The sequence below is a fragment of the Deltaproteobacteria bacterium genome, from assembly GCA_019308905.1.
In the GTDB taxonomy this organism is placed as follows: Bacteria; Desulfobacterota; BSN033; order WVXP01; family WVXP01; genus JAFDHF01.
Window position 1 is genome coordinate 1 of the sequence record JAFDHF010000018.1, and the last position, 54677, is coordinate 54677.

The 54677-nt window shown below is 56.9% G+C and carries 54 protein-coding genes and 2 tRNA genes; 39 read left to right on the forward strand and 17 right to left on the reverse strand.

Features of this window, described 5'->3' with window-relative positions:
- Positions 1-364: 364 nt before the first annotated feature.
- From JRJ26_07920 to JRJ26_07960, 9 genes are all read left to right on the forward strand, one after another.
- A complete protein-coding gene (locus tag JRJ26_07920; protein MBW2057408.1) occupies positions 365-670 on the forward strand; it encodes a hypothetical protein in 306 nt (101 codons plus the stop codon).
- Between the two features lie 3 nt (positions 671-673).
- Complete coding sequence (locus tag JRJ26_07925; protein ID MBW2057409.1) at positions 674-2680, forward strand: V-type ATP synthase subunit I; 2007 nt, start codon at positions 674-676, stop codon at positions 2678-2680.
- Between the two features lie 47 nt (positions 2681-2727).
- Positions 2728-3204, forward strand: coding sequence for a V-type ATP synthase subunit K (locus JRJ26_07930; protein MBW2057410.1), 477 nt, complete (start codon positions 2728-2730; stop codon positions 3202-3204).
- A gap of 27 nt (positions 3205-3231) precedes the next feature.
- Complete coding sequence (locus tag JRJ26_07935) at positions 3232-3837, forward strand: V-type ATP synthase subunit E (GenBank protein ID MBW2057411.1); 606 nt, start codon at positions 3232-3234, stop codon at positions 3835-3837.
- 2 nt (positions 3838-3839) lie between these two features.
- Positions 3840-4865 (forward strand): V-type ATP synthase subunit C, encoded by a 1026-nt coding sequence (locus tag JRJ26_07940; protein ID MBW2057412.1) that lies wholly within the window; start codon positions 3840-3842, stop codon positions 4863-4865.
- A complete protein-coding gene (locus JRJ26_07945) occupies positions 4858-5184 on the forward strand; it encodes a V-type ATP synthase subunit F (GenBank protein MBW2057413.1) in 327 nt (108 codons plus the stop codon). Before JRJ26_07940 ends, JRJ26_07945 begins: the two co-directional genes overlap by 8 nt.
- Positions 5184-6950 carry a V-type ATP synthase subunit A gene (locus JRJ26_07950; protein MBW2057414.1) on the forward strand — a complete coding sequence of 589 codons (1767 nt, stop codon included), beginning with the start codon at positions 5184-5186 and terminating at the stop codon, positions 6948-6950. The genes JRJ26_07945 and JRJ26_07950 overlap by 1 nt, the downstream gene beginning before the upstream one ends.
- On the forward strand, positions 6950-8380 hold the full coding sequence (locus tag JRJ26_07955) for a V-type ATP synthase subunit B (protein ID MBW2057415.1): 1431 nt from the start codon (positions 6950-6952) through the stop codon (positions 8378-8380). The genes JRJ26_07950 and JRJ26_07955 overlap by 1 nt, the downstream gene beginning before the upstream one ends.
- A 79-nt stretch (positions 8381-8459) precedes the next feature.
- Positions 8460-9080 carry a V-type ATP synthase subunit D gene (locus tag JRJ26_07960; GenBank protein ID MBW2057416.1) on the forward strand — a complete coding sequence of 207 codons (621 nt, stop codon included), beginning with the start codon at positions 8460-8462 and terminating at the stop codon, positions 9078-9080.
- Positions 9081-9268: 188 nt separating this feature from the next.
- On the opposite strand, the gene JRJ26_07965 is transcribed toward JRJ26_07960, so the two are convergent.
- Both JRJ26_07965 and JRJ26_07970 read right to left on the reverse strand, forming a co-directional pair.
- Positions 9269-9341 (reverse strand) — tRNA-Ala (locus JRJ26_07965).
- A gap of 28 nt (positions 9342-9369) precedes the next feature.
- Positions 9370-9666 carry a hypothetical protein gene (locus JRJ26_07970; protein MBW2057417.1) on the reverse strand — a complete coding sequence of 99 codons (297 nt, stop codon included), beginning with the start codon at positions 9664-9666 and terminating at the stop codon, positions 9370-9372.
- Between the two features lie 481 nt (positions 9667-10147).
- Between JRJ26_07970 and JRJ26_07975 the strand changes: the two genes are divergently transcribed.
- From JRJ26_07975 to JRJ26_07985, 3 genes are read left to right on the forward strand one after another with little or no spacing between them, the layout of a single operon-like run.
- The gene (locus tag JRJ26_07975; protein MBW2057418.1) at positions 10148-10381 is read left to right on the forward strand and encodes an Lrp/AsnC ligand binding domain-containing protein; all 234 of its coding nucleotides are present in this window, start codon (positions 10148-10150) and stop codon (positions 10379-10381) included.
- Positions 10382-10415: 34 nt separating this feature from the next.
- The gene (locus JRJ26_07980; protein MBW2057419.1) at positions 10416-10508 is read left to right on the forward strand and encodes an AURKAIP1/COX24 domain-containing protein; all 93 of its coding nucleotides are present in this window, start codon (positions 10416-10418) and stop codon (positions 10506-10508) included.
- A 7-nt stretch (positions 10509-10515) separates the two neighbouring features.
- The gene (locus JRJ26_07985) at positions 10516-11346 is read left to right on the forward strand and encodes a site-2 protease family protein (GenBank protein MBW2057420.1); all 831 of its coding nucleotides are present in this window, start codon (positions 10516-10518) and stop codon (positions 11344-11346) included.
- Between the two features lie 79 nt (positions 11347-11425).
- On the opposite strand, the gene JRJ26_07990 is transcribed toward JRJ26_07985, so the two are convergent.
- Entirely contained in the window at positions 11426-11812 is a 387-nt protein-coding gene (locus JRJ26_07990; protein ID MBW2057421.1) for a DUF3568 family protein, read from the reverse strand.
- Between the two features lie 134 nt (positions 11813-11946).
- On the opposite strand from JRJ26_07990, the gene JRJ26_07995 reads away from it, so the two are divergent.
- Positions 11947-12348, forward strand: a complete 402-nt coding sequence (locus JRJ26_07995; protein MBW2057422.1) for a DUF3568 family protein — start codon at positions 11947-11949, stop codon at positions 12346-12348.
- Here JRJ26_07995 and JRJ26_08000 read toward each other — a convergent pair.
- Both JRJ26_08000 and JRJ26_08005 read right to left on the reverse strand, forming a co-directional pair.
- Complete coding sequence (locus JRJ26_08000; GenBank protein MBW2057423.1) at positions 12337-13239, reverse strand: hypothetical protein; 903 nt, start codon at positions 13237-13239, stop codon at positions 12337-12339. The genes JRJ26_07995 and JRJ26_08000 overlap by 12 nt on opposite strands.
- Positions 13236-14144 carry a radical SAM protein gene (locus JRJ26_08005; GenBank protein ID MBW2057424.1) on the reverse strand — a complete coding sequence of 303 codons (909 nt, stop codon included), beginning with the start codon at positions 14142-14144 and terminating at the stop codon, positions 13236-13238. Before JRJ26_08005 ends, JRJ26_08000 begins: the two co-directional genes overlap by 4 nt.
- A 135-nt stretch (positions 14145-14279) precedes the next feature.
- Here JRJ26_08005 and JRJ26_08010 point away from each other — a divergent pair, with 135 nt between their 5' ends.
- Complete coding sequence (locus JRJ26_08010) at positions 14280-15167, forward strand: DUF1848 domain-containing protein (protein MBW2057425.1); 888 nt, start codon at positions 14280-14282, stop codon at positions 15165-15167.
- A 97-nt stretch (positions 15168-15264) separates the two neighbouring features.
- On the forward strand, positions 15265-15834 hold the full coding sequence (locus JRJ26_08015) for a hypothetical protein (GenBank protein ID MBW2057426.1): 570 nt from the start codon (positions 15265-15267) through the stop codon (positions 15832-15834).
- 4 nt (positions 15835-15838) lie between these two features.
- On the opposite strand, the gene JRJ26_08020 is transcribed toward JRJ26_08015, so the two are convergent.
- On the reverse strand, positions 15839-18016 hold the full coding sequence (locus JRJ26_08020) for a cyclic nucleotide-binding domain-containing protein (GenBank protein ID MBW2057427.1): 2178 nt from the start codon (positions 18014-18016) through the stop codon (positions 15839-15841).
- Between the two features lie 295 nt (positions 18017-18311).
- Here JRJ26_08020 and priA point away from each other — a divergent pair, with 295 nt between their 5' ends.
- From priA to JRJ26_08060, 8 genes are all read left to right on the forward strand, one after another.
- The gene (gene priA, locus JRJ26_08025; protein MBW2057428.1) at positions 18312-20771 is read left to right on the forward strand and encodes a primosomal protein N'; all 2460 of its coding nucleotides are present in this window, start codon (positions 18312-18314) and stop codon (positions 20769-20771) included.
- Positions 20772-20992: 221 nt separating this feature from the next.
- On the forward strand, positions 20993-21418 hold the full coding sequence (locus JRJ26_08030; protein MBW2057429.1) for a PilZ domain-containing protein: 426 nt from the start codon (positions 20993-20995) through the stop codon (positions 21416-21418).
- A gap of 163 nt (positions 21419-21581) precedes the next feature.
- Entirely contained in the window at positions 21582-21905 is a 324-nt protein-coding gene (locus JRJ26_08035) for a hypothetical protein (GenBank protein MBW2057430.1), read from the forward strand.
- Between the two features lie 103 nt (positions 21906-22008).
- Positions 22009-22803, forward strand: a complete 795-nt coding sequence (locus JRJ26_08040) for an HDOD domain-containing protein (GenBank protein ID MBW2057431.1) — start codon at positions 22009-22011, stop codon at positions 22801-22803.
- Between the two features lie 222 nt (positions 22804-23025).
- The gene (locus tag JRJ26_08045) at positions 23026-23298 is read left to right on the forward strand and encodes an HU family DNA-binding protein (protein ID MBW2057432.1); all 273 of its coding nucleotides are present in this window, start codon (positions 23026-23028) and stop codon (positions 23296-23298) included.
- 305 nt (positions 23299-23603) lie between these two features.
- A complete protein-coding gene (locus JRJ26_08050; GenBank protein MBW2057433.1) occupies positions 23604-24527 on the forward strand; it encodes an RsmB/NOP family class I SAM-dependent RNA methyltransferase in 924 nt (307 codons plus the stop codon).
- Position 24528: 1 nt separating this feature from the next.
- On the forward strand, positions 24529-24942 hold the full coding sequence (locus tag JRJ26_08055; GenBank protein MBW2057434.1) for a hypothetical protein: 414 nt from the start codon (positions 24529-24531) through the stop codon (positions 24940-24942).
- A 223-nt stretch (positions 24943-25165) separates the two neighbouring features.
- Positions 25166-25552, forward strand: a complete 387-nt coding sequence (locus JRJ26_08060) for a response regulator (protein MBW2057435.1) — start codon at positions 25166-25168, stop codon at positions 25550-25552.
- A 59-nt stretch (positions 25553-25611) separates the two neighbouring features.
- On the opposite strand, the gene JRJ26_08065 is transcribed toward JRJ26_08060, so the two are convergent.
- Genes JRJ26_08065 through JRJ26_08075 form a run of 3 tightly spaced genes read right to left on the reverse strand, consistent with a single transcriptional unit; the run spans position 25612 to position 27782 of the window.
- Entirely contained in the window at positions 25612-25929 is a 318-nt protein-coding gene (locus JRJ26_08065; protein MBW2057436.1) for an Hpt domain-containing protein, read from the reverse strand.
- 14 nt (positions 25930-25943) lie between these two features.
- Positions 25944-26339: a response regulator gene (locus JRJ26_08070; protein ID MBW2057437.1), complete on the reverse strand. Its 396-nt coding sequence runs from the start codon at positions 26337-26339 to the stop codon at positions 25944-25946.
- A 15-nt stretch (positions 26340-26354) separates the two neighbouring features.
- Positions 26355-27782 (reverse strand): response regulator, encoded by a 1428-nt coding sequence (locus tag JRJ26_08075; protein ID MBW2057438.1) that lies wholly within the window; start codon positions 27780-27782, stop codon positions 26355-26357.
- A 187-nt stretch (positions 27783-27969) separates the two neighbouring features.
- Between JRJ26_08075 and JRJ26_08080 the strand changes: the two genes are divergently transcribed.
- Entirely contained in the window at positions 27970-28599 is a 630-nt protein-coding gene (locus JRJ26_08080; protein ID MBW2057439.1) for a methyltransferase domain-containing protein, read from the forward strand.
- A gap of 219 nt (positions 28600-28818) precedes the next feature.
- Complete coding sequence (locus JRJ26_08085) at positions 28819-29379, forward strand: TlpA family protein disulfide reductase (GenBank protein MBW2057440.1); 561 nt, start codon at positions 28819-28821, stop codon at positions 29377-29379.
- A 183-nt stretch (positions 29380-29562) separates the two neighbouring features.
- Here the strand turns inward: JRJ26_08085 and JRJ26_08090 are convergent.
- Positions 29563-29635 (reverse strand) — tRNA-Phe (locus JRJ26_08090).
- A 383-nt stretch (positions 29636-30018) separates the two neighbouring features.
- Here JRJ26_08090 and JRJ26_08095 point away from each other — a divergent pair.
- Genes JRJ26_08095 through JRJ26_08110 form a run of 4 tightly spaced genes read left to right on the forward strand, consistent with a single transcriptional unit; the run spans position 30019 to position 36245 of the window.
- Positions 30019-31317 (forward strand): ABC transporter permease, encoded by a 1299-nt coding sequence (locus JRJ26_08095; GenBank protein ID MBW2057441.1) that lies wholly within the window; start codon positions 30019-30021, stop codon positions 31315-31317.
- A 13-nt stretch (positions 31318-31330) separates the two neighbouring features.
- Positions 31331-32260, forward strand: a complete 930-nt coding sequence (locus tag JRJ26_08100; GenBank protein ID MBW2057442.1) for an ABC transporter permease — start codon at positions 31331-31333, stop codon at positions 32258-32260.
- Positions 32261-32280: 20 nt separating this feature from the next.
- Positions 32281-34401: an ABC transporter ATP-binding protein gene (locus tag JRJ26_08105; GenBank protein ID MBW2057443.1), complete on the forward strand. Its 2121-nt coding sequence runs from the start codon at positions 32281-32283 to the stop codon at positions 34399-34401.
- Positions 34402-34421: 20 nt separating this feature from the next.
- Entirely contained in the window at positions 34422-36245 is a 1824-nt protein-coding gene (locus tag JRJ26_08110) for an ABC transporter substrate-binding protein (protein MBW2057444.1), read from the forward strand.
- 89 nt (positions 36246-36334) lie between these two features.
- On the opposite strand, the gene JRJ26_08115 is transcribed toward JRJ26_08110, so the two are convergent.
- The 7 genes from JRJ26_08115 to rpmH all read right to left on the reverse strand — a co-directional run bounded on the left by JRJ26_08115 (position 36335) and on the right by rpmH (position 42396).
- The gene (locus tag JRJ26_08115) at positions 36335-37699 is read right to left on the reverse strand and encodes a radical SAM protein (GenBank protein ID MBW2057445.1); all 1365 of its coding nucleotides are present in this window, start codon (positions 37697-37699) and stop codon (positions 36335-36337) included.
- A gap of 43 nt (positions 37700-37742) precedes the next feature.
- A complete protein-coding gene (mnmE, locus tag JRJ26_08120) occupies positions 37743-39134 on the reverse strand; it encodes a tRNA uridine-5-carboxymethylaminomethyl(34) synthesis GTPase MnmE (protein MBW2057446.1) in 1392 nt (463 codons plus the stop codon).
- Positions 39135-39289: 155 nt separating this feature from the next.
- Positions 39290-39919 carry a KH domain-containing protein gene (locus JRJ26_08125; protein MBW2057447.1) on the reverse strand — a complete coding sequence of 210 codons (630 nt, stop codon included), beginning with the start codon at positions 39917-39919 and terminating at the stop codon, positions 39290-39292.
- A gap of 12 nt (positions 39920-39931) precedes the next feature.
- Positions 39932-41635: a membrane protein insertase YidC gene (yidC, locus tag JRJ26_08130; GenBank protein ID MBW2057448.1), complete on the reverse strand. Its 1704-nt coding sequence runs from the start codon at positions 41633-41635 to the stop codon at positions 39932-39934.
- Positions 41636-41668: 33 nt separating this feature from the next.
- Positions 41669-41878: a membrane protein insertion efficiency factor YidD gene (gene yidD, locus JRJ26_08135; protein MBW2057449.1), complete on the reverse strand. Its 210-nt coding sequence runs from the start codon at positions 41876-41878 to the stop codon at positions 41669-41671.
- A 37-nt stretch (positions 41879-41915) separates the two neighbouring features.
- Positions 41916-42245 carry a ribonuclease P protein component gene (gene rnpA, locus JRJ26_08140; protein ID MBW2057450.1) on the reverse strand — a complete coding sequence of 110 codons (330 nt, stop codon included), beginning with the start codon at positions 42243-42245 and terminating at the stop codon, positions 41916-41918.
- A gap of 16 nt (positions 42246-42261) precedes the next feature.
- Complete coding sequence (gene rpmH / locus JRJ26_08145; GenBank protein ID MBW2057451.1) at positions 42262-42396, reverse strand: 50S ribosomal protein L34; 135 nt, start codon at positions 42394-42396, stop codon at positions 42262-42264.
- A gap of 664 nt (positions 42397-43060) precedes the next feature.
- Here rpmH and dnaA point away from each other — a divergent pair.
- From dnaA to JRJ26_08195, 10 genes are all read left to right on the forward strand, one after another.
- Positions 43061-44398, forward strand: a complete 1338-nt coding sequence (gene dnaA, locus JRJ26_08150; protein ID MBW2057452.1) for a chromosomal replication initiator protein DnaA — start codon at positions 43061-43063, stop codon at positions 44396-44398.
- Between the two features lie 215 nt (positions 44399-44613).
- Positions 44614-45747, forward strand: coding sequence for a DNA polymerase III subunit beta (gene dnaN, locus JRJ26_08155; GenBank protein ID MBW2057453.1), 1134 nt, complete (start codon positions 44614-44616; stop codon positions 45745-45747).
- Between the two features lie 15 nt (positions 45748-45762).
- On the forward strand, positions 45763-48144 hold the full coding sequence (gene gyrB, locus JRJ26_08160) for a DNA topoisomerase (ATP-hydrolyzing) subunit B (protein MBW2057454.1): 2382 nt from the start codon (positions 45763-45765) through the stop codon (positions 48142-48144).
- Positions 48145-48199: 55 nt separating this feature from the next.
- Positions 48200-49450, forward strand: a complete 1251-nt coding sequence (gene rho, locus JRJ26_08165; protein ID MBW2057455.1) for a transcription termination factor Rho — start codon at positions 48200-48202, stop codon at positions 49448-49450.
- A gap of 125 nt (positions 49451-49575) precedes the next feature.
- Complete coding sequence (rpmE, locus tag JRJ26_08170) at positions 49576-49791, forward strand: 50S ribosomal protein L31 (GenBank protein ID MBW2057456.1); 216 nt, start codon at positions 49576-49578, stop codon at positions 49789-49791.
- A 263-nt stretch (positions 49792-50054) separates the two neighbouring features.
- On the forward strand, positions 50055-51125 hold the full coding sequence (gene prfA / locus JRJ26_08175; GenBank protein MBW2057457.1) for a peptide chain release factor 1: 1071 nt from the start codon (positions 50055-50057) through the stop codon (positions 51123-51125).
- 2 nt (positions 51126-51127) lie between these two features.
- Positions 51128-52003 (forward strand): peptide chain release factor N(5)-glutamine methyltransferase, encoded by an 876-nt coding sequence (gene prmC / locus JRJ26_08180; protein ID MBW2057458.1) that lies wholly within the window; start codon positions 51128-51130, stop codon positions 52001-52003.
- Positions 52004-52080: 77 nt separating this feature from the next.
- Positions 52081-53340: a UDP-N-acetylglucosamine 1-carboxyvinyltransferase gene (gene murA / locus JRJ26_08185; protein MBW2057459.1), complete on the forward strand. Its 1260-nt coding sequence runs from the start codon at positions 52081-52083 to the stop codon at positions 53338-53340.
- A 59-nt stretch (positions 53341-53399) separates the two neighbouring features.
- The gene (locus tag JRJ26_08190) at positions 53400-54086 is read left to right on the forward strand and encodes a hypothetical protein (protein ID MBW2057460.1); all 687 of its coding nucleotides are present in this window, start codon (positions 53400-53402) and stop codon (positions 54084-54086) included.
- A 66-nt stretch (positions 54087-54152) separates the two neighbouring features.
- The gene (locus JRJ26_08195) at positions 54153-54638 is read left to right on the forward strand and encodes a phosphatidylglycerophosphatase A (GenBank protein ID MBW2057461.1); all 486 of its coding nucleotides are present in this window, start codon (positions 54153-54155) and stop codon (positions 54636-54638) included.
- Positions 54639-54677 lie beyond the last annotated feature (39 nt).

Below are 54677 nucleotides of genomic sequence, written 5' to 3' on the forward strand. Positions count from 1 at the left end.
CGATACCGCTGCATTACAGACAGCTCTCAGGTATCTTTCGAGGGGCACCGCTTCAATCCAAGAGGAACCGTCGGAGTGGAGAGCCGAGGAGAGAGGATGGGAAGAGTCTCTCCGCCCTCGCCCCTGTTGCCCGAATCAGGAGGGCATAGCCGCAGGGAATGGGAGGTTCTCAGGAGACGAAAAGGGGAGTGAAAATCCCTGCAGCCAGGGGTATTGACAAAAGAGACGTGGGCAGTAGTATTTAGATCTTCGATTTTTTCTCAACCACTGTGACAGATCTCTGGAGGCCTCACCGGGTACAGCCGTCTTAAGGGATGGGCAAGAGGCCGGGAGACCTCCGGAACAAGGGGAGAGAGGGGCCGTTTTGGCAGGAGATCTGATCAAAAGGATCAAAGAGGCCGAGCAAGAGGCGCTGAGAATGATTCGGGAGGCCGAGACGGATGCATCCCGACTGGTTGCTGAAGCCATCCAGACGCGGGAAGATCGCCTGGCAGAAGCGGAGAGAACCGCGCGCCAAGCGATCGAACAGGCAGGAGAGCGGGCAAGCCAGGAGGCTCAGGGGGAGATAGCAAGACTCCAGGAGAAGGCCAACCACAGGATCGAGGCGCTGCGCTCCCAGGCCATGGGGCGAATGGACGAGGCGGTCCAGCGTATCCTTGAAGGGATTTGATCCATGAGTATCGCCAAGATGGAGAAAGTCCAGATCCTGACCCACCAGGACCTCCAGGAGCCACTGGTACGGCGGATCCAGGAGCTCGAGGAACTCCACATTACCGATATCAGAGAAAGCGTGACGGTGGACGAGCATCCTGATCTGATCGGCGGGGTAGAAGCCTCCGACGATACTCTCGAAGGGCGGCTTTCCCGGATACAGGCCGCTCTGGATTTTCTATCGAGTCTCGAGGAGAAGAAGGGATTCCTCTCGGGGATCGTCTCCCCGAAGGTCATTCTCACACCGCAACAGTACCAGCAGATCGCGGCCGACTACGACGAGACACGAGTAGTCTCCAGCCTGCGTGAACTGGACCGGGAGAGGACCGAACTGCTCTCCGAAGTGACCAAACTCGAGGGGACCGCTCTTCAGTTGAGGCCCTGGCTTTCCCTGGACTCCCCCCTCGAGGAAGTTACCGGCACAGAGCATGCCGCCCTGTTTCTTGGTACCCTGCCCGTAGAGGCTCTGGGAGAGATGGAGAGAGAGGCCTCAGACCTTGAAGAGCACATGGCTGTAGAGGTGGTGGATCGGGACAGGGATACGGCCTATCTCCTTGTCTGTGCGCACCGGGAAGTTCTTAGCGGGCTTATGGAGCTTCTCAAGCGGCTCGGCTTTGAAGAGGTCGCATTCCCCGAGCTTCAGGGAAGACCCCGCGACCTGTACGATCAGGCCCTAAAGCGGATCCATGAAAACCGCCGGCGCATCCGCGACATAGAACAGACAAGCCGCTCCTACCTCAAAGATCGCCAGAACCTCCAGGTCGTCTACGATCACCTGAGTTCGCAGCTCCAACGAAGGCGGGTCATGGCGAGATTTGGTCGTACCGAGAAGGTTTCCGTTATTGAGGGCTGGATACCGCGGCACTGGCTGAAATCCTTCGAGGAGACCTTGAAGAGTGAATTCCAGGAGATTGCCCTCACCCCCTTGGAGCCCTCGGGCCGGGAGACCCCCCCTGTGGTTCTCCAAAATTCGAGGACCTTTGTCCGTCCCTTTGAGGTAGTAACCGAGCTGTACGGCCTTCCCAACGTCAGAGAGTACGATCCATCGCCTCTGCTTGCTCCCTTTTTCTTCGTCTTTTTCGGCCTATGCATCACCGATGCGGCATACGGCGTCATCATCACCCTCCTCTTTCTCTTCCTGATGAAGAAGTTCAAGGTCACCATCGGCCGGACCAAACTCGTGGGCCTCCTCTTTTTTGGCGGGATCTCCACTATCATCATGGGAGCCATGACCGGAGGCTGGTTTGGAGATCTGGTCGACTACCTGCCTTCGTGGCTGAGCGGCTTCCGCCGGATCAGAGAGGCACTCATGCTCTTCGAGCCCATGGAACAGGTTCTCGTCTTCATCGGGCTCGCACTCGTCCTAGGCTTCATCCAGATCTCATACGGCCTGGTTATTCGCATGGTACGCAAGATCCGGGAGGGTGACCTGCCGGAGGCCTTCTGTGGGCCTTTTCCCTGGTTGATCCTCTTGAACGGGCTAGCCCTTTTCGGATTGAGCAAGGGGGGTGTGCTCCCCTCATACTGGGCGGGATTGGGCGAGTGGATGGCCATTCTTTCGGCTCTTGCGATTGTTCTCTTTACCGACCGGACAAGTCGAAGCTGGTTTGCCAGGATTGCCTGGGGGGTTTACGGTCTCTATGGAATCACCTCTTACGTGGGCGACGTCCTCTCCTATCTCAGGCTATTTGCTCTCGGTCTCGCCACAGGCATCATTGCCATGGTGGTGAATCTACTGGCGAACATGCTCGGCGGGGCCCCTTATGTCGGCTGGTTTCTCTTTGCCCTGGTCTTTGTCATCGGCCACGTTTTCAACATCCTCATCAACGGTCTGGGTGCTTTCGTGCACACCCTGAGACTCCAATACGTCGAGTTTTTTCCCAAGTTCTTTGAGGGGGGTGGAAGGCCCTTCAAGCCGCTCAGGAGAGAGGCGAGATACACCATCGTCACGGAGCAGAACAGAGGGTGAAAAAACAGCGGCCCCCTCACACAGGGGGGCCGAAAGAGGAGGAGGATATGGAACTTTTCAGCTATGCGATTCCCGTTGCCGGAGCAGCTCTCGCTGTTTTTCTCGCAGGTTTCGGTTCATCCATCGGGATTGGCACAGCCGGCCAGGCGGCTGACGGGGTTCTTAGCGAAGATCCGGAGAAATTCGGCTCTCTTTTGATCCTTGTTGCCCTTCCTGGAACTCAGGGAATCTACGGTCTTCTCGGGGGGTTCCTGGTCATATTCAAGCTGGGGCTTCTGGGGGGAACGCCGGCCACACTGAACATCGTTCAAAGCTGGCAGATCTTCTTTGCCGCCCTTCCGGTCGGTTTTGCGGGTTGGATCTCAGGCATCCATCAAGGCAAGGTTTGTGCTGCCGGCGTCGCCATGGCGGCAAAAAGGCCGGAGACCTTGATGAAGGGGGTTATCTACGGAGCCATGGTGGAAACCTACGCCATCTTCGGCCTTATCGCCACGATTCTCCTGCTCCAGGGGATCAAGATCTAGGGATAGGACCGGTCTTTGGAGTCGAAAATGTCGATTGAGTCTCTGATCGGTAGAATCATCGAAGACGCAAAAAAGGCCTCCGAAGAGATAATGCAGAAGGCTTCGAAAGATGCAAGAACCTGGGAGGAGAAGACCGAGAGGGAAGTCCGGGCTATCATTGATCAGGGAAAGCAGAGGGCCGCACGGGCTGCCGAGGAGCGGAAGCAGAGAATGATCTCCATGGCTGAACTGGAGAATCGCAAGGAGCTCCTGCGGGCCAAGCAAGGGCTGATCGAAGAGGCCTTTTCCAGAGCCGTGGAGAGGATCCTCTCCCTGGACGACGAGGCCTACGGGACCTTTCTGGTCAATCTCATCCTCCAGGCCGATCCAGTGGGGGATGAAGAGGTCCTGTTGAATGATCGAGACCTGGGTCGCTTCAGGGACGGATGGATCGGGAAACTGAACCAGCGGTTGAAGCAGGAGGGCAAGAAGGGAGAGATGAGGGTCGGCCGGGAGAGTCGACCCATAAAAGGCGGAGCAGTCCTGAGAAGAGGAAGAAAGGAGATCAACTGCAGTCTTGAATCGGTGGTCCTTTCCAAGCGAAACGAACTCGAAGCCACGGTGGCCGGTATTCTTTTCGGAGACGGTAGGTAACCATGGAAGAGGTCCGTTGGAAGTACGGCGATGATGTCCGTTATGCCTATGCGGTTGGCGTGATCCGCGTCCTGGAGACCAGGTCGCTTTCACGGGAGCGGATCGAAAGGGCAGCCGAGGCTTCCAGTCCACAGGATGTTCTGAGAATACTGGCCGAGACCCCATACTCGGAGTATCTGTCCGGCCTGGCAGGTCCAGAGCAGTACGAATCCTTTCTGGAGAAAGAACAGGGGAAAGTCCTCAACCTATTACAGGAATTGACAAAGGACCCAGTCCTTACAGATCTCTTCTTCTACCGCTTCGATTTTCACAACCTCAAGGTGGCTCTCAAAGAGAGATTCGGAGGGGAGGAGTTGGAGCCCGCCTACCTCTCTCTCGGCCGGGTTCCCGTCCCCGCCATAAAGACGGCCATAGAGGAGGAAGACCTCTCTTCACTCCCTGCTTGGTTGTCAACCGTTGCCGAGCAGGTGGTTAAGGAGTTTCCTGAAAGAGAGGACCCCAAATGGATCGACCTCCTCATCGACCGGAGGATGTACGAGTTCTTCGTCGCAACGAGCCGGAAGGAGGGAAATCTCTTTCTTCACGGTCTTCTTCAGAGGGAGATAGATTTGGCCAACATCCTCTCCCTCTTTCGTTTGCGCCACTCCAAGCAGGACAGGAAGGTCTTTGTCGACTCCTTCATCGAGGGCGGCACTCTGGGCAGACCGTTTTTTCTCCCGCTATTCGACGAACCCCTCGAGGGGATTCCAGGCCGCTTCGCCTACACGCCTTACCGCGACATAGTGGAGAGCGGGTGGGACCACCTGAACACTGATGGTTCCTTTGCGGTCTTCGAGCGGATGGGCCAGGATGAGATTCTCGAATACCTGCGGCGGGCCAATCTGATAGCCTTCGGCATCGAGCCCCTTATCGCATATCTCTACGCAAAGGAGACCGAACTGAGAATGATCCGAACCATCATGGTTGGAAAACTCAATGGACTGCAACCGAGCACCATAAAGGAGCGTCTACCCAGTGTCCATCTCTAACGTTGCAGTAATCGGAGACAGGGATTCTATCCTCTGTTTCCGGGCAATCGGTGTCCTTACCTTTCCCGTAGCCGAGCCCAGGGAGGCGAGAGCCGTGGTGCGGCGGCTGCTCAAGGAGAAGGTGTCCGTGATTTTTATCACCGAGGCGATTGCCCAGTCCATGATGGACCTCATCGATGAGGTGTCCAGGGCAAGCCTGCCAAGCATCGTTCTGATTCCGAACAGTCAAGGCTCCCTGGGCCTCGGGATGGAAAGGATTCGCCAGACGGTCACAAGGGCCGTCGGAGCCGATATTTTTGGAAAGGGCGAGGAGACATGATGGAGCATGGCGTCATCGTGAAAGTGGCGGGCCCCCTGGTTGTAGCAGAGAGAATGATGGATGCCCGCATGTTCGATGTGGTTCGGGTCGGCGAAAAGGGCCTGATCGGCGAAATCATTGAAATCCATGAAGACAGGGCTTCCATTCAGGTGTACGAAGAGACCCGGGATATCGGACCCGGGGAACCCGTCCACAATACCGGCCGTCCCCTCAGCGTGGAGCTCGGCCCCGGCCTCATCCAGTCCATCTACGACGGGATCCAGCGCCCCCTGGATGTGATCTACCACAGAGCCGGAGACTACATAACCCGCGGCCTGGATGTGCCGGGCCTCGACAGGGAGAAGAGATGGCACTTCGTCCCCGTCAAGAAGAAAGGAGACCGGGTGCAGGGCGGACAGATCCTGGGTACCATTCAGGAGACCGTGGTCGTCGAACACCGGATCCTCGTACCCGTTGGTTTCGACGGTATCATTGAAGGGATCGACGAAGGAGAATACCGGGTGGAGGACACAATCTGCCGGATCAAGACCGGCCAGGGGACCAGGGATGTCACGATGATCCAGAGGTGGCCCGTGCGCCGTCCCAGACCTTACGCAAAGAAGCTGATCCCTGAGACTCCTCTCACAACCGGGCAGCGCGTGATCGACACCTTTTTCCCCGTGGGAAAGGGGGGAACCGCCTGTGTTCCCGGGCCCTTTGGGAGCGGCAAGACCGTGATCCAGCACCAGCTCGCCAAGTGGGCCGATGCGGACATCATCGTCTATGTGGGTTGCGGCGAACGGGGCAATGAGATGACAGACGTACTCATGGAGTTCCCGAACCTCAAGGACCCCCGTACCGGAGAGGTCCTGATGAAACGGACCGTCCTGATCGCCAACACCTCCAACATGCCGGTGGCGGCCCGAGAAGCCTCGGTATATACGGGGATCACCATTGGGGAGTATTTCCGAGACATGGGCTACAGCGTGGCTCTCATGGCTGACTCGACTTCAAGATGGGCCGAGGCCATGCGGGAGATCTCGGGACGCCTGGAGGAGATGCCCGGCGAAGAGGGATATCCGGCCTATCTGGGGACGCGGATCGCCGAGTTCTACGAGCGGTCCGGGCGGGTCGTCTGTTTCGGCGACGACGGCCGGATCGGAGCCCTCACAACCATAGGAGCGGTCTCCCCACCCGGAGGCGATCTATCCGATCCCGTAGTGCAGGCGACCCTGAGGGTGGTGAAGGTCTTCTGGAGCCTGGAGGACAGGCTTGCCTACCAGCGTCATTTCCCGGCGATCAGCTGGCTCAACAGCTACTCCCTTTATCACGACAATCTGCAGGAGTATTTTCGGAAGAATATCTCTGAAGACTTCACGGCGCTCAGGCAGGAATCCATGCGGCTCCTGCAGCAGGAAGCCGAGCTGGCGGAAATCGTGCGCCTGGTGGGAGTCGACGCCCTTTCCCCCAAGGACCGCCTCGTGCTGGAAACGGCCAAGTCGATCCGTGAAGACTTCCTCCACCAGAATGCCTTTGATGAGGTCGACACGTACACCTCACCTGCCAAAGAATACCGGCTCCTGAAGATAATCCTCGACCTCCATCACATGTGTGACAAACTCCTCGACAGGGGCATCCTGTTCAGGGAGATCCAGAACCTGGCGGTGAGGGAAGAGATCGCAAGGGCCAAGTTCATTCCCGAGGATCGGCTGGCCGATTTCGATGCGATTCGGACCCACATGGTTTCGGAGACCGAGAAACTCTCAAAAGAGGAAGGGGTTGCCTGATGCTGAAAGAATACCTGACGATCAGAGACATCTCCGGACCGCTTCTCCTGGTGGAGGAAGTGGAGGGGGTAAAATACGAAGAGCTGGTGGAGGTGGAACTGCCCGACGGGTCCAAGAGAATGGGTAAGGTACTGGAGGTTGAGGGCGACCGGGCGCTTGTCCAGCTCTTTGAAGGTACCACCGGGGTGGATATCAGGCACTGCCGGGTCAGGTTCCTTGCCCGGGGCATCGAGCTCGGACTCTCCATGGATGTGCTGGGCCGGGTCTTTGACGGCCTGGGCAGGCCTATAGACGACGGCCCTCAGATTCTTCCTGAAAAGACTTACGATATCAACGGGAATCCGATCAACCCCTTTGCCAGGGACTACCCGGAAGAGTTCATTCAGACCGGCCTTTCCGCCATCGACGGACTGAATACCCTGGTTCGAGGCCAGAAACTCCCCATCTTTTCAGGATCAGGGCTTCCGCACAATCGACTGGCCGCCCAGATCGCCCGCCAAGCCAGGGTCCTTGGCGAGGAGGAGAAGTTCGCGGTGATCTTCGGCGCCATGGGGATCACGTTCGAGGAAGCCGACTATTTCATCTCCGAGTTCCGCAAGACAGGGGCCATCGATAGGGCTGTTCTTTTTCTCAACCTGGCGGACGATCCTGCCTTGGAGAGAATCGCCACACCACGAATGGTTTTTACCACCGCCGAGTTCCTCGCCTTTGAGAAGGACATGCATGTCCTGGTGATTCTCACCGACATGACGAACTACTGCGAGGCCCTGCGGGAGGTCTCTGCAGCCAGGAAGGAGATCCCCGGTCGCCGGGGGTATCCTGGTTATCTCTACACCGATCTGTCGACGATCTATGAGAGAGCCGGTAGGATAAAGGGCAAGAAGGGATCGATCACCCAAATACCGATCCTGTCCATGCCTGAAGATGACAAGACCCACCCCATCCCCGATCTTACGGGTTACATTACCGAGGGCCAGATCATCCTGAGCCGGGCTCTCCATCGAAAGGGCATCTCTCCTCCCATCGACGTTCTCCCATCGCTGTCGAGATTGAAGGACAAGGGGATCGGCCCTGGCAAGACCCGCGAGGATCACGCCGATACCTTCAATCAGCTCTTTGCGGCCTATGCCAGGGGCAAAGAGGCCCAGGAGCTGGCTGTCATCCTTGGTGAGGCGGCCCTGAGCGAAATGGACAAGCTCTACTTCCAATTCGCCGACACATTTGAAAGGGAGTATGTCTCCCAGGGAGAGTACGAAGACCGCACCATAGAGGAGACCCTCGATTTGGGGTGGAGGCTGCTCTCCGTCTTCCCCACATCGGAATTGAAGAGAATTCGACAGGCTTGGATCGAAAAGTATCTGCCTCGCTTCAAGCAAGAGGAGAAGGAGGCACCCCTGGAGGCAGACAAAAGGGAGGCTCAAGTGGCCTGAGGCCTTGTTTCCGTCCTCGAAGGCTCCTTGCTCGTCGCCCATAACGGAAGGTAGATCTTCGTAACCGGAAAGCACTCTTATGAAACTCGAGGTCAACCCCACCCGGATGGAGCTTCTGCGGCTGAAGAAGCGGCTCGCCATGGCCCGAAGAGGCCACAAGCTTCTCAAGGATAAACAGGATGAGCTTATGCGTCAGTTCATGGAGATGATCCGGGACATAAAGGAGCTGCGAGCGGCAGTTGAAAGATCGATGCAGGAGGCTTTCCAGCGCTTTCTCTTCGTCTCCGCCTCCATGCCCAGGGCCGCCCTTGAAGAGGCCGTCGGATTCCCGAGCAAGCGGATCAGGCTCGATGTCTCCGAGAGAATCATCTTGAATATCAAGGCTCCTGAGTTGAGACCGACTGTAGAGGGTGAGATCCACTGCTACGGCCTCGCCACGACGCCCGGGGACCTGGATCTCTCCCTGGAGGCGCTCAATCAGGTGCTCCACGAGATGATCGTCCTTGCCCAGAAAGAGAAATGGATGCACCTTCTAGCCGAGGAGCTCGTCAGCACCCGCCGGCGGGTCAATTCTCTCGAATATGTCCTTATCCCCAACCTGGAGGAAACCATCAAGTTCATCACCATGAAACTCTCGGAGATGGAGAGGTCCAATTTTTCCCGCCTCATGAAGGTCAAAGAGATCGTACGGGCGCACTAGGGAACAGCAGGCACGGCGAACCTGGCCTGGAGGGATGTCTTGCACCCTCTCAGGCGGGTCACAAGGCCAGTGGTTGCCGGGTGGAGGGGTAGAATCGAGCCTGTCCCGCTCCGTCAGTCTTTCCCGTCAGAGGTAAAAGCCAGATGGGGGTTGGAACATTCGAAACCAAACGGCAATCGGGGTACCGATGGAGCTGAGGGGATTCGAACCCCCGACCTATGCGTTGCGAACGCATCGCTCTCCCGGCTGAGCTACAGCCCCATCTCCACACCGGCCAGGACCTTCCACCCTACGGCTTCTTCAGGTCCTCACCCAGTCCTCTCTGGAAAGTCCAACGGTAGGGCTTCTTGACAAGGGTCTCGGCGGCTTTGGCACGCCACCCGAAGGGCACGGTCACCGGCAGGGTGATCACGTAGGTCAAAGCCCCCATCCCCAGAGAGATAAGCCCCAGGGGTTTCCCAAGCAGCAGGTCCGGAACCACCATCTGGTCCTCTGCCGTCGTTTCCAGGGCAAACCCTACGGCAGAAGTCAAAAGAACCAAAACCGAGACAACCGCAACCACCCTCCAGATTCCTCTCTTTCGCATAGTTGTGAGGCCTCCTCTTCTCCAGGTATTATATGGCCCTGGAGCCGTTTGTCAAGGCGGGCAAGGGCTCCCTCTCCCCCAGGAGAGGCTGGCCCGTATCTCTTCCCTCCCCTTCCTGCCGCTAAGCAAAAAGTGTTCCAAGGGTTCTGCAGGCCCGGCAGCCGCAGGAGAGCCTTACCCTGCTTTCACGACTTTCGAGCGGACCCTTGTCCGCGAGCGACCTTTCGGAAGGGGTGGGGTCCTCATCAGGAGTGAGCGGGCGCGGCGGGACAAGGGTCTTCTCCTGCCAAAACAGAAAAAAATCGTGAAGTCATATACTTGCAACAATGCTCGGCCGAAAACTCAGGGAACTCCACTGATATTTGAGTTGAAAATTACTTCGAGTCTGTTATAATCAATAGTCTTCCGGTCTTTTGCAGCCGGTCCGGGAAACATCGTAAGGAGGGGAGAGCAATAGGGTGTAGGAGGAAAGGAGGGAGCCATGTCTATTTCGGCCTATGTCTTCATCGAATGTACGGCTGGTGCTGCACGACAGGTTGCCAGCGAGGTCGCCAAGATCCAAGGGGTCCAAAGGGCCAATGCCACAACAGGCCCCTATGACGTGGTCGCTCTGGTGGAGGCCGAGAGCGTACATATTCTCGGCGAGTTTATCGTAACGAGAATTCAGGGCCTCCCCGGAGTCCTGCGCACTCAGACCAATGTGATCGTCGACTGATGGATGGAGGCGGTGACGAGTCCTGGAGAGATTGATGGGTAGTGTGATCAAGAAACGGAGAAAGAAGATCAGCCGGCACAAGCACAAGAAAATGCTCGCCAAGACCCGACATAGGAGAAAGAAATAGGCCGGTCATGAGACGTCTCCTGTTGCACGTCCTGCTGTTTGCCCTTACGGTGGGATCGACGGTGCTCGTGGGAGGGGTTTGGTACTGCATTTCGATCATGACCATCCTTTTGGCCCATGAATTGGGCCATTTTCTTATGAGCCGGCATTACAGGGTTCAGAGTTCCCTTCCCTTTTTCATCCCCTTCCCGAATCTGTTCGGTACACTCGGGGCGGTTATTGTCATGAGGGGGAGGATAGTATCCCGAAAGGCCCTTTTCGACATAGGGGCAGCCGGCCCCCTTGTGGGCTTTTGCCTCACCGTGCCCGCTATCGCCGTGGGTCTCAAATTCTCCCATATCTCTCAGACGGTCCACGTGGAGGGGCTCTCCTTCAGGCTGGGAGACTCCCTTCTCTTTCTGTTTCTAGAGAAGGCAATCGTCGGTGAGATTCCAATGGGAGCAGACCTGGTACTCCACCCCCTCGCATACGCCGGCTGGGTGGGTCTCTTTGTTACGGCCCTCAACCTGATGCCCATAGGCCAACTGGACGGGGGCCATATCGCCTATGCGGTTTTCGGCCGGAAAAGCCGGATTGTTTTCACCCTCGCCGCTGCAGGCTTCGGGGTTCTTGGATTGTTCTTCTTTCCCCCCTGGCTCTTCCCCCTTGCCCTGATCATGCTTTTCGGCTTCAGACATCCACCCCCCCAGGACGATGAGACCGAGCTCGACAGAGGGCGGAAAATCCTAGCCGGAGTCACCGTGGCGGTCTTTGCCGTCTCCTTCATCCCGGTACCGCTCCCCGAGTTCGGGATGAACCTGCTGACCCTGATCCGGAACACTCTCTCTGGAAGCGGTTGATCCATCTTTCGGTCGAATTCAACAAGGGCAGACCCTGGCCGGCGGATCATCACGAAGTCGCCGCAGTCTCTGCAGTCATTCAGTCGAACAGGTTCTTGCGCAACCTTTCGTGGAATATCTCTCCCTCGCCCCTGTCTCCCACTGCTCCGATACGGACTCGGATCTGTGTCAAATCCAGGGCCTTGCTCTTGAGGATCACCCTTACCGGAGCGCCGTTGAACCGCTTTGCCTCGATCTTGCCCTCGGTCTCCCCCCTGGTCTGGTCCACCACCCTCATCTCCATGTCTTCCAGAGTCCGGAGCGCTGCCTGCCATGCTCTGTCATACCCCGCTCTGTACATCCTCGAAAGGTCGCCCTGGATAATGTGATAGGTTCCGACAGCCATCCCCGCGCCGATCAGGGCAGGACACCCCGTCAGGCAGAGAGACAGCAAGGAAAGCACAACCCCTGTTCCGAACCGCCTCATCTCATCCCTCCCTCTTAGTCCGATCCCGTATTCACATTGCCTGACTTCACACTTACGATTTTCCATGGTGCAATGTCAAGAAAGTTCTGGTATGATACTTCCCAAGACTCTTTCCGGGAGGTGACGAGAGCCGGATGAAAAGGCGCATACGGGTTCTAGCTGGGCTGGTCTTTCTGATTCTCTTTGTTTCGGGCTGTACCACGGCCGTAATGCTCGGTGTGGGGGCGGGGGCTGGCATCGGATCTTACAGCTACATAAAGGGAGAACTGAAGGCCGACTATCCTTACCCTTACGATCAAACCTGGAAGGCCTCTCTTGCCGCCCTGAAGCGGTTGGAAGTCGAAGTAGCCGACCAACAACGGGATGCCTTGGGGGGGAAGATCACGGGAAAGCGGGGAGACGGAAAACCCGTGGTCGTCAAGATCAAGGACAAGGGGCTGGGCGTCACCACCGTCGGCATCAGGGTCGGCAACTTCGGCGACCGCGAGGCCTCCCGAAAGATTCACCAGACCATACTCAAGATCCTAAAGGGTTGACAAGAAGCGGCCTCTGTTCTGCCTGAGATGGTCCCTCAAGCAGAGGGTGAAGTTGCCCAGAATATCCCTCTTACTGTTAAGGATGTAAAGCCAGTGATCGACGTGGTATATCTCATCTGAAAGCCTCTCAGGGGGATGGCTCAAGGGTATGTCTACGGGTCTCTCCTCCATCTCCCGGAGGAAAAGCTCGATCACCTTGTCCTTCATCCTGAGATGTGTATCGTCAAAGAAGAAGGCCACGTCGGGAATCAGGTCGCAAAGCCTGAGAAAGAAGGCGCTCACCTCTGGATCCTCGATACTCCTGGGAGGAGAGGACTTGACCTCCACGTAAACCAGGCGACCTTCCCACGCTGCAAGCACATCGTAGTCCCCCCCCACATCGGTCTCCCTGAAGTGGACCCCAAATGCGGCGGGAGAGGCGAACTCTCGCTCGAACATTTGAGCCACAAACCACTCCAGGGTAGGTCCGAAGCTGGAAATCCCGATCCGATTCAGGCGGTAGGCATCGCCTCCAAAGGGCTCCACCGTTGATGTGGCCTTGAGGAATCGAGTATACTGCTCGGCCACGCGGCTGGAACAATAGTCGGTCAGATCACCCGGACGAAAGGGCCCCTGCACCCTGACCAGTTCCCTGAGGAAAAGACGGAAGGAGTACTTCTTCATCCTCTCGTAGAACTGGGCGGTCAATTCCGGCGGGAGATCAGGAGGGATGAGAACCGTCTCCACCGGATTCTCGCGATGAATCTTGAGACCACGGCTCCTCAAGCGACCTCCGAGAAGAGATCCGGCAGGCAGGAGCTCGGTCCGCAGGGCCTCGAAACCTGCCTTCAGCTTGCCCAACTCGACCCTTAGACCCGAGATTTCCCGGAGGATCTGGTCCGCCGACTTCATTCAAACCCCCGAAAAATTCCGTACTTTCTCGCGGCTTCCAAGGCCTTACGGAATTCCTCCACCGTGACCGGACGGCTCGCATCCGGAAACTCCCATGCCCGGTAAGCCGGCCTGTACTGGGACATAACGTTCACATAGCTATTGGGAGAAAGCTCCTGGGATATGAACCGCATGACCTCGTCCGTCCCGGCCTGGCCGGAGGGCATGACAAGATGGCGGATGAGGAGGCCCCGCTCGGCTGTCCCAGAGGGTCCTATCCGCAGATCTCCCACCTGGCGATGCATCTCCTTGACAGCTGCACGGACGACCTCTGGATAGTCAGGGGCATTGCAAAGCCTCCCTGCCACCTCCGAGGACGAAAATTTCACATCAGGCATGTAGATGTCGATCACTCCGTCCAGGAGCCTGATCACTTCCAGCGATTCGTACCCCCCGCAGTTGTAGACCAGGGGGATACGAAGCCCCGATTCGATCGCCTCGGGCAGAGCCGCCACAATCTGGGGCGTGTAGTGGGTCGGGGTGACGAAGTTGACATTGTGACAGCCCATCTCCTGCAGCCGGATCATGTATCCGGCCATCTGGCCGGTTGTAATCTTCTCGCCCCGGCCCATATGACTTATCTCGTAGTTCTGGCAAAAAACACACCGGAGGTTACAATGGGTCAGGAAAATCGTACCGGAGCCATGACTGCCCACCAGGGGGGGCTCCTCCCCGAAATGGGGGAACACACTGGAGACCATCAGCTCGCCCCCCGCCCGACAGTATCCCTTCTCGCCCCGGATCCGGTTCACCCGGCATTGTCTGGGGCAGAGGGTGCAGGATTCCAGAATCCTGTTCAAAGCCTCAATCCTGACCCTGAGCTCCCCCTCTTCATAGAGACGGAGATAGGCGGGGATAAAGGCCATAAGAGCTCCCTGATTTGGGACCGCAGGACAAACCGATCCCCAACCGGAGTGACGCGGGTCACTCCCCTGTTGAATTCTGCCCATCGGTGGACTATTCTCTAGACTACCACTTTGTCTTTTCCGGATCAAACCACGATGATTGTGAGCGCAAGCAGGAGAACCGACATCCCTGCCTTCTACACCGCATGGTTGATGAACCGTGTGAGAAGCGGTTTCGCCTTGGTTCGGAACCCCTTTCGCCCCGGCACAATCACCCGCGTCAGCCTCAATCCGGCAGAGGTCGATGCCATCGTCTTCTGGACACGGAACGCCGAACCCTTGATCCCCTATCTGGACGAGCTCGATGCTGTTGGGTATCGTTACTATTTCCAGTACACCCTGGTCCACTATCCGAGGGCTTTTGAAAGAGCCGCTCCCCCCCGATCCCGGAAGGTCGACGGGTTCAGGAGACTTAGCAGAAGGATAGGCCCGGCCAGGGTGATCTGGCGGTACGACCCGATTATCCTCAGCAACCTCACCGGTCTCGAGTATCACAAAAAACAGTTTACGGAGATCGCCAGGGCTCTGGAGGGGTTCAGCCAGCGTTGTGTCATCAGCTTCCTGGACATCTATCGCAAAACGAAGAGGACCCTGGAAAGAATGGAAAAGGAGAGAGGGGTACGAGTGATCGATCTTCACGAGAGGCCGGCCGATGTCCGCGAGATTGCCGGTCTTCTGGCACCCATAGCCAGACAGTCCGGATTTGAGATAACTACCTGCGCCGAACCTTTGGATCTGCAAGAGTACGGCATTCAGCCCGGGAGGTGTATCGACGGCGACTTGATAAACCGTCTCTTCGGGCTCGATTTGAAGGTCGAAAAGGACAAGGGCCAGCGAAAATGGTGCCGCTGTGTGGAAAGCACGGATATCGGCGCATACGATACCTGCCCCCATGGCTGCATCTACTGTTACGCCAACGCGAGCCTCGAACTGGCACGCAGAAACTTCAATCAACACAACAGCCTTGCCCCTATGCTGGGTTAAGGCCCGGCAAACGGGGACTTGATATTCCGAGCAGAAGGCTTCTCCGTCAGCGGGCAGGGGCTGCGTGGGCCGAAGAGCAAAGCAGGGAGGTTGCACGATGAGAGCTGCTGTTTCGGTGTGGTTGCTTCTTCTTGCCGTCACTATCTGCCCGGTACTGGCCGCAGCGGGTGAGACCAGTGGATCACTGTGGACGGACAATGCTAAGACCGCCGCGGGCAGAAGCTATCTGGACGGCTTTGTGCGGGGATACATCGAGGGAAACAGATTGGGTCTCGACCTGCTTCAGGGGATCCTCCCCTATGCCCGGTTCGACCCTGGTTCACGGATCGACAAGAACCAACTCCAATCAAAGCTCCGTATGCAGGCCCTCTACTATGCCCGTGCCCTGGAAGGGGAAACCCTGAGGAAGACCGTCGACCAGATCACCAAGTGGTATGAGGATCCCCGCAACCAAAGGATCCTTTGGGGCAAACTCGTGAACCTCGCCATCGGAAAGGTAAACGGCCTACACCCGAACTACATCCGGTACGAGCTAAAATGGCTTCAAGAGACCTCGGCAGGGAAAAGCATCGACTGGTTCCACACGATCGACCCGGCGACAGGAGAGGGGCGGGTGAACTACTACGATAAGAACGGCAGAATCATGAGAACCGAATGGGTGCGGTAGTACTTCAGGGCTTGCCCTTCCGTGCCCCGGCGCCGCTTATGGGCTTCCCCATTCTGGCAAGCTTTTTCAGGCGTTCCGAGCAGATCCGGTCCAGTTGAAAACCGAGCCTGGGAATCGATGCGGTCAAGACTTGGAAATCCCTTTCCTCCAGCCGGAGAAGCTCTGCCCGATCCGAAGTGATCTCAACCGTTGCGGTCCGCGGGATACTCTTCAACAGGGCTATCTCCCCAAACACGTCACCACCATCGAGCTCCGCGACAACCCTTTCACGGCCTTCCGTGTCTCCAACCCGGACTGCAGCCCTTCCCGACACAAGGACAAAGAAGGCATCCCCTTTGCCCCCCTGCTCCAACACCCGCTCCCCCTTGTATCCCCTGTATCTCGTGACAGCAGTCGCCAGCCTGGACACCTGATCTCCGGAAAGCCCCTGGAAAAAGGCAAGCCTTGAGAGAGTGGGTTTCGTGCTGAGTATCCTCCGTATCCGCCTTTTCACCGAGAGCTTGTCGTCCAACAGTCCGAGGAATTCCTCCCTATCGATCCTCAGGGCCAAGCCGTTTGACAGGGCCCGGACGGTAACATCAGAGGGCGCCCCCTCCAGAAGGGAAGCCTCACCGAAACAGTCCCCTCTGCCCAGCAGGAACTCAAGGCGACCGCCCACCATGACTCCCGCCTTTCCACGTAGAATCAAGTAGAATCCCCCTGCCTCCTCACCCTCGCCCAGGATTTCTTCTCCGGCCGTGAATTCGACGGAGGCCGATCGTTCTGCCGTGCGGAGGAGGATCTCAGGGGCGAACCCTTCGAGCAGGCAGTTCGAACCCATGAGTCTCGCCCGGTCCCGAAATGTCGGATGTGAGGGGACCACTACGACGGTCTCCCCCTCTCGGGCCACCCTCAACCCCTCCAGATCTCCAGAGTGGTCCTCGGTATGAACCACAATGAGTCGTCTTCTAAGACCTTCTGGAAGGCGAAACAGCGCCTGCGGCGAGGTGTGGATCGCCTCTCGACCGGCCTCGTGAATCAACAGGTCCGCGTTGAACCCGAAATGGAGAAGCTCTCGCCGCCTCTTCCGGTCGATTATGCCCATTTGATACATCTTTTCGATTCTTTCACGGTCGAGGCATGTATCGGCTGAATAGGCGATCCTCTTCTCCCTTTTCGACTTCCCCTCGCCGAAAACGGCCTCAAAACGTACCGTAGGGATCGAGTGGAGGGCCGAAGAAGCTACAAGCAAGGCGTGACCCGCCCTATAGATGCCTCCCGGATCGAGCTCTACAAAGTCGGTATACCGCCCCATGTCGCATCCTGTCACTGCTCTCGCCTTACGGAGGAAACTCCCGAAGACAAGGCGGGAGGTGATGACCCGTATCCTTCTCCGGTGGAGGACAGCGCTGATCATTCCCGCGTCGTGGTCGGCATGGCAGTGGGTTAGGAAAACAGAGGAAACATCGCCGTCGTCTATGCCCAGCTTGGCCAACTCGGCCCAGGGATCTGCCAGTGGATCGACGATAATACCCTCCCCATCGATCCAGAGAACAAAACTCGTGGTCCGGCGGTGGGGGGTGAAACCGCTGCCTGTGCCCAGGAAGGTCACGCCAAACCGAGGGGGCTCCAGGGGATCCGGGCCGAAAAGACCGGGCGGCTGGACCGGCGGTGTGAAAACCCCTGTGTCCACCTCCCCCAGAAGAATCCCCTTTTCCCAGAACTGATAAGAGCCCCGCCGTGCAACTCTGATCGTGACCCCTTTGATATCCACCTCTCTCCTGTTACGGCTGAAGGGGACCAGCGTAACGAGGTCTTCGAGTTCCAGGCCCCTGTTGCCTTCCTTCCTGACATTGAGGAATTCTCTCTCCCGCCTCCCCCCATCAACACCCCTCGGTCCTGAGAAGGACTCGCGAAGAACCGTCCTTATGCGCCGGAGTTGCTCTGTCGTGCCGACGATGGTGGCCTTTCTCTTTTCGATGAAAAAACTACCGTAGACCGGAAACTCGGGCTCGACATTCAGTCTATGATCGACTATGAAGTGCTTTGGCAGAACTATAACCGAAGGTATGCGCCTTTTGCGGGCGATGAACCACTTGGTGATTTCGGGGGGGCATCCCACCAGAATATCCCCGAGGGCCCGTGTGGAGACAACCACGCAGTTGGTTTGAATCTCTGTGATCGAGTTCTCGGTTCCGTGCATTTGTTGTATCATAATCCCGCAGACGTGACGATTGCAAACCCCCATATCTGCGAATCCGCACTGCTTGGTCCTGCTGATCCGTCAGTTCTCTCCCGCCCCGTGGACCCGAGAAGGGGACAATCGCTCCCACCCCGGAAGCCAGGGCGAAACCGTTCTTTCCCCATTTTGAAAGGGGCCGCGGAGGCTGTGGACTATCGTTTTGACAAGGGATGGAAGATGGGATAAAGGTGATTGGAGGAGCCGAGGTCCAAAGGTCCGATCGCTCGGACCGTCGGGGTAATCGGGAGAAGACGAGTTGAACGACCAGGGATTCGCCGAAGTAGCCGTGAGCCTCCCCCTGTGGAAGACCTTCACCTATCGGGTCCCCAAGGGCCTGGAAGGACAGGTGGAGTTAGGCAAGCGAGTCCTGATCCCCTTTCACAGGCGGAAGGTCACAGGCTATGTCATCGATTTTCCAACCCCTCTTCCCGACAGCCTCGATCCGGACAAGGTGAGAGAGATCATCGACGTGCTCGATGAGATCCCCCTTTTCGATGAAAACATGCTGGGCCTTTTCAGATGGATCTCGAGATACTACTTCTACCCTCTCGGCGAGGTGATCAAAACCGGACTCCCTCCGGGGCTGACGGTTGAGTCGTGTCGAATCCTCGAGATAACACCCAGGGGCGAGGCCCACCTCGCCCAGCTCCAGCCCGGCGGCGGCGATCGGCTTCTCCTTGAAGCATGTCGGGAGAGGAAGGAGTTGAACCTGCCCCTCCTCTCCCGTCGCCTGAAGATCCGGAACATCCACTCCCGCATCTTCGCCTTGAAGAAGAACGGTTTCCTTACCGAGCAGGTCAGGCTCAAGAAGGAGCGGACCAGGGCAAAACAAGAGGCTGTTTTCGCCTTCCAGGAGGAAGACAAGCAGGTGAAAAGACCCGGTCCAACCCCAAAGGAGTCTGAGATCCTCGAGTTCATCAAGAGCCGCACACGGGTGTCCCGCAGCGACGTGACGAGACGATTCTCAAGGGTGGCTCCCTACCTCCGGCGCCTGGTGGAAAAGGGGTGGTTGAGCGTCGATTTTGAGGAGAGGTACAGGGAACCCTTCCTGAACGAGGGTTTCGGAACCGAGAAAGAGCCGGAGCTGACCGAGGATCAGCAAGTCGCCCTCGCCGAGATCGAGAGATCCATCGAGGCAGGAGGCTATCACCCCTATCTGCTGCACGGCATCACGGGAAGCGGCAAGACCGAGGTCTACCTCAGGGCGATCAAGCAGGTCATGAAAAGGGGGAGAGAGGCGATTGTGCTGGTGCCGGAGATCTCGTTGACGCCCCAGCTTATCTCCAGATTCAAGACACGCTTCGGAAGGGTTATCGCCGTCCTCCACAGCGGTCTATCCCCCGCCGAACGGTACGACCAGTGGCGGCGCATAGTGAGACACGAGGTCCGCATCGTGATCGGTGCCCGGTCTGCGATTTTTGCCCCTTTCAAGAAACCCGGCATCATAATCGTGGACGAGGAGCATGAGACGAGTTTCAAACAGGAAGAGAAACTCAAATACAACGCAAGAGACCTCGCGGTGGTGAGGGCCAAGATGGACAAGGCCGTCCTTGTTCTCGGTTCGGCTACCCCATCGATGGAGTCGTTCTTCAACACCCTTCAGATAGGGAAATTCCAATACCTCCGCCTTCCCCGGAGAATCGAGTCAAGGGTGCTCCCCGCCGTGGAGATAGTGGACATGCGAGCAGAAAGAGACAGGGGAAGGCGGTCGGTCTTCTCACAGAGTCTGAAGGAGGCCCTCCTGGCCAATGCAGACCGTGGCCAGCAGAGCCTTCTCTTTCTCAATCGCCGAGGATTTGCCAACTTTATTCTCTGTACAGACTGCGGGTGGACCTTTCACTGCCCCAATTGCAGCGTTACCCTGACCTTTCATGCCCCCGGCCGCCTCCTCCAATGCCATCACTGTGGCCACACCGCACCGGTTCCCCTCAGATGTCCCCATTGCGAGAGCTACAACCTCCACCCCCTGGGTATCGGAACGCAAAGAGTGGAGGATGAGATCCGCAAACTCATGCCGTCGGCCAGGGTCGCCCGGATGGACCGGGACACCACTGCACGGAAAGGCGCCCACTGGACGATCGTCCGGGCCATGGAGCGCCGCAAGATAGACGTTCTCATCGGAACACAGATGATCGTAAAGGGGCATGACTTTCCCAGCATCACCCTGGTGGGAGTCATCTGCGCCGACACGATTCTCAATTTCCCGGATTTCAGGGCCACGGAGAGAACCTTCCAGTTGCTCACCCAGGCAGCCGGGCGAGCCGGGAGGGGTGACCAGGCCGGAAGGGTCATTATCCAGACCTACAATCCCGACCACTACAGTATACAGAGGGCAAAGGAACACGATTTTCTCGGCTTCTATCAGGAAGAGATCGCCTACCGGGAGGAACTTGGCTATCCTCCCTTCTCCCGTCTCGTCAATCTGAGGATCTCTGGAAACCGTGAGGACAGGACCGAGGCATTTGCCAAACGCCTGGCCATTGTCGGCGCTGAAACAAAAAGAAGAAAAGGTGTCTACAGGGACCACATCGAGCTTCTAGGCCCCTGCGCCGCTCCTCTTGCCAGGGTCAAGGGCAGGTACCGGTGGCAGCTCCTGGCCAAGAGCAGCCGCCCGGAAAGCCTCCACCGCTTCCTCGCCGAAGTGTTGGCTAGGATGGAAAAAGAGACCCCAGGGATTCGCCTTGAAGTGGACGTGGATCCCATAAATCTCATGTAGAATCGTTTCCATAAAACGATCGATCCCCAAAGAGGGGACTCCTTGCTCGATCTCGCTCAGCGATAGGGACCTTCTCAGATCTCACCAAACTCCACTCCGATTCTGGAGTTTCCTCTCTATTCCAACAAGGATTCTTACAAGTAGTTGACTTTACAGTCTTTTCTCTCCTTAGCAGGGGAACACGAGCTCCGATTCTGTTGACAATCCCAGGGGAAACGGGTATGAATAGCTTTGATCAAGGACCGATTGGCGAGGCGGGATCGCTTGTGAAGGCCACAGGATCAGTGCCCGAGCGGAGAAGGTTCGGCCGCTTTCGAGTCGATTACCCGATTTCGTACCTGCTGGAAGGCCGCAGCGAGGTCCTCACCGGTATAGCGGTCAATCTCAGCGAAGGCGGGCTTCTCGGATGTTTTTTCGACCGTATGAGGGTAGGGACCCGGCTGGATCTCGAGATATTCTACACTCATGAGCTCCAGTTCACCGCACTGAACTTCCAGGGTAGGATCGTGTGGAAGGACATTTTGGAAACGAGCGATGCCATAGAATATCAATACGGTATCGAGTTCACCCGAATGGACGAGGAGCAGAAATCCAGGCTTTGCAGCCTCCTGGCTTCCATGAAACCACCCCCCCCGTACTTCGTCTGACCAGTTGCAGAGAGAACCATCCTCCAGGTTCAGGTTCTGACCCGAGAAGACCCCTTTCGAAGAGGAGGAGGCTTCCACGGGAATCCCCGGGTTCTAAAGGATCGGAGCAAGAGAGCCGATATAGGCTATAGGTGGCGATCTCGGTTCTTCGACAGGTGCAATCATGCAGCGAATCCCCTTGGAACGGGCCAGCGAAGAGATGAAACTGGCAAAACCAGTGGTCAATGACAGCGGCGTTACCCTTGTCAGGGAAGGAACGGTCCTCACCCAGTCTCTCATCCAGCGGCTGAGCAACTTGGGGATTCGCCAGATCATCGTCCATGGCCATCCCTTGAAACGAGAGGGCGGGGAAGACAAGCCCCTCGCTACCCTGGAGAGGGAGCTGGAAGAGCGCTTCCGGCCCACCCAATCAAACCCGCTGATGCGCCAGATAAAAGAGATCTTCCTCAGGGACCTCCGCTTCTGGGCCGAAGGAGAAGACGAGTAGTTTGAGGAAGTCCCCGAAAGAAAAGAGCGCGGCAGTGCAGCGAAGAGTCCGGAGCATCAGGAGCCTCCCAACTCTCCCGCCTGTTGTCAGAAAAATAAGCGAAATGGTGAGGAGCGAGAGGATTTCCGCTGAGAAGATCGGCAAGACCATCGGCCAGGACTATGCCCTCAGCGCCAAGGTGCTACGCCTGGTGAACTCGGCCTTCTATGGGCTCGGCGAAAGGGTTTCGTCTGTCACCAGTGCAGTGGTCCTTCTCGGATTCAACGTGGTACAGGGGGTAGTCCTAAGTGCCTCTGTCTTCGAATTGATGGACAGGGCGATCGTCGGCTTGTGGGAGCACTCTCTGGGGACGGCCATCGCGTCGGGGGTGCTGGCGAGGGCACTCTACTTTCAAGAGCCCGAAGAGGTGTCGGTTGCCGGACTTCTTCACGATATAGGAAAGGTGGTTGTCCCCGCAAAGATGCCGGAAACATATGAGGAGATACGCAGGCGGATCGAGCACACGACCCTTTCCATAGCAGAGGTGGAAAGGGAGGTCTTGGGTTTCGACCACAGCCGCATTGGAATGTGGCTGGCAGACGAATGGAACTTCCCACCGAACCTAACAGAACCCATCGTCTACCATCATACACCCTCCCTGGCAAAGGAGGCCAGGATTCAAACGGCCATCGTCCACCTGGCCGATATCCTGATCCGGGCCAAGGGTTTCGGCTTCGGCGGAGACCCGTGGGTTCCGGAGGTGAACAGGGAGGCCTGGAATCTCCTCGGTCTCTCAGTGGGGGATCTGGAACACCTTGTCTCGAGAATCAGTGAGGAGATATTCAACGTGGAGGGTGTCGACTGGCATGACAACCCGGAGGCTTCAAACCCGGCAAGGAGCTCTCAAGATCCCATTTGACGTGAAGCCCGGGATTCATCGAACAAGACATATGTCTTGCCCGGCCCAATCACTCTCTCGCGGGCTGAGCTTTCCCCTCTCAGTTACCCCCGTGGCGATTTTCTATCTCTCCTGAAGCAGAATTTTTGACCCGACCTTCATTTTTTTGTTGAATTAAAGGCAATCTGCTGTTATAAGAGGATTAGAAAAGGATCTATCCCATCAAGCGAAGGAGGGGCAAGTATGACAAAGGAGCAACTCATCGCAGTAGTCGCCAAGGAGGCCAAGATCACGAAGGTTGCAGCGGCCAAGGCCATCGACTCCATAACCGACAATATAACCAAGGAGTTGAAAAAGGGCGGCAGGATCTCTCTCACGGGTTTCGGTACGTTTAGCGTCGCCAAACGCAAGGCCAGGACGGGGAGAAACCCGAGGACCGGCCAGACCATCAGGATTCCCGCGACCAAGACGGCGAAATTCAAGGCCGGTACTGCTCTGAAACAGGCGGTCAAATAGGACCTCATTCTTGCCGTTCCTCTTGGAGGGCCGGCTTGTTGCCGGCCCCGAGGTTCTGGGTCTAGGTTCAAATTCGAGAGAGGTTTCGGCCCCGATGTGTCTGGAAGGCGGGGAGTGCCTCTGTATCCGCTGAGAAAGCCTAGGGGTCCCCCCCCGAAAGGGCGGGCATGCTTATCTTAGAGGGATAGTCTTCTCACGCCATCCGAGTTGCTCTGGTCAGCAGATCGAGTTCTGACTAAGAGGCCTGTCGGCCTCTCGTGAAGGTCCGCGTGTAGCTCGAGTCAGTCCGGCTGAGGGGTGGTCCAATGGATTCGACCAGACCGGAGGCCTTCCAGGAGTATCGATCCTTCATTCCGGACTTCGACCGATTCTGTGAGACCCTGCGACTGCCATTGCCTCAGTCTCTCAGGACCAATACCCTCCGGATCAAGCCTTCTATTCTGACCGAACTCCTGCGAAGTCAGGGTTATCGGGTAAGATCCTCTCCCCTTGCCGAATACCTGCTCCAGGTCGAGGGGCTGACACGCCCCGGGGAGACTATCGAGGCTGCGCTCGGTTACTTCTTCCCCCAGGCACTTACCTCGGCCATGGCCGTGATGGCCCTCGACCCAAAGCCGGGTGAACTCGTCTGTGATCTATGTGCGGCCCCGGGCTCAAAGACCACTCACATGGCCCAGGTGATGAGAAACCAGGGTCTGATCGTGGCCAATGACAACAAAGCCGGAAGGCTCCGGGTGCTCGAGCACAATATCAGAAGAATGGGAGCGACCAATGTGGTGACAACCCTCTACCCCGGGCAGAGCTTTCCGAAACGGTGGAGATTCGACCGGGTGCTGGTCGACGCCCCGTGCAGCGGCGAGGGCACCCTTCGGTTGGTGGTATCCCCCGACCGGCCCGCTAGAACAAGGCTAGGGAAATTCCTCCCAAGAATCCAGCGTGATCTGATCATTCGGGCCTTCGACCTCCTGGCCGAGGACGGGACGCTTCTCTATTCGACCTGTACCTATAACCCTGAAGAGAACGAGGCGGTCGTTCAGCATTTACTCCACCAACGACCCGCCAAGATCGAACCCATCGCCCTCTCCGCTCGGCGAGCTCCGGGGTTGCTCCAGTGGGAAGGGAGAAGTTTTGACGGAGAAATGGAACGGTGCTGGCGTATCTACCCCCACCTGCTCGACTCTGTGGGATTCTTCTTGGCCAAGATTCGTCGGCGAGCCTCGCCGGAGTGAGGTGCTAAACTACTTCCAGGAACGTTTCGGTATAGTCCTGGGCGCTTTCGAGGGCTTTATGCTTCTCGAGCGTCCCCAGGCTTACTGGCTCCTCACCCTTTCTCCCCATGCCTTCAACCTCGGTAAACTCAGGATCCACACTGCCGGTATTCCCGTGCTCCGCAGGATAAAGAACTTCCTCAAGCCCACCACAACCGCTCTCCAGACATTCGGGAAAAACGCGACCAGGAATGTGGTCCAATGTGACAAACACCAATTGGCTCGACTGCTCAAAGGTCACGGAGTATACACGAACCTCTCCATCGAGCCAGGCTACGTGGTTCTGTGCCATGGGGACCATATCCTCGGCTGCGGCCTTTACACCGGGAGGGTTCTCCTCAGCCAGATACCCCGGAGTTTCCTCCCCCGTAGGTAGGATCTGGGACCGGATAGAATCCCGGGTTTTTGTGGAGTTCTATGTTGAGTACTGGTGGATACCACCGCTAATTGTCCGACCACACAGCCACTTTAGTTTTTCCACATTTGTACTACATATTGTGTCTATCTCGAAATCTAGCACATTATATTGTATTTTTCCCTTGACAATTCCACGAGACCCGAATAGAATTGATATTAAACAAGGCAGATTGAGGGAAGAGGTGAAAGAAGAAGGAATTCTCGTTATCGAGGATGAGAATCGTCTCTCCAGGCTCCTGGCGGATCTGCTTGAGTTTGAAGGATACCGGAACATCCAGATAGCAAACAACGGCTACGAAGGTGTGGAAAAGTACAAACAGACGAGGCCTCAGGTCGTCTTCATGGACCTCGAAATGCCTGTGATGAACGGGTATGACTCGAGCAAGGCGATCAAGAAATACGATCCAGGTGCCAACATCATCCTCATCACTGCAAATCCGGGAAGTCCCTTTGCCCGGAAGATCCTCGATGAGGGTTACGTTTCTCAGGTCATTCCCAAGCCCTTCCGGTGTGATGATCTCTTCGCGGTGATCAGGAAGTCGATTCCACCCCCTTCCACCAACACCTGAGGTGCTCCTTTGCCCGGCGGGTGTTACGGCAAAACCGCGGCTGGCAAAGCCGGAACGGCTCAAGCGGCAATGTCTTCGTACATCTCTTCCAGGCGGTGAAAAAGAACCTCCACTTTCTCCCACTCGGCCGAATCCGGCAGACACTGGATTGCCTCACCCAGATCGGAAATGCCATGGAATCCGTAGGAACCCCCGCTCCCCTTGAGTCTGTGCCCCAATTCCCTTATCCCCTCCAGGTCTCTACGGGCGACCAGGGATCGGAGTGTGTCGACTTCTCCCCTGAGATACTCCAGGTAGAGAGACCGTAACTCGAGGACTTCTTCTGCCACGGAGTTTTGACTGAAGAAACCCTTTGGACTTGCAAGATCCTTGTCCATCTCCATCCTCCTTCTCAGCCGATGAGGTCGTTGACCTTGGTGATGAATCGATCAGGATCGATCACGGGTTTGGACACGTATCCATCAGCCCCGGATTCCTGGAGAAACTCCTCCTGTTCCCCCTTCATGGCATGGGCTGTCGCAAGGAGAATCGGAACATCCCTGGACGATTGGTTCTGTTTGATAAGCCGGGAAAGAGTGATCCCGTCAACCCGTTCTCCTTTGTAAAAGCTGTTGCAGAGGGAGACGTCCATGACGATCATATCAATTTCACCGTTCCTAATGAGAGAGAGAATCTGATCCACGTCTTCTGTAACGATTACGTCGAATTTCCCCCTCCTCTTCAGGGTGAGCTCAAAGAACTTCGCATTCATCGGATCGTCTTCAACCACCATGATCTTCTTTGCCATGCCACACTCCTTGCATCAGTCCCCAGGTGGAGAACCCTCTGAGCCCGCTGTTCCCTGATGATCACGCAGTTCAGAGGCGGCCTGGTCCTTGTATACGGGAAGTGTAAAAAAGACTTGGCTTCCCTTCCCTTCCCCTCCGCTCTCAAGGCGGATCTTTCCTCCCATCATCTCGACGAGGTTCTTGCTGATCACCAGGCCGAGGCCGGTCCCCATCCGTCTTCTCCTATGGTTTTTGTCTGCCTGGACAAACCTTTCAAAAATGTGCTCCTGATGTTCCACTGGGACCCCGATGCCCGTGTCTTTCACCTCGATCTCGACAAAATCCTCCCCCTGCCGGCGGACCATGACCTCGATGCCGCCGTGTTCCGTGAATTTGATGGCATTGCCTAGGAGATTATTCAACACCTGCCACACTTTCCCCCTGTCGGCATATACGGGAGGCACATCCTCGGATCTGAATCTGAAGTAGAGGTTCTTCTGCCGGGCTTCAATGGAGAGGAGGCTTGTCACCTCTTCTAGAATCTCTTTGAGGCTGAGTTTCTCAAAGAAGCTGTCCACCTTGCCCGCTTCAATCTTTGCAAGGTCGAGCATGCCGTTGATCAGAAACAGAAGGTTCTTCGAACTGTTGAGAGCATCCCGGAGAAGTCCCTTCTCCTCTTCTCTGCTTTCACACAGATCGTCCAGAACAAGCCCGAGGAAACCGATGATAGCGTTGAGGGGCGTCCGCAGCTCATGGGAGACAGTGGCGAGAAAGGCGCTCTTCATCTTGTCCGCCTTTTCCAACTCCCAGTTCGCCTTGAGAATCTTCTGGTTCTGTTTCTCGATGACATCCTTGGCCGTCTCAATCTCAACAAGGGCCACGAGCAGTTCGTGGGCTTGTTCCTCGAGCCGGTCCTTTGTCCTCTGCAGATCGTCGAGGTACCGCTGAAGCTCGAGATTCTTCTCGTTCAACTCCTCGCGAAGCCTTCTCTCCCTGACCACACGGTTGATCTTTGCCTCGACTTCTTCCAGATTGATCGGTTTGGGGATTATGTCACTCGCTCCTGCAATAACCACGTCGCTGAAGCTGTATTCCGAGCTGAATCCCGTCATCATGATGACATCGAGCCCGGGGGAACCCGCCTTGGCGGCCCTGAGGAGATCCATCCCGTTCATCCCCGGCATCTTTATATCCGTGATCATGAGATCAAAGGCATGTTTTCGCAGTAAGTGAAGAGCCTGCTGACCACTGCTGGCCGTACTACAGGCAAACCCGAAGAGCTCCACCGTCTCCTTGAGGAGCTGGCGGATCCCGTTATCGTCATCGACGATCAGAGCTCTACTCTCGGCGCCTCGCCTCTTCCTTGAGGAACGGCTCTCCGTCCCGGGCTTCCCCGAAGCCGTGCTGATCGAGGAAAACGCCTCCTTCGATCTCTCCACGATATACCAATCGGATCTTTGCAACTAAACTTTAGGCGGCTCCGTTTCGGGTGAGCCATGCTGCCCTGTCGAGGCCCCGGGATCGCCCGGGACATAACCGATCTCCCGCGGCATCAAAACAAAATCCATTCTTGGATTTTCCTGTTCCGGTTCTGATATACTCTGGATCAGTCACCCATCAAAACCGTCTATCCGCTCCCATGGTGCCATCTTGGATTCAGATGCGACCGAAACGATAAGAGCCCGATACGACCGGATCTCCCGTTTCTATGACCTCATGGAGGCCGTGGTGGAAAGAGCGGCTCTCTGGAGGTGGAGGAGGCGCGCTTTTGATGCAATAGATGGAAACAGGGTTCTCGAGGTCGGAGTGGGAACAGGAAAGAACCTGGGCTTCTATCCTACGGGCAAGTCGATCACCGCTGTCGACTTCAGCCCGGGTATGCTGAAAAGGGCCCGCCGGAAAGCGGACAAGATACTTTGCAAGGTAGACCTCAGGGACATGGATGTGGAGAATCTCTCCTTCGGGGACCGATTCTTCGACACGGTTGTCGCGACTTTTGTCTTCTGTTCTGTGGCCCATCCTGTGAGAGGGCTCAGCGAAGTGGGCAGAGTATGCAAGCAGCGGGGCAGGATCATCCTCTTGGAACATGTAAGGCCCGGGAACAAGATTTTGGCACGATTCTTCGATATGCTCAATCCTGTGACGCTGCGGCTGGTCGGGGTGAACATCAACAGAAACACAACTGCCAATGTAGAGAGGGCGGGACTCGAGATCCTTAGAGAGGAAAACCTCTTCTCAGACATCGTGAAGTTGATCGTTGCCAGACCGCGATCGGGGTAAGTCCGTGTTGGCTCCGTCTTTCCGTGGGCCAACGAGACGGCCTTTCCCATGGCTTCAAAGAATTCGGGGATGAGATCGCCGTAGTTGACCCTGAAGGGGCCGGCCAGGGGGGAGGCCAAAAAAGGAGGCCGGGGGTATTGAACAAGGGTGCCGAAAAAGGGTTAAATTACCCGTGAGTCGGTTGTAGAATACAGGCAAAGATGGAGGCTTGGACAGGAGATGAAAAACCATAGGAAATGGGCTGCTGGCGCTTTTCTTCTCGCTTGCTTTGCTCTATTGTTCTTCTTCCTCTCGGATCAGGGCCGGGGGGATAGTGCTTCCATGGAGCAGCTCGGCATCATAGCCTTTGACGAAAAGATCCGGGCTCCTGATTTTACCCTTCAGGATCTGGACGGCACTGCCGTCAGCCTCAGGGATTTCAGGGGGAAACTCGTTCTTTTGAACTTTTGGGCCAGTTGGTGCCCGCCGTGCCGGGCGGAGATCCCATCGATGAAGAAGCTCCAGGACCGGCTCAAAGAGGAGGACTTTGTCCTGCTGGCCGTCGATCTCAGGGAGAGCAGCGAGCGCGTAAGATCGTTCAGGGACAAGGAAGGCTTGAACTTCCTGGTGCTCCTCGATACTGATGGAGCCGTGGGGATCGCTTACGCCGTCAGGTCTATCCCCACCACCTATCTCATAGACAGTAAGGGCTATATCATCGGAGCGGCCTTGGGGCCGCGTGACTGGGGGGGAACGGAGGTCCTCGGGCTTATCAACGGACTCTTGAAGTCCCCTTCCTGAAACCTCTCCGTTCGGTGCCACCTGTACGTCTGGCAGGAAAACGCAGGGCTGTCAGCGCTCATGGTGAACACATCAGGCCGTGAAACTCCGGGTGCGGACACGTACACAGCCTTGTGCAGACAAGAGCCTGCTCCTTTGTAAGGTCCAACCGATCCGAGAGCCGGCCAGACCGTCAAAAAAACGTGCCGGGAGGCGGAATCGAACCACCGACACGGGGATTTTCAGTCCCCTGCTCTACCGACTGAGCTATCCCGGCACTTCTACCGGTTGAATATATAATGAACCATGGTCTCTGTCAATGAAAAAAAGACCGAGGAGTTTGCCCATTTGTCGGAGGACATGTCCTAGAGTGTCTTGATTTCTAACCATATTTCTTGATTCTCAAGTGGAAATCTCTTGTTCCCTCGCTCCTGAGCTGACGCGGTGACCGTCTCGAGTTTGGCGGGTGGGCAGTTCCTGCCCCTTCCCCAGGAACACGAATCACGAACACGACCTTTCCCCTTCCCGCTCAACCTCGACTGGTAACCACCGCTTCCGCAACGTCGGTCTGGAACAAGGGTCTGCCAAAAGGGAGGGAACTCCCGGGGATTTGACCGGATTGACAGACCAGACCTCTCATGATATGGATATGTCACTCCCATGTTGAAGTTTATCGCAAGACGCTTCTTTCTCCTCCTGCTCACAATGATCCTCGTCTCGGTGGCAGTCTTCCTGATCACCGAAGCCTCTCCCGGTAATGTGGCGCGGAACGTCTTGGGAGCTTTCATCACCCCCGAGCAGGAAGCCTCCTTTCTGGCTCAGACCGGCCTCGACAAACCTGCCTGGGTACGGTACTGGCACTGGCTCGTCGGCAGTGAATGGGCCGCAGAACGGCGCATCGGGATGCCTTTGAGAAGGATCACGTCGGATAAGGGGTTCGACGAGTGGTGGGCTGTGGGGGAAGACGGTACTCTGCTCCGTTGGAGACTCGAGGGCGACAACTTGATTGCTATCAGAAGGGCCTCGGACGGCACCCTTTCCGAGTCGGTCGACAATGACCGATGGAAGACGGACGAAAAGGGGGTGGGCTCTTTTTGGGGGGTCGACACGCACAACACAGCCGTCCGTTGGATCCGGGGAACCGGGAAAAAACGCTGGACCTTTGTCATGGGCACCGGATGGATGGAGAGTACCGGCGCCCCGGCCGAGTACATTCCTCTTAAGAAGGGCCTGATCCGTGGAGACCCGGGTATCTCTCTGAGAACCGGGAGGCCTGTGTCCAAGAGCATCTTTCTCCGGCTGCGAAATTCCCTGGTTCTTGCCGGCATCGCCTTTGTCATAGTCATGCCTCTCGCCTTGAGCCTCGGACTGGCGGCTGGGCTGAAAGAGGGCAGTGTGAGGGACCGGGTCCTCTCTATCGGCGGAATGATGTTCTCCGTGACACCGGAGTTCGCCACTGGAATCTTTCTCATTCTCATCATGGCCGTTTCCCTGAAACTCGTCCCCGGCGCAACGGTCTTCGGAGAAAAATCCCCATGGGAAAGACCCGACATGCTGATTCTTCCGGTAACCACTCTTACGCTCATCGAGCTCGGCTACGTGCTCCGCATCACCCGGGCCAGCATGGTCGAGGCGATGAAGGCTCCGTATATCCGGACCGCCTTCTTGAAAGGGCTTCCTTACTGGAGGGTTGTTCTGAGGCACGCTGTGCCCAATGCCCTGTTGGCTCCGATTACGGTCATAATGCTGCACGTCAACTGGCTTCTCGGAGGGATCGTCATTGTTGAGGTGGTCTTCGGCTATCCCGGACTGGGCAAGTACCTCCTTGATTCCGCCCTTTACAAGGACATCAACGCCCTGGAGGCCGGTGCCATGATCCTGGTGACCGTAGCGGTGGCTACGCAGTTGATTGCAGACATAATCTATACCTTCCTGAATCCCCGTATCCGCTATGAGTAGACGATAGGACCCTATGGATGTCTTGAGAGATACCCCTCCAGCCGTCGCCTCTGCCCGACCAACCGGTCTCAGGCGGCTGTGGGAGGGTCTGTCCGTTATACTCGGCTCCAAGACCGCGACGATAGGCCTTCTCATCGTTGTCTTCTGGGTATTCGTGGCCGTTTTCGCACCGGTACTGACGCCCTATACACCAACGTACCAGGACTGGAAGGCTCCCAATCAGGGGCCGTCCAGGGCCCATCCTCTGGGTACCGATGAACTGGGAAGAGACCTATGGTCGCGCCTGATCTACGGTGCGCGGGTGGTCCTGGTGGTTCTGCCGGTTGCGGAAGGAACCTGGATTCCAGGGGGAACGGCCCTCTGGGGGGTCTTCGTCTCCCTCGTGATCGGCGCGACTCTCGGCCTATGTGCAGGATACCACGGGGGATGGATAGACGAGATCGTCATGCGGCTTCTCGATGCAATGATGTCGATACCCGTCATCCTCCTTTATCTGATCATCGTCGCGGCGATTGGAGCATCCGCCGTCAATGTGGTAATTGCTATTGCCATCGGGGGGACTCCAGGCATTGCCAGGCTCGTTCGGAGCCTGACCCTGGATATCCGTACGAGGGAGTATATAGGGGCGGCAGAGACACGGGGGGAGAGCGCCTGGTACATCATGTTCGTTGAGATCCTGCCCAACGCACGCGGTCCCATCATCATCGATGCCATGCTCAGGGTGGGTTATGCCATATTCGCTATGGGAACACTCGGTTTCTTGGGCCTCGGCCTTCCGCCCCCCTCACCTGACTGGGGGAGTATGGTTGCCAAGGGCCGGGAGTTCATCCTTGCGGGAAGCCCCTGGGCTGCTCTCTGGCCTTCGGTCGCCATCGCCTCGATTGTAGTGGGACTGAACCTTTTTGCCGACGGGCTCCGGGAAGAGTCGATGCGCTATCAGTAGAAGGGCCGGCGGAGGATACGATGGGCCACCCGGCTGGAGAGAGATCGGGCACGACTCCTGTTCTTGAAGTCGAGGATCTCTCCATCTCCTACGAGACGAGGAGAGGCGAGGTTCCCGCCGTTCGTAGGGTCTCGTTCAAGGCGCATAAAGCCCGGACAATCGGCCTGGTGGGGGAGTCCGGCTGCGGAAAGAGTACGGTTGCCTTTGGCATCGTCGACTTTCTCGGCCCCAATGGCCGGATCGTGGGGGGATCTATCCGATTCCAGGGTATGGACATCGTCGGTCGTTCCAGAGAGGAACTGCGTGAACTGAGGGGAAACCGGATAGCCATGGTCTATCAGGATCCAATGCAGGCCCTCAACCCATCGATTCGGATAGGCGAACAACTGGCCGAGGTCCTGGTCTTTCACCGGCACATGCCGAGACAGCATGCCTGGACACGGGCAGTGGAGATGCTCGAACGAGTCCACATGCCTGATCCGGCGCATGTGATGGATCGCTATCCCCATCAGATATCCGGGGGCCAGCAGCAACGGGTGGTCATAGCAATGGCGCTCCTCAACAACCCTTCCCTGCTCATCATGGACGAGCCGACCACGGCTCTCGACGTGACCGTGGAGGCCGCGGTTCTCGATCTGGTCGAGGAACTCAGGGAGGATTTTGACGCGGCAATCATCTACATCACCCACAACCTCGGGGTGGTGGCCCGGGTAAGTGACTACATCTCGGTCATGTACGCCGGAGAAGTGGTCGAGCAGGGATCAGCCCCGGAGATTTTCGGCAACCCTCGCCATCCCTATACCCAGGGACTCATGCGGTGTGTACCCAAGCTTGGAGCCAGCAAGGCCACTGCGACTCTCTATCCCATTCGGGGCCGGGTGCCCGCACCAGGAGACCGGCCCCGACACGCCTGTATCTACGAGCCTCGCTGCGATTACGCTACGGAACAATGCCGCTCAATGCACCCTGAGCTCCGGGAGGTGACTTCCACACACAAGACGCGTTGCTTCCACGCCGAGAGGATCGACCCCAATAGGGCGATCCCTCCGGTGGATCGGCAGACCCGGCCCGTGGGCTCAAAGACCTGCGGCCTGCAAGGAAAGTACGTGCTTAGAGTTCAAAACCTCAAGGCTTACTATCGGCAGGAATCGAAATCGGTTCTCGCCCTGTTGGGCCTGGCAAGAGAGAGGTACATCAAGGCTGTGGACGATGTGAGCCTCAATGTAGCCGGGTCCGGAACCCTCGGTATTGTCGGGGAATCGGGTTGTGGAAAGACCACCCTGGTCAAAGCCGTCATCGGCCTGGAGAAGATCGACGACGGCAGGGCGGAATTCCTGGGGTTCGATCTGACCGAGCCCCTCGGGAGGCGAGACATAAAACTCATCAGAGAAATGCAGATGGTCTTTCAAAATCCTGATTCCACTCTCAATCCTTCTTACTCCGTGGGCAAGCAGATCGCCAGGCCCTTGAAACGGTTCAATGTCGTCCCCCGAGACCGGGTCAGAGAGCGGGTGGTTGAACTTCTCCGCGCTGTTCACCTCGACGCCTACTACTACGAACGGCTCCCCCGCCAGTTGAGTGGAGGGGAGAAACAGCGTGTTGGAATCGCTCGTGCCCTTGCGAGTCGGCCTGGCTTGATCATATGCGACGAGCCTGTCTCGGCCCTGGACGTCTCGGTTCAGGCGAGTGTGCTCAATCTGCTACTCGACCTCCAGGCGGAGCTCGGAACAACCATCATCTTTATCGCCCATGATCTCAGTGTGGTACGCTTCCTCTCCGATTACATAGCAGTCATGTACCTGGGACAGATCATGGAGGCGGGCCCCGCAGAGGCCATCTATGCGCCACCCTACCATCCTTACACCGAGGCGCTTCTCTCAGCGGTGCCGATCCCAGATCCCAGGATCAAGCAGAAACGGATAAGGCTCCAGGGGGCCGTGCCGAGTGCACTCGATCCCCCGCGGGGTTGTCCTTTTCATACCCGCTGTCCCAGGCGGACCATGCTCCCTGAGAACGGAAGGATCTGCGAGGTGGAAAAGCCTCCGTGGCGTGAGGCCGGAACGGATCACCGCATCTTCTGCCATATCCCTCTCCAGGAGTTGAGCGGACTGGAACACGTGGTCCACCCCATGCGGTCCTGACCATAAGAGGTCTGCCTTTGATGGCGAGAAAGGATCAAGGACTTGACACAGACCCCAGGTATGATACCCTCGAATTGGAATGGAAGAACCGCAAGTCCTTGCAGGGAGTAGACCGCTACAACGATTCCAGGGAGTGGAAGGGGGTGGAAAGACCGATTGAGGAAAGGGAGGCAAAATCTCTTTTGAGGAAGGAGGGGAACATGGAAAAAGAGAAAGCAATGCATCCAAGGATCTCTGAGCTGGCCGAATACCTGCGACAGGGCAAGTTGACCCGGCGAGAATTCGTTCGCTACGCTGTTCTTCTGGGGATGTCGGCAGGGGCGGCGAGCCAGATGGCGGGGCTGCCATGGCCGAGACGGGCCTCTGCCGGTGCGGCGAAATACGGGGGTACCCTGAGAGTATCCTCTTCGGTCCAAAAGGTTACCCATCCTGCCCAGTTCTCGTGGATAAGCCCTTCCAACCAGCTGCGCCAGGTGGCCGAGTACCTGACCTTTACCGATAAAGACAACATCACCCATCCCTATTTGCTCGAAGGGTGGGAGGCCAGCGAGGATCTGAAGGAATGGACCCTATCTCTTAAGAGGGGGATCAGGTTCAACAACGGCGATGAGTTTACAGCAGAGGACGTGGTCTTTTCGATCAATCAATGGCTCGACAAGGACGTGGGATCATCTCTCCTGGGCATGATGGGGACATATCTCGACCGGACCGGAATCGAACAGGTGGACAGATACAAGGTCAAGCTTCATCTCAAGCGGGCTGAAATCGCCGTGCCCGAACACCTTTTTCACTACCCTGCCTTGATTCTCAATCACCGGACCTTCCAGGGCGACTTCATCAAGGCCCCGCACGGGACCGGGCCGTACACCCTGGAGCTCTATCGGGAGGGAGAACGGTGTGTTCTCCGGCGGCGGAACGACTACTGGCAAAAAGGGCTCCCATACATGGACGGCATGGAATTCATCGACATGGGCACCGAGATGGCTCCCCAGATCGCGGCGATCCAGGCCGGGGAGATAGACATGATCGACCTGGGCGACGCAACCGGAACAGACGTCTACCAAGCCCTCAAGGGCGCCCCCGAAATCAACGTCCAGCCCATTGCCACAGCCCAGACACGGGTTCTCCGCATGCGAGTGGATATGAAGCCGTGGTCGGACAACCGAGTTCGAATGGCTCTCAAGCTCTGCCAGCATAGGGAAAAGATCCTGGGGCTGGCCTACTTCGGGCAGGGCCTTGAGGGGCAGGATTTCCACGTATATCCAAAACATCCCGAGTACTGCAAGAAGCCGATTCCCCCCTACCAGCCTGAGAGGGCCAGGACTCTCCTCAAAGAGGCAGGCTACCCGAAGGGGCTTGATGTGAATCTCGCCGTGGGCAGCGACTGGACAGACATCGTACGATATGCAGAGATCCTGAAACAAGACGCCACACCGGCGGGCTTCAGGATCCATATTCAGACCATGCCCACGAGCCAGTACTGGGAGAAATGGACCGAGGTCGATCTGGGCATAACACCCTGGACCCATCGACCCCTCGGCACCATGGTGTTGAACTTGGCCTACATCGCGGATGATTCCGGGAAACCTGTGCCGTGGAACGAGACGCGCTGGGTCGATGAGGAGTTCTCCACCTTGCTCAAGGAGGCAAACGGAACCCTCGATGTGGAAAAACGGCGTAAGATTTTCTGCAGGTTGGAGCAAATCCAATGGGAGCGCGGCTCTGTGGGCATCGCTTACTGGCGGAACAACTGGTTCGTTACCCAAAAAAGGGTGAAGAATGTCAAACCCCACCCTACCGGGTACATGCTTTTCAACACCGTGTGGCTGGAAAAACAGGCGTAGGAGGAATCAGGAAGACAGGGTGGAGACCAGGGCACTCGAGTTGCGGTGGAACAGGGAAGATGTTTCACGTGAAACATGGAGGTGCTTCACTAGGTCATCCGCCTTCCCTTTTCTCTGATCCGTTGCTGGAGTCTCTTCTTCAGAGCGGCCAAGTCGTCCCAGGAGAATCCCTCCCAAGCACAGGGAAGAATCGAATTGTTCTGAAGGAGCGGCTCTGTTTCAATGTCGTATGCCGACGACCGTACCGCTTCTTCCCACAGGGCCGTACCCGGGATCGGGGAGTACTCCGCAATCTTCGGCACAGCCCCCCACTGCCACACCCTCTCTATCCCCTCTTCCACCTCCTGCCAAGGCTGTCCCGGAAGCCCGGCCATGAGATAGACACCGATCGCATCCCTGTCAAACCCCGCCCCCCTCAGGTATTCGATCGCCAGCCTCACGTCCTCCCCATCCACCTTGCCACCGGTCCCAACCTGCCGGGCAGAGTCGATCGTCTCGAGACCAAGCCGGATAGTTTTGAAACCCGACCGAAACATCAGGCGGCTCACCTCCCTCGTCACGCCCCTCGCATGAACCCCGTTAGGGAGGTGGAAACGACATTCGATCTTCCTCCGCAGAATCTCTTCCACCATCGGCACGAAGTGCGACTCTCCGCCAACAAGCAGCGCATCGTCATAGAAGACAATGTCCCGTACCCCGTACCGCCCTACCCAATGGGCAATCTCTTCCACCACCTCCTCCGGTTCCCTCTGAACGAATTCCCCCGCCAGCAGAGACGCCGCACAGTACGCGCACCGATACGGGCATCCCCGAGAACAGGACACAGCCACCGCCTTCAAATCGCCGTACAGATCAAAGGCAGGATACCACGGCCGCCCAATACCCCGCGAATCGACATCCAGAATGCCCTCGACCATCGCTGCCGCCGCCTCGATTCCTCCCCCTTCAAACACATAGTCCGCCCCCGAAAACGCCATGGAGTGCTCATGGCAAAGAGCCGCGTAGACCCCCCCGAGCACCACCGGCACCCCAGGAAAAGCCTCCCTCACGAGTTCGATAGCACGGAAAGGTCCTGGATACCAGTACGTCATCATCGAGGTGACCAGAACCACATCAGGCCGCCCAAAGAAAACCAGACCACGCCAAAAGGACCTCTCCCTTATCCCATAGCGGCTGTAAGTCCTCGGCACGTTTCTCAACACCTCCGGCTTCTCCACCGGCTCCTTCATAAACTTGCCGCATTGGTAGGCCCTTCTCCGGGGCAGCCTCCCCTCACCCCTTTCAACCCACGGACTGGCCGGATCAAGACAATCGATCAGAAAAACCCGATGGCCCCGAGCCCTCAGGTACCCTCCGAGGCTCAGCAGACCCAGTGGCTTCACCCAGAGATCGTAGGCCGCAAAATCATAGATCCAGGGATTGATCAGAAGAATCCTCTTTTCACCTCCACCCATCCAGACCGCCTCCCCGGATGTTTCACGTGAAACACCGGTCCTCTCACTTTCCTATGCAGAAGCGACCAAAGATCTCGTCCAACACCTCCTCGGACACCCCCTCTCCAACAATCTCCCCCAGTCTCTCGAGCGCACTCCGAATTTCCACGGCCACGACCTCTGGGAACACCCCACCCTGGATCCCTTTCCTCGCCCTGGCCACTGCCCCCGCAGCTTCCTCCAGTTTCTCCTTATGCCGCGCTTCCATGATCACGCTCCTGCCTTCCCTCCCTCCCACCCATCCCTCCATGGCCCTGCCACACACCGCTTCCCTCAGCCTCCCTATCCCCTCCCCCGTACGAGCGGAAACCTCCACTGCCTCGGCTCCCGGAAAGGCCGACCCCAACTCCTCCACCGTCACCCTCCGGGGCAGATCGAGTTTGTTCAATACGACCATATACCTCCTATCCCGCACCAAGTCGAAAATCCTCCGGTCCTCGGCAGAAAGCCGCCTACTCCCATCCACAACCACCAGCAACAAATCCGCCTCCTCCACCACCCGCCTCGTCCGCCTTACCCCTTCCTTCTCGACCTCGTTCCTCCATCTCCGCAGCCCGGCCGTGTCGGCAATCCTCAACATCAATCCACAGATCCTGACCGTCTCCTCGATTACGTCCCTCGTAGTCCCGGCAACCCGCGTCACGATTGCCCTCTCATCACCAACCACTGCGTTGAGCAGGCTCGACTTTCCCACATTCGCCCTCCCTACGATCCCAACCAAAGCCCCTTCCCGCAACACCCTCCCCTGATCGAAAGACAACACCAACTCCTCCAACCGCGAATCCACCCTCTCCAGGTCTCTCTCGATCCCGCCTGCGTCCACATCGCCGACATCCTCTTCCGGAAAGTCAAGACCCGCCTCAATCTCGGCCAGCACTCCCAGCAGCAGACCCCTCACTTCCCCGATCTCCCCCGAAAGCCTCCCCCGCAACTGCTCGCTTGCCACTCTCAGCCCGGCCTCCGTCCTCGCCCTTATCGTCTCGATAACCGCTTCGGCCTGTACCAAGTCGATCCTCCCATTCAGGAACGCCCTCTTGGTAAACTCCCCGGGCTCCGCAAGCCGAGCCCCCTGCTCCAGCACGCACTCGAGGATCCTTCCAAGAACAAGAAACCCTCCGTGGCACTGAATCTCTACCACATCCTCTCTGGTATAGCTTCTCGGTTTCCCCATAAACAGGACCAGAACCTCATCGATGACCCCACCATCGGCCGGATCCAATATCTCCCCGTAATACACCCTGTGGGATTCAAGACACCTCCTCCCCCCCTTTGGCCGGAAAAGGCGAGAGACCACGGCCACGGCCTCGGGGCCACTCACCCGCACTATTCCGATCCCGCTCTCCCCCGGGGGAGTCGATATGGCGGCGATGGTATCCAGCTCAGAAGGAATTGTCATCGAGCAGCAAGAACACGGCACCCTTTGGTGCTCATCCTAAATGGCGAGAACGGCCAGGCCTTCCGGCCCGCCATCTGTTCGGCGAGAAAGTTGAATCTTCCGCCCTCCCTCAGAAGGCCCCCCTCCAATCGTCACTCACCACAGTGTAACAGACCTCAATCTCCCCTATCCCTCTCCAGACCTTCCCTCCTCGGACGAATGAGGAGTTTCTTGTAATACCCGTCCCCCCTGCTTTCCGTCTCCAAAAGCTCATCCTCCCTAAGGGCCATATGAATAATCCTCCGATCCCGGGGGTTGAAGACCCCTGCCACCATAGGCCTCCTCTTCCTCTTCACCTTTTCACCAAGCCGGAACGCGAGGTTTTCCAGAGCCTCAGCCCGCCGTTTTCTGTATTCCTCCGCATCGAGGACGATCCTCCTCCCCTCACCGAACCGGCGCTGGTAGATCTTGGTCAGCAGGTATTGAACAGCGTCGAGCGTCCTGCCGTGCTTGCCGATCAACACCCCTGTATTGTTCCCCTTCACATAGAGGCGGATCTCCTCCCCTGTCTCCGCCCCCACGACTTCGGCATCGATTCCCATACGAAAAACTATCCCCTCAAGAATGCACCGGATGTACTCGGTTCTCCCCTCCTGCCGCTTCTTTTCAAACTCCTCCAGAATCCTCCCACCCTCCACATCGGCCCTCTCTCCCAGTGACCTCACAGGATACGCATCGAGCCTCTCCCCGGTCCGTTCCGGCCTCTCTTCACGACTCTCGTCCCGTTCCTTCTCGTGCCCTTCCATCTCCCTCTCTCCTTACCTCCCCTTCTTCCTCGTATAGTACTGCTCACCGATAGAGAGAACATTCTGCACAAACCAGTATAACACCAACCCGGACGGAAAGCTGAGAAAGATAAATATGAACATGATCGGCATGATCATCATCATCTTCGCCTGTCGAGGATCTCCACCCGTCGGAGTCATCCTCTGTTGTATCACCATGGAAACCCCCATGAGCAGCGGCAGCGGCCCTACCGGTGTGTGTCCCAGCAGCGGGAGAGGCAACTCGTCCACAAAAAAACTGTCAGCCGCCGCCAGATCACGAATCCACAGAACAAAAGGAGCATGCCGCAGATTGAAGAACAGCGGAAGAGCCTTGTACAAAGCGATCAGGAAGGGAAACTGCACCAGCATAGGCAGGCACCCCCCTACCGGGTTCACCTTCCGTCTCTTGTAAAGAGCCATCATCTCCTGGTTCAGCCGCTGCTTGTCGCCCTTGTACTTCTCCTGGAGCATCTTCATCTCCGGCTGGATCTTCTGCATTTCCTGCATCGACCTGTAGCTCTTTCTGCTCAGAGGCCAGAAGATCACCTTCAGGAGAATGCTCAGGATAACGATATCTACCCCGTAATTCCCCGTCACCCTGTGGGTCCACCCTAGAATCCGCAGCAGGACCTTCTCGATCCCCCCAAGGTACTTTCCGAAGTTGATCACCTTTTCCGCCTCAACATCAAGATCCCTCAAGAGTTCCGGCAACTTGGGCCCAAGATACAAGAGAAAACCGTACCTGCGATCCTTTCCCGGCTCCACCTCCCGATTCTGGAAAGTCAGAGTACTCTCGAATCCCACCCCCTGGCTGCCCGGGGCCTCTATCTCATGAACCGAAACCTCTATACCTTTCCTCTCACGGGGCACTATCAGCGAGACAAAGTAGTTCCCCTCAGAAGGCCGACCCGGAGGGGGAGAGGTGTTCTCCGCAGCCATCCACTTTACATCCCCGGAAAAGACCTTACCCTTCTTGATCTCCCGAACGCTCAGCCTGTCCACAGACTTCCCGGCAAGAACCGATGGACCCGCAAAAGTATACCGGCCACCCCCTTTCACCACTCCCCGCCAGATGAGCCTTACCCCCGGTTCAACGGGCGTCCCACCCCTGTTGATTATCTCCACATCCAGGTCGACCCTGTACTGGCCGCCATAGAACCTATACCGCTTCAGAATCTCCAACCCCTCCCCGGTCTTCCCAAGGAAGACAATCGATCCGTCCTCCCCACTCGCAAGCGAGATCGAAGAGGCATTCACATCAAAGACCGGCTGTTTGATACTCCTTCCACCCAGCTCCACCCCGACCTCGAGCGGCAGGTCCTTCAGGCTCCTCATCGAGACCATCTCAACCGGTTCCGGGGGTCTCACCGGCTTTCTCCTCCACAGAACAACGGTCTCAACGCTATCCATGTACTTCTTGAGCCTCCAGCTCTTAAGCCTCCCGCCCGCCGTCGTAAAAACCGCCCTGTAAAGAGGGGTCTCCACCACCACATCCTGAACCCTTACTTCTCCCCCCCCGGAATATTCCAGGATCTCCCCGCCAGTCCGCGCTCCTTCGGCTTCCTCTACCCTTGCTCCCTGAAACCCCTTCTCCTCCACGACCGGCTTCTTCTTGGGAGGAGGCATAAACACTACTTGCCAGATCAGGATCACGATCATGGATAGAATAATGGCGATTATTGCCCGCTTGTCCATAAATCTGCCTCTGGCCTTGCGCTCACTTCACTCTCAGATGGGATCATAACCCCCAGGATGAAAGGGGTGACACTTCAGAAGCCTCTTCAGTGCCAGCCAAAGTCCCTTTGCCACCCCGAACTTCCTCAGAGCCCCAATGGCATAGCTCGAACACGACGGTTCGAACCGACAGGTAGGTCCGAAAAGAGGAGAGATAAAGATCTGGTAAACCCTAATTATCCCGACAAGAAGCTTCGCAACCATACCGGTATTCAGAACGGCACAACCCACTGTGCAGCCCCTACAGCACGCCTCCCAGCTCTCTCTCGATGTCCCAGTACTTGCCCACCCGAATCCCCGGCCTCGCAATCACGACGATATCCTTGGGCTTACCCATCCGCCACCGGTTGAGCCGGAAGAATTCCCTGATGAGCCTCTTGATTCTGTTTCTCGTCACAGCATCTCCGACCTTCTTGCTCACCACGATACCGATTCTCGACCGCTCCTCACGGCCCTCGCACCAGACCACCGTGAAACGCCCTGTCCGCACTCTCCGCACATTCCGGCCCCTGAGGAGAAAATCACGCCTCGTGAGAAGCCGAAAACGCTTCGGAAAGCCATATCTCTTCAACTCGGCCAAACACCACCTAAACGGTCAGCCTCTTCCGCCCCTTGGCCCTTCTCCTTTTCAAAACTCTCCTTCCGCCCTTAGTGCTCATCCTGGCCATGAAACCATGGGTTCTTCTTCTCTTTATGTTGCTAGGCTGAAAGGTCCTCTTCATCGCTATTCACCTCTCGGTCAACCAAAAACTAAATAAACACCATAAATCCACGCCCTTGTCAAGTCCAGCCACGCCGAATCTCTCCCTTTCCCCCGATCCTCCCATCGCTGCCATCAGACCGCCCCCCCCGGCCTGCCAATCCAGGCGAAGACAGCCGTCAATCCTTCACAGACCATCCTATCCTACCACTTCGCGCCCCCTGGGTTCAATCCAACTCCGCCGGCCTCTTCCCCCTCCCGACCCCCCGGACCTACCCAAACCCCGCCAGCCACCTTCGACAGGCTCACCCCCTCACCCAAGGACCAGACCAAGGAGAGCATTCCCCTTCAAAATCCGAAGGTCCCCTTAGAAGTCAGCACATCCTCCTAGATATGCCTGGAAAAATCCTCCGACTCATCCCCCAAAAAAACAGCTTGAATTTTCGCTCTCCCATTGCTATACTATATTGTGGCCTTACCAGATCGGTATTTGCCGGCTCACTTCAGATAGGGAAATCCTTTAGTCGGTCATTATTCCCCACAGTCTCCATTTTATCCACAGATGTGGAATTCTCTGTTCATAGACCGAGTCATGGGGAAACCTTCATAAAGCTTAGGGGTCTTAACTTTCCCTGGTCCCACTGAAATAGAATTTCCTGGAACCGTTCTTCTTCCGGGCAGAATCCATGAACGAACTTTGGCAAAAGGTTCTCCTCTCTCTCAAGCAGAAAATCACGCCCCAGAGCTTCGAGACCTGGATAAAGCCGATAAAACCCCTCGCGGTTCACCACAACCAGCTCGAAATCGAGGTGCCGAACCGTTTCTTCAGGGACTGGATTCACGACAACTACCTCTCCCTGATCGAGACCTTGCTTTTCGAGCAGACTCAAGAGCAGTTCACGGTCTCGCTGAGCTTCGACTCCCATAGGAGACCGAGCCTGTCCCGGCAGGAAACCCTCGTTCCTTCACCCGCTCCATCGTCCGCTCCTTACAGGTCTCCCTTCAGCCCGAAGTACACGTTCGACACCTTTGTCGTCGGACCCAGTAACCAGTTCGCCAACGCCGCCTGCCTTGCCGTGGCCAATCTTCCCGGCAAGAACTACAATCCCCTCTTCATTTACGGCGGAGTCGGCCTCGGCAAGACTCACCTCCTCCATGCCATCGGGAACCATGTCCTCGAAAAGAACATCCTCGCCTATCCCACTTCTCTCTGCTACCTCTCTTCCGAGGACTTCACGAACGAACTCATCAATGCCATTAGGTACGAGAGGATGGAGGAGTTCAGGACGCGCTTCAGGAGGATGGACATCCTCCTCATCGACGACATCCAGTTCATTGCCGGAAAGGAGAGAACACAAGCCGAATTCTTCCATATCTTCAATTCCCTTTATGAGAGTAGAAAACAGATAGTCGTAACCAGCGACCAGTTCCCCAGGGACATCCCGAATTTCGAGGAGCGCCTCAGTTCCAGATTCGAATGGGGGCTCATAGCAGACATCCAGGCCCCCGATGTCGAGACCAAGGTCGCCATTCTCAAGAAAAAGGCAGCCGCAGAGAACATCAATCTTCCCAACGACGTCGCCTTTTTTCTGGCTACCAACATCGATTCCAACATCCGCATACTGGAAGGTTCCCTGATACGGATCGGTGCCTTTGCGTCGCTCACCAACACCGAGATAACGCTCGAAATGGCCAGGGAGGTTCTGAGGAACATAGTCAAGGAAAACAACGAAGCCATTCCGATGGAGGTCATACAGAAGAACGTCGCTTCCTTCTTCAATATCCGTTTTGCTGACCTCAAGACCAAGAAAAAGAACAAGAGCTTCGTTCTTCCCAGACAGATAGCCATGTACCTGTGCCGAAAACTTACCGATCATTCTCTTCAGGAGATCGGCGAGGAGTTCGGCGGAAAGGACCATACAACGGTCCTACACGCGATCAGGAAGATCGAGGGCAAATCCGCGGAAGATCCAACTTTCAAGGAGACCCTCGAAAAACTCACCCGCTTGGTGAGAAACCAGTGAATATCCCTGGGGACAGACTTGTTCATCCATTGTGAGAACTTTCGGAACTTACAGGTCTTCGACGGCTTACTGCATGTTTTCCACGATTCACCATACTACTAAACTCCCTTGATTTCCAAGGGATTGTGTAAACTTTGAACATTTGAACCGCCTTTACTTTGTTCTACTAAATCTATGATTTACTAATACCATAACGTAGTACTTAGGAGACCACGATGGAATGCAAGATTGAAAAGAGGGACTTTCTCCGCGGCCTCACCATGCTCCAGACCGTAGTCGAGAGGCGTACAACCATGCCCATTCTCTCCAACGCCCTGCTCCACGCCGAAAACCAGACCCTTACCCTAACGGCTACGGACCTCGAGACCGCGATACAGGCTCGCCTTCCAGCCTCGGTTACAACCGATGGCCAAGCCTCCCTCTCAGCAAGGAAACTCTTCGAGATCGTCCGCGAGCTTCCCGAGTCCCCCATCACCCTCCTGACCAAGGAAAACGACTGGGTAACCCTGACCTGTCAGAAATCGGTCTTCAATATCGCAGGCATGAATCCGGACGAATTTCCCCCCTTGCCCGACTTCAGGGAGGAAGACTTCCACCCCTTTCCTACCCGGGACCTCAGGGAGATGATAGAGGCAACCGTCTTCGCGGCCTCTACAGAGGAATCACGCTACAATCTCAACGGGGTCTTTCTCAAGGGCTTTCGCCTCGAAAGCGGACCGATCATCCGCATGGTCGCTACCGACGGCCACCGCCTCTCCCTGATCGATAAGCCCGGCCTCGAGTTTCCCAACCTGGAAACCGGCGTCATAATCCCCAGGAAAGGCCTCCTCGAAATCAGAAGGCTCATGGGAGACGGGACCCGTAAAGACGACGGACAGGACGGTGTCATGTACCTGGCCCTTTCCCAGAACAACCTCGTGGCCAAGAGGGATGAAGCCCTTGTCTTCACTCGTCTTATCGAGGGACAATTCCCGGACTACGAATCGGTCATCCCAAAGGACAACGACAAGAGAATCAACCTTCCGACAGAGGCCTTTACCGCGTGTCTCAAACGGGTATCCACGATGGCAAGTGAAAAGGGGGAAGGACTCGTATTCGAAATCGGAAAGGCAATGATCTCGGTCTCATCGTTCAGCCAGGATTTCGGAGACGCTAAAGAGGAGATCGATATCGAATACGACGGCGATGAACTCGCCGTCGGCTTTAACGGGCGATACCTTCTCGACGCCCTCGGTGTTATGGGTACCGAGGAGGTTCTCTTTGAACTCAGAGACAACTCAACAGCAGGCGTTCTTCGACCCGTCGGCCGGGAGGGTCTCCTCTGTCTCGTTATGCCCATGAAGCTCTGATAGAGAAGGGGACTGATGAAGGATCGATTGTATACGGCGGATCAGATTAGGGTCCTCGACGGACTGATTGCTGTGCGGAAGAGACCGGCCATGTATATAGGAAACACCGGGCCGGAGGGACTCCACCACCTCGTCCACGAACTCGTGGATAACAGCATCGACGAGGCTCTTGCGGGCTATTGCGACCGAATCGAGGTTACCATTCATATCGATGACACGGTTACGGTCAAGGACAATGGCCGGGGCATTCCCGTGGATATCCACAAGAGGGAAGGACGCCCGGCCATAGAGGTCGTCATGACCAAGCTCCATTCGGGCGGGAAGTTCGACAACCGGACCTACAAGGTCTCCGGGGGTCTCCATGGAGTCGGCCTATCCGTGGTCAATGCCCTCTCTGAATTCGTGGAGTTGGAAATACGGCGTGACAAGAAGGTCTATACACAGACCTACAGCCGTGGCAAAGCCGTTACACCTCTCAAGGTGGTAGGCAGGACCACGGAGACCGGTACGGTTGTCCGTTTCAAGCCCGACAGGGAGATATTCGATTCCACGGTCTTCAGCTTTGATCTCCTTGCTCAACGGCTCAGGGAACTTTCCTTCTTGCACAGAGGAGTCTTTATCTCCATTTACGACGAGAGAACCGAGAAGAAACACGAGTTCCTCTACCAGGGGGGGATCGTCTCTTTTATCGAGTACCTCAGCAAGAACAAGAACTCTATCCATGCCAAACCGATATACTTCGAAGGCGGGAGGAACGGCATCCACGCGGAGGTAGCCTTTCAATACAACGACGGCTATTCGGAGAACCTCTTCTCCTATGCTAACAGCATCAACACGACAGAAGGCGGGACGCATTTGGCTGGTTTCAAGGCGGCCTTAACCAGGACCATAAACTCCTATGCGATGAACAACAACCTGTTCAAGGGCCTGAAGGAGAACCTTACCGGAGAAGACGTGCGCGAGGGGCTCGTTGCGGTGGTGAGCGTGAAAGTGCCTGAACCCCAGTTCGAGGGGCAGACCAAGACCAAGCTCGGCAACAGCGAGGTCAAAGGGGTCGTCGAGGGGTTGGTGAACGAGAAGCTCTCGGCGTTTCTCGAAGAGAATCCGAAGACGGCCCGGAAAATCATAGCAAAGGTTGTGGAGGCGGCGAGGGCCCGCGAAGCGGCAAGAAAAGCCAGGGAACTCACCCGCCGGAAGGGAATCCTCGAGAATGACGCGCTTCCCGGTAAGCTAGCCGACTGCCAGGAGAGAGACCCTGCCCACAGTGAACTCTACATAGTCGAGGGGGACTCCGCAGGGGGGTCTGCCAAACAGGGAAGGGATCGGGTATTCCAGGCGATTCTGCCGTTGAAGGGGAAGATCCTGAACGTCGAGAAGGCACGTTTCGACAAGATGCTATCCAATGAGGAGATCAAGACGATCATCGCGGCCCTCGGTGGTGGAATCGGAAAGGAGGACTATGACGTTTCCAAACTCCGCTACCATCGTGTAATCATCATGACCGATGCCGACGTTGACGGGTCTCATATACGGACGTTGCTCCTCACCTTCTTCTACAGGCAGATGCCCGAGATGGTAGAACGGGGCTACCTGTACATCGCCCAGCCTCCCCTTTTCAGGGTGAGGGAGGGCAAGAAAGACCGGTACCTCCGGGGCGAGGATGAGATGAGTCGATTCCTCCTGGAAAGGGCGACCTCCAAGATCAAGGTCAGAGTGGAGAGAACCGGGAAGGAGTTCGCCGGCAAGCAGCTCAAGGTGATTCTCGATCGATTTCTCCAATACAGGTTTTACAGGAAGAGGATCCTCGATCGGGGCTATTCCGGTAGGCTCCTCGACCTGCTCCTGGAAAGCCCTGTCAGGACCCGGCGGTTCTTTGAAGACGAGAAGGGCCTTCTGGAGATCCGGAGCCGCTTGATCCAGGAGGGATTTGAGACCTCCGAGGTCTTGAAGGATGAGGAACACAACCTCTATGAACTGGAGGTCTGGAGGGACGGAGAGGCCTTCAGGAGCCGCCTCAACTGGGAACTGGTTTCCTCGGCACCTTTCAGGGGTCTCCGTTCTGCCTATGCCGAAATCAGTGGTTTTGACACGCCTCCCTACCTGGTAGATGGAGCAGCGGATCTCCGAGTGGAAACAACCGAGGAACTCGTCTCGCTCATAGAGCAGATCGGCAAGGAGGGTATATCCGTCCAGCGCTACAAGGGCCTGGGAGAAATGAATCCCGACCAGCTCTGGGAGACCACGATGAACCCACAGACGCGGGTCCTGCTCCGAGTCAGGATTGAGGATGCCGTGGAAGCCGACGACATCTTCACGATCCTGATGGGGGATCAGGTGGACTCCAGGCGGAGGTTCATCGAGGAAAACGCCTTGAATGTAGGGCAACTCGATATATGAACGGGGAGTTTATCCCTGCAAACCCGAACAAAGCATGAGGTTAATAGGAGAAGTCATGAACCTTAAGGAGTTGAAACAGAAAGGAATTGCAGAACTCGACAGCATTGCCAAGGAACTCAACGTCGAGGGGGCGAGCAGCCTCAGGAAACAGGAGTTGATCTTCTCGATACTCCAAGCCCAGCAGGACAAAAACGGGCTGATCTATGGCGAAGGGGTACTGGAGATTCTTCCCGATGGGTTTGGTTTCCTGAGGGCTCCGGACTACAACTATCTGCCGGGTCCGGACGACATCTATATCTCTCCTTCTCAGATTCGAAGGTTCAATCTGAAGACGGGGGATACGGTTTCGGGGCAGATTCGACCTCCAAAGGACACGGAGAGATACTTTGCCATGCTCAAGGTCGAGTCCGTCAACTACGAAGATCCGGACAGCGCCCGTGACAAGATCCTCTTCGACAATCTAACCCCCTTCTATCCTGAGGAGAAAATAAGGCTGGAGACGGACGATCCTGAGAACTACTCAGCCCGTGTTATGGATCTCCTCACCCCGATCGGAAAGGGCCAGCGCGGTCTTATCGTGGCCCCACCGCGAACGGGCAAGACCATGCTCCTTCAGAACATCGCCAACAGCATCACGACCAATCACCCTGAAATAACCCTCATAGTGCTGCTAATCGACGAAAGACCCGAAGAGGTGACAGACATGGAACGGTCTGTCCGGGCCGAGGTGATCAGTTCGACTTTCGATGAGCCCGCGCAGCGACACATTCAGGTCGCGGAAATGGTGATCGAGAAGGCCAAGCGTCTCGTGGAGAACAAGATGGATGTGGTTATTCTCCTCGACAGTATCACCCGTCTGGCCAGGGCATACAACGCGGTGGTTCCTCCGAGCGGGAAGGTCCTTTCCGGCGGCGTCGATTCCAACGCCCTGCACCGGCCCAAGCGCTTCTTCGGTGCTGCCAGAAACATAGAAGAGGGGGGAAGTCTCACCATCATCGCCACGGCTCTGATCGACACGGGAAGCCGGATGGACGAGGTCATCTTCGAGGAGTTCAAGGGAACCGGTAACCTGGAGATCAACCTCGACCGGAGGCTCGTGGACAGAAGGGTCTTTCCCTCTATCGATATCCAGAGATCCGGAACGAGAAAGGAGGAGCTCCTCCTTGACCAGCAGACACTCAACAGAATCTGGCTTCTCAGGAAGGTTCTCCAGCCCATGAACACCGTGGAGAGCATGGAGTTCCTTCTCGACAAGATGCGCAACACGCCGAACAACCGGGCGTTTCTCGACTCTATGAACCAGTAAGGGTGCTCGAGCGGGGCAGGCCTTCCGGTCTGGGTGCCGCAGAGGTGGGAAAGGCCGGGCATCTTGCAAAAGGCGGAAGATGCGGGTATTGTTATTCTTCAATCTGTTCGTCGGAGAAAGAGACCGTGAAAAAGGGGATTCATCCTAAGCTTTACAAGACGACCATCACCTGTGCCTGTGGCGCTACATACGAGACCGTCGACACCAAGGAGAATATGCGGGTTGAAATCTGCTCCAAGTGTCATCCCTTCTTTACGGGGAAGCAGAAATTCCTCGATACCGCAGGAAGAATCGAGAAGTTCAAGCGGAAGTATGCAAAGGTCAAAGACAAGGAACCCTAGCCCGCCTCCCTGACGTGTACCCTTAAGCCGTTTCTGGTTGGCCATAAAGAGATCAATGCTCTGCTCCGGGGATGCCAGCCTCTCGACCCGGAAACGCGGCCCCGGACCCCGACGTTGTTTGCCAAGGGACGGATGGTCTGCGGCGGTTGGTCCCTGCCCTCGAGACGTCGCGGGAACGGTCTGCATCCGGGGCAGTGAATTTGCGAATCCGCCTGACAGGCGGGTCCGTGTTTTCCCCGGAACGGTCCTTACTGAGGGAAGATATGTTTCCCAGGCTCGACGAGATTGAGAAGAGGTACGAGGAGCTCACCAGGCTCCTCGGTAAGCAGGAGATTGTACAGAGGCAGGAGGAGTATCAGAAGCTTGCAAGGGAATTTTCTGAGCTGGAAAAGACCGTGGGCTACTATCGTGAGTACAAGCGAATCGCTCGTGAACTCGAGGAGAACAGGAATCTATTGAAAGAGCCTGACGAGGAGATGCGGCGCCTTGCGAGGGATGAGATTGCCGAGCTTGAGGAGAAGATGGCCCTTGTCGAGCGGGACCTGAAGATCTCGCTGTTGCCGAAGGACCCCAACGACGACAAGAACATCTTCCTGGAGATTCGTGCAGGCACAGGCGGCGAGGAGGCCTCTCTTTTTGCGGCGGATCTCTTCCGGATGTATGCCAGGTACAGCGAGCTGCGGAAGTGGAAGATAGACATTGTGAGCCAGAGCGAGACAGGTGTGGGGGGGCTGAAGGAGATAATCGCTCTTATCGAGGGGAGGGGCGCATACAGTCAGCTCAAATACGAGAGCGGAGTCCATCGAGTCCAGCGGGTTCCGAGCACCGAGTCGCAGGGCAGGCTCCATACCTCTGCAGTCACCGTCGCGGTTCTTCCCGAGGCCGAAGAGGTGGAGGTCGAGATCGATCCGGCAGACCTGCGAATCGACTTCTATCGCTCCTCCGGCCCAGGGGGACAGAGCGTCAACACGACGGATTCTGCGGTCAGAATCACTCATCTTCCTACCGGTTTGACAGTGACCTGCCAGGACGAAAAATCCCAGCACAAGAACCGGGCCAAGGCGCTGAAGGTATTGCGGTCCAAACTCCTGGATCTCGAGCGGAGAGAACAGCAGATGGAGATCTCCGAAAAGCGGCGGTCCATGGTCGGAACGGGTGATCGGAGTGAGAGGATCCGGACCTACAATTACCCTCAGAATCGTGTGACCGACCACAGGATTGGGATGACTGTCTACAGACTCAACGAGATTCTGGAGGGCGATATTCAGGAGATCATCGATGCTCTGGTGGCCTATTTTCAAGCCGAATCCCTGAAGGCACACATGGGAAGTTGAGATTGACGAAAGAACGCTGGACCGTGCTGAAGGTCATCGAGTGGACCCAGGGATACCTGCGGGCAAGGGCGATTCCGAGTCCTCGGTTGGAGAGCGAGCTGCTTCTCTCCCATGCTTTGGGCCTCGACCGTGTCGGTCTCTATCTCCACCATGACATGGTTCTCTCGCCGAGCGAGTTGGAACGTTTTCGTGAATTGATCAAGAGGAGGACCCGAGGCGAGCCGCTGCCTTACATCACCGGTTACAAGGAGTTCTGGTCGATCCCTTTCAGGGTCGATCCCTCTGTGCTCATCCCTCGCCCGGAGACGGAGGTCCTGGTGGAGGAGGCCCTGAGGATCATCGGTTTGGAGGGATGGACCGATCCACTTGTCCTCGACTTGGGAACCGGATGCGGGGCGATTGCCGTCTCCCTGGCAAAGTCGATCTCCTCGGGCCGGATCGTTGCTACGGATCTGTCGTGGGAAGCCCTTGCTCTGGCCAGGGAAAACGCACTTGCCCAGGGTGTTTCCGGCAGGATATGTTTTGTTCAGGGGGACGGTCTCTCTTTCATGAAGTCGACGGCTGGAATCTTCGATCAGATCGTCTCCAACCCCCCATATGTCAGTCACGAAGAGATCGAGAGCCTTCAACCTGAGATCCGGGACTTTGAGCCGAGGCATGCCCTGGACGGGGGCCCGGACGGTCTCGAATTCCACCGGGAGCTCCTCAGCCAAGTTCCTTCAAGACTTAAGAGCGGGGGGTGGCTGATAGTCGAGATTGGCGCGGGTCAGGGGCCGAAGATCCTTGAGTCGGCCGAGAAGGCTTCGTGGACGAAACGGGTGAGGATAATTCGGGACTATGCTGGGAGAAGCCGGGCATTGGTCGCCCAGAAGAGATAGAAGATGGTTGTGGTTGGATCTCCCTTGACAGTCCGGGAGACGTCCTTGAGATGACTAAGTAAAGCCGGAGGCCGGTGGTGGAGAAGATCATTATCGAGGGTGGAAACCGGCTCATCGGGGATGTGAAGATCAGCGGATCGAAAAACGCGGCCCTCCCACTGTTCGCTGCGGCCATTCTCTGTCACAGTCCGACCGTCTATCACAATGTTCCTCACCTGAGAGACGTAGTTACAATCCAGAGGGTGCTCCGTAATCTTGGGGTACAGATCGAGAATAATCCAGATGGATCGGTGCGCATCGACAGCTCGGCTCTTTCGGGACATGAAGCGCCTTACGAGCTTGTGAAGACCATGCGGGCGTCCATTCTCGTACTTGGCCCGCTTGTTGCGAGAATGGGAAGAGCGGTCGTTTCATTGCCGGGGGGGTGTGCCATAGGAGCCCGGCCTGTGAACCTCCATCTCCGGGGTCTGGAGGTGCTCGGGGCCAAGATCAGACTCGACCACGGGTACATATCCGCTGAAGCGGAGCGGCTCAAGGGCGGCCATCTCTGCCTCGATGTTCCGACCGTTACGGGGACCGAGAATCTCATGATGGCCGCTGCCCTGGCAGAGGGGACAACGGTCATAGAAAACGCGGCTCAGGAGCCGGAGGTGGCCGAACTTGCAAGGGTTCTGAACAAGATGGGTGCCAGAATCTCGGGTGCAGGGACAAGCACCCTTCGTATCGATGGTGTGGAAGGCCTCGAAGGGACGGATCATACGATCATGGCTGACAGGATCGAGGCAGGTACCTTCATGGTGGCGGCCGGTCTGACCCAGGGGAACCTCTCACTCCTCAACTGCCCGATGCCTCACCTGGAGGCGGTTGTCAGGAAGTTGGGAGAGGCGGGCCTTGAGATCTACCAGGATGGGGAGGCCGTACGGGTCGTGGGGACACGCCGGATCAGGAGCGTAGATGTGAAGACCCTGCCCTATCCTGGTTTTCCCACGGACATGCAGGCTCAAACAATGGTCCTCATGTGTCTGGCCCGGGGCCTCAGCGTGATCTGCGAGACGGTTTTCGAGAATCGTTTCATCCATGTCAGCGAGCTCAGACGGATGGGTGCGGACATCAAGGTCAATTCAAACAGTGCGATCGTGACGGGCGTGAAACGGTTAAGCGGAGCCGAGGTCATGGCGACCGATCTGCGGGCAAGCGCTTCCCTGGTACTTGCAGGTTTGGCTGCCGAAGGGGTGACGAAGGTCTCCAGGGTATACCATTTGGACCGCGGGTACGAGGATCTGGAGAAGAAGCTCCTAAGGCTGGGAGCCAGGATCAAGAGGGTCCAGGAACACTAGGAAGGATCGGGTGGAGAGAGACTCCCCCGGGCTTTTCGCAAAGGAGAGGGGCCGCGGCGATGGGCAAGAGGATGGGCTCGTTGTTGGAGATGGCCATGGCGGGCGTTGTTCTGGTGGGATGTGCGGGGTCGGCGGTGCGGGAAAGCCAATCCCTTGTTCCGTCCGATACGGATCCGGGGGTCATAGCCGTAGTCCCTTTTCACGCATCCGGGGCTGATGCTGAGAGGGAACTGCTTCGCTACGGGGGATTTACCGGATATGTCGCGGCAGGGGATGTTGCTGCCCAAGGCCCGGAGACCGTGACGACTCTGTTCCGCCAGAGATTGATCGCGCACGGTTACAGCTTGGTTTCCCAGGAGATCATAGCAGAGGCGCCCTCCTTTGCTACGAGGTTCCAGGAAAACCCCCTGGCCTTTGCCCGGCGGCTCGCCCGGGAGGTCAAGGCGGACAGTGTACTGATGGGAGAGGTATTCCGCTACAGGGAAAGAGTCGGTAACGCCTGGGGGGCTCGACAGCCGGCTTCGGTGGCCTTTGTGGCGCTGCTGGTCAGGGGTGAGAATGGGGAGTCGTTGTGGCGGGGGAGGTTCGATGAAACCCAGAAGCCCCTTTCAGAGGATGCCCTCGATTTTTTCTCCTTTGTGCGCCGCGGCGGCAGGTGGCTCACTGCAAGGGAGCTCGCCTCGGACGGCATAAACCGCGTTCTACTGACCTTCCCGGGTCTGGGCAGGGTCGGAGTGAATCGGTAGAACCTGGGATCGACCGAATTGGCAGAAGGTTTCAAAAGAGGATTGCACGGGTGGAGGGCCGATCGTCTGAAGAGCTCATGGTTCCGCCATGCGGTCGTGATCCTCTCTACCGGCCTCTACGTGGGGTTTTGCCCCGTTGCACCAGGCACGGCCGGAACCCTCCTGGCCGTGCCTCTTTTTCTTGTGCTCTCCAGGCTGTCGCCCCTTTCGTATGGAATCACCGTGTTGGCCTTTCTGTTTGCGGCTGCCTGGATCTCAGGGGCCGGGGAGGTTGTGTTCGGAGAAAAGGACAGCGGTCGTATCGTCATAGACGAGATCGGCGGCTTCCTGGTGACCATGGGCTTCATTCCTCCTCTGCCTTTCTACGTGGCTTCGGGCTTCCTCCTCTTCCGCTTGCTGGACGTTACAAAACCCTTTCCCATCAGGAGGCTCGAGAAGCTCGAGTACGGCTGCGGGGTGGTGGCCGACGACGTGATGGCAGGGATCTATAGCGCCGGTGTGCTTCACGGTTTGTTCCTCTTTTGGGGGAACAGACCTCCTCTGCTTCCGTGAATGTTCATGGCGGAGAGGAGTCCGCCCCTTCACCCCGGG

Bases quoted from the DNA above. Each gene is read 5' to 3' on its own strand.
- JRJ26_08035 (MBW2057430.1), top strand. From the start codon at position 21,582: ATGCAGCGAATCCCCTTGGAACGGGCCAGCGAAGAGATGAAACTGGCA.
- JRJ26_07980 (MBW2057419.1), top strand. From the start codon at position 10,416: ATGGGTAGTGTGATCAAGAAACGGAGAAAGAAGATCAGCCGGCACAAG.
- dnaA (MBW2057452.1), top strand. From the start codon at position 43,061: ATGAACGAACTTTGGCAAAAGGTTCTCCTCTCTCTCAAGCAGAAAATC.
- JRJ26_07995 (MBW2057422.1), top strand. From the start codon at position 11,947: ATGAAAAGGCGCATACGGGTTCTAGCTGGGCTGGTCTTTCTGATTCTC.
- yidC (MBW2057448.1), bottom strand. From the start codon at position 41,635: ATGGACAAGCGGGCAATAATCGCCATTATTCTATCCATGATCGTGATC.
- yidD (MBW2057449.1), bottom strand. From the start codon at position 41,878: ATGGTTGCGAAGCTTCTTGTCGGGATAATTAGGGTTTACCAGATCTTT.
- gyrB (MBW2057454.1), top strand. From the start codon at position 45,763: ATGAAGGATCGATTGTATACGGCGGATCAGATTAGGGTCCTCGACGGA.
- JRJ26_08020 (MBW2057427.1), bottom strand. From the start codon at position 18,016: ATGCACGGAACCGAGAACTCGATCACAGAGATTCAAACCAACTGCGTG.
- JRJ26_07990 (MBW2057421.1), bottom strand. From the start codon at position 11,812: ATGAGGCGGTTCGGAACAGGGGTTGTGCTTTCCTTGCTGTCTCTCTGC.
- JRJ26_08045 (MBW2057432.1), top strand. From the start codon at position 23,026: ATGACAAAGGAGCAACTCATCGCAGTAGTCGCCAAGGAGGCCAAGATC.
- JRJ26_08085 (MBW2057440.1), top strand. From the start codon at position 28,819: ATGAAAAACCATAGGAAATGGGCTGCTGGCGCTTTTCTTCTCGCTTGC.
- JRJ26_07985 (MBW2057420.1), top strand. From the start codon at position 10,516: ATGAGACGTCTCCTGTTGCACGTCCTGCTGTTTGCCCTTACGGTGGGA.
- JRJ26_08115 (MBW2057445.1), bottom strand. From the start codon at position 37,699: ATGGGTGGAGGTGAAAAGAGGATTCTTCTGATCAATCCCTGGATCTAT.
- JRJ26_08110 (MBW2057444.1), top strand. From the start codon at position 34,422: ATGGCGAGAAAGGATCAAGGACTTGACACAGACCCCAGGTATGATACC.
- JRJ26_07925 (MBW2057409.1), top strand. From the start codon at position 674: ATGAGTATCGCCAAGATGGAGAAAGTCCAGATCCTGACCCACCAGGAC.
- JRJ26_08095 (MBW2057441.1), top strand. From the start codon at position 30,019: ATGTTGAAGTTTATCGCAAGACGCTTCTTTCTCCTCCTGCTCACAATG.
- JRJ26_07975 (MBW2057418.1), top strand. From the start codon at position 10,148: ATGTCTATTTCGGCCTATGTCTTCATCGAATGTACGGCTGGTGCTGCA.
- dnaN (MBW2057453.1), top strand. From the start codon at position 44,614: ATGGAATGCAAGATTGAAAAGAGGGACTTTCTCCGCGGCCTCACCATG.
- JRJ26_08040 (MBW2057431.1), top strand. From the start codon at position 22,009: ATGGTGAGGAGCGAGAGGATTTCCGCTGAGAAGATCGGCAAGACCATC.
- JRJ26_08070 (MBW2057437.1), bottom strand. From the start codon at position 26,339: ATGGCAAAGAAGATCATGGTGGTTGAAGACGATCCGATGAATGCGAAG.
- JRJ26_07970 (MBW2057417.1), bottom strand. From the start codon at position 9,666: ATGCGAAAGAGAGGAATCTGGAGGGTGGTTGCGGTTGTCTCGGTTTTG.
- JRJ26_07935 (MBW2057411.1), top strand. From the start codon at position 3,232: ATGTCGATTGAGTCTCTGATCGGTAGAATCATCGAAGACGCAAAAAAG.
- JRJ26_08030 (MBW2057429.1), top strand. From the start codon at position 20,993: ATGAATAGCTTTGATCAAGGACCGATTGGCGAGGCGGGATCGCTTGTG.
- JRJ26_08100 (MBW2057442.1), top strand. From the start codon at position 31,331: ATGGATGTCTTGAGAGATACCCCTCCAGCCGTCGCCTCTGCCCGACCA.
- JRJ26_08010 (MBW2057425.1), top strand. From the start codon at position 14,280: ATGATTGTGAGCGCAAGCAGGAGAACCGACATCCCTGCCTTCTACACC.
- JRJ26_07960 (MBW2057416.1), top strand. From the start codon at position 8,460: ATGAAACTCGAGGTCAACCCCACCCGGATGGAGCTTCTGCGGCTGAAG.
- JRJ26_08125 (MBW2057447.1), bottom strand. From the start codon at position 39,919: ATGGAAGGGCACGAGAAGGAACGGGACGAGAGTCGTGAAGAGAGGCCG.
- JRJ26_07950 (MBW2057414.1), top strand. From the start codon at position 5,184: ATGGAGCATGGCGTCATCGTGAAAGTGGCGGGCCCCCTGGTTGTAGCA.
- JRJ26_07955 (MBW2057415.1), top strand. From the start codon at position 6,950: ATGCTGAAAGAATACCTGACGATCAGAGACATCTCCGGACCGCTTCTC.
- JRJ26_08065 (MBW2057436.1), bottom strand. From the start codon at position 25,929: ATGGACAAGGATCTTGCAAGTCCAAAGGGTTTCTTCAGTCAAAACTCC.
- mnmE (MBW2057446.1), bottom strand. From the start codon at position 39,134: ATGACAATTCCTTCTGAGCTGGATACCATCGCCGCCATATCGACTCCC.
- JRJ26_08015 (MBW2057426.1), top strand. From the start codon at position 15,265: ATGAGAGCTGCTGTTTCGGTGTGGTTGCTTCTTCTTGCCGTCACTATC.
- JRJ26_08190 (MBW2057460.1), top strand. From the start codon at position 53,400: ATGGGCAAGAGGATGGGCTCGTTGTTGGAGATGGCCATGGCGGGCGTT.
- rho (MBW2057455.1), top strand. From the start codon at position 48,200: ATGAACCTTAAGGAGTTGAAACAGAAAGGAATTGCAGAACTCGACAGC.
- JRJ26_08000 (MBW2057423.1), bottom strand. From the start codon at position 13,239: ATGAAGTCGGCGGACCAGATCCTCCGGGAAATCTCGGGTCTAAGGGTC.
- JRJ26_07940 (MBW2057412.1), top strand. From the start codon at position 3,840: ATGGAAGAGGTCCGTTGGAAGTACGGCGATGATGTCCGTTATGCCTAT.
- rpmH (MBW2057451.1), bottom strand. From the start codon at position 42,396: ATGAAGAGGACCTTTCAGCCTAGCAACATAAAGAGAAGAAGAACCCAT.
- JRJ26_08105 (MBW2057443.1), top strand. From the start codon at position 32,281: ATGGGCCACCCGGCTGGAGAGAGATCGGGCACGACTCCTGTTCTTGAA.
- JRJ26_08005 (MBW2057424.1), bottom strand. From the start codon at position 14,144: ATGGCCTTTATCCCCGCCTATCTCCGTCTCTATGAAGAGGGGGAGCTC.
- prfA (MBW2057457.1), top strand. From the start codon at position 50,055: ATGTTTCCCAGGCTCGACGAGATTGAGAAGAGGTACGAGGAGCTCACC.
- JRJ26_07930 (MBW2057410.1), top strand. From the start codon at position 2,728: ATGGAACTTTTCAGCTATGCGATTCCCGTTGCCGGAGCAGCTCTCGCT.
- JRJ26_08050 (MBW2057433.1), top strand. From the start codon at position 23,604: ATGGATTCGACCAGACCGGAGGCCTTCCAGGAGTATCGATCCTTCATT.